Origin of the sequence: Pseudomonas sp. NFACC08-1, from assembly GCF_900106735.1 — a bacterium.
GTDB classification, from domain to species: Bacteria; Pseudomonadota; Gammaproteobacteria; order Pseudomonadales; family Pseudomonadaceae; genus Aquipseudomonas; species Aquipseudomonas fluorescens_Q.
Map to the genome: position 1 here is coordinate 57,672 of NZ_FNNL01000002.1, position 57,671 is coordinate 115,342.

Annotated in this window: 43 protein-coding genes and 5 pseudogenes (1 of these 48 only partly in view); 27 read left to right on the forward strand and 21 right to left on the reverse strand. The window is 57.4% G+C overall.

Features of this window, described 5'->3' with window-relative positions; all coding sequences use genetic code 11:
- Positions 1–360, reverse strand: partial view of a ParB family protein gene (locus BLU76_RS04105; protein WP_256572629.1) — the beginning only. It extends 1,209 nt beyond the left edge of the window; 360 of the gene's 1,569 nt are visible here — the first part of the coding sequence; its start codon is at positions 358–360; its stop codon lies beyond the left edge, outside the window.
- A gap of 14 nt (positions 361–374) precedes the next feature.
- Positions 375–587, reverse strand: a complete 213-nt coding sequence (locus tag BLU76_RS04110; RefSeq protein WP_092254354.1) for an AlpA family transcriptional regulator — start codon at positions 585–587, stop codon at positions 375–377.
- 766 nt (positions 588–1,353) lie between these two features.
- On the opposite strand from BLU76_RS04110, the gene BLU76_RS04115 reads away from it, so the two are divergent.
- Positions 1,354–2,265 carry a helix-turn-helix domain-containing protein gene (locus BLU76_RS04115; protein WP_371856969.1) on the forward strand — a complete coding sequence of 304 codons (912 nt, stop codon included), beginning with the start codon at positions 1,354–1,356 and terminating at the stop codon, positions 2,263–2,265.
- A gap of 342 nt (positions 2,266–2,607) precedes the next feature.
- On the opposite strand, the gene BLU76_RS32130 is transcribed toward BLU76_RS04115, so the two are convergent.
- Positions 2,608–2,775, reverse strand: coding sequence for a hypothetical protein (locus tag BLU76_RS32130; RefSeq protein WP_371915034.1), 168 nt, complete (start codon positions 2,773–2,775; stop codon positions 2,608–2,610).
- A 91-nt stretch (positions 2,776–2,866) separates the two neighbouring features.
- On the opposite strand from BLU76_RS32130, the pseudogene BLU76_RS04125 reads away from it, so the two are divergent.
- Positions 2,867–3,043 (forward strand): annotated as a pseudogene (locus tag BLU76_RS04125) (histidinol-phosphatase); the annotation flags it as partial.
- 2 nt (positions 3,044–3,045) lie between these two features.
- Here the strand turns inward: BLU76_RS04125 and BLU76_RS31435 are convergent.
- The 4 genes and pseudogenes from BLU76_RS31435 to BLU76_RS31775 all read right to left on the reverse strand — a co-directional run.
- A pseudogene (locus BLU76_RS31435) lies at positions 3,046–3,156 on the reverse strand (isochorismatase family protein); the annotation flags it as partial.
- Between the two features lie 67 nt (positions 3,157–3,223).
- Positions 3,224–4,030, reverse strand: coding sequence for a sigma-54-dependent Fis family transcriptional regulator (locus BLU76_RS31765; protein WP_170867269.1), 807 nt, complete (start codon positions 4,028–4,030; stop codon positions 3,224–3,226).
- A gap of 263 nt (positions 4,031–4,293) precedes the next feature.
- Positions 4,294–4,473, reverse strand: a pseudogene (locus BLU76_RS32135) (GAF domain-containing protein); the annotation flags it as partial.
- Positions 4,473–4,739: a hypothetical protein gene (locus tag BLU76_RS31775; protein WP_170867270.1), complete on the reverse strand. Its 267-nt coding sequence runs from the start codon at positions 4,737–4,739 to the stop codon at positions 4,473–4,475. The pseudogene BLU76_RS32135 and the gene BLU76_RS31775, both read right to left, overlap by 1 nt.
- A 1,195-nt stretch (positions 4,740–5,934) precedes the next feature.
- Here BLU76_RS31775 and BLU76_RS04145 point away from each other — a divergent pair.
- The 6 genes from BLU76_RS04145 to BLU76_RS04170 all read left to right on the forward strand — a co-directional run bounded on the left by BLU76_RS04145 (position 5,935) and on the right by BLU76_RS04170 (position 14,259).
- Entirely contained in the window at positions 5,935–7,944 is a 2,010-nt protein-coding gene (locus tag BLU76_RS04145; protein WP_092148057.1) for an arylsulfatase, read from the forward strand.
- Between the two features lie 129 nt (positions 7,945–8,073).
- Complete coding sequence (locus tag BLU76_RS04150; protein ID WP_092148054.1) at positions 8,074–8,676, forward strand: TetR/AcrR family transcriptional regulator; 603 nt, start codon at positions 8,074–8,076, stop codon at positions 8,674–8,676.
- Between the two features lie 135 nt (positions 8,677–8,811).
- Positions 8,812–10,608 (forward strand): arylsulfatase, encoded by a 1,797-nt coding sequence (locus BLU76_RS04155; RefSeq protein ID WP_092148194.1) that lies wholly within the window; start codon positions 8,812–8,814, stop codon positions 10,606–10,608.
- A 136-nt stretch (positions 10,609–10,744) separates the two neighbouring features.
- Complete coding sequence (locus BLU76_RS04160; protein ID WP_092148051.1) at positions 10,745–11,806, forward strand: amidohydrolase family protein; 1,062 nt, start codon at positions 10,745–10,747, stop codon at positions 11,804–11,806.
- Between the two features lie 24 nt (positions 11,807–11,830).
- Positions 11,831–13,021 carry an amidohydrolase family protein gene (locus tag BLU76_RS04165; protein WP_092148048.1) on the forward strand — a complete coding sequence of 397 codons (1,191 nt, stop codon included), beginning with the start codon at positions 11,831–11,833 and terminating at the stop codon, positions 13,019–13,021.
- Between the two features lie 5 nt (positions 13,022–13,026).
- Positions 13,027–14,259 (forward strand): NADH:flavin oxidoreductase/NADH oxidase family protein, encoded by a 1,233-nt coding sequence (locus tag BLU76_RS04170; protein ID WP_092148045.1) that lies wholly within the window; start codon positions 13,027–13,029, stop codon positions 14,257–14,259.
- A 43-nt stretch (positions 14,260–14,302) separates the two neighbouring features.
- On the opposite strand, the gene BLU76_RS04175 is transcribed toward BLU76_RS04170, so the two are convergent.
- Positions 14,303–15,895, reverse strand: a complete 1,593-nt coding sequence (locus tag BLU76_RS04175; RefSeq protein WP_092148042.1) for a bifunctional 3-(3-hydroxy-phenyl)propionate/3-hydroxycinnamic acid hydroxylase — start codon at positions 15,893–15,895, stop codon at positions 14,303–14,305.
- 169 nt (positions 15,896–16,064) lie between these two features.
- Between BLU76_RS04175 and BLU76_RS04180 the strand changes: the two genes are divergently transcribed.
- The 7 genes from BLU76_RS04180 (at position 16,065) to BLU76_RS04210 (ending at position 26,650) form a co-directional block, all read left to right on the forward strand.
- Positions 16,065–16,718 (forward strand): TetR/AcrR family transcriptional regulator, encoded by a 654-nt coding sequence (locus BLU76_RS04180; RefSeq protein ID WP_371856968.1) that lies wholly within the window; start codon positions 16,065–16,067, stop codon positions 16,716–16,718.
- A gap of 79 nt (positions 16,719–16,797) precedes the next feature.
- Complete coding sequence (locus tag BLU76_RS04185; protein ID WP_092148039.1) at positions 16,798–17,889, forward strand: VOC family protein; 1,092 nt, start codon at positions 16,798–16,800, stop codon at positions 17,887–17,889.
- Between the two features lie 157 nt (positions 17,890–18,046).
- A complete protein-coding gene (locus BLU76_RS04190) occupies positions 18,047–19,006 on the forward strand; it encodes a fumarylacetoacetate hydrolase family protein (RefSeq protein WP_092148036.1) in 960 nt (319 codons plus the stop codon).
- Complete coding sequence (locus BLU76_RS04195; protein ID WP_092221597.1) at positions 19,006–20,907, forward strand: acyl-CoA synthetase; 1,902 nt, start codon at positions 19,006–19,008, stop codon at positions 20,905–20,907. Before BLU76_RS04190 ends, BLU76_RS04195 begins: the two co-directional genes overlap by 1 nt.
- Positions 20,908–21,002: 95 nt before the next feature.
- The gene (locus BLU76_RS04200) at positions 21,003–22,832 is read left to right on the forward strand and encodes a DUF1302 domain-containing protein (RefSeq protein WP_371856967.1); all 1,830 of its coding nucleotides are present in this window, start codon (positions 21,003–21,005) and stop codon (positions 22,830–22,832) included.
- Between the two features lie 9 nt (positions 22,833–22,841).
- Positions 22,842–24,203 carry a DUF1329 domain-containing protein gene (locus BLU76_RS04205; protein ID WP_092148030.1) on the forward strand — a complete coding sequence of 454 codons (1,362 nt, stop codon included), beginning with the start codon at positions 22,842–22,844 and terminating at the stop codon, positions 24,201–24,203.
- A gap of 185 nt (positions 24,204–24,388) precedes the next feature.
- The gene (locus BLU76_RS04210) at positions 24,389–26,650 is read left to right on the forward strand and encodes a tetratricopeptide repeat protein (protein WP_256572630.1); all 2,262 of its coding nucleotides are present in this window, start codon (positions 24,389–24,391) and stop codon (positions 26,648–26,650) included.
- A 527-nt stretch (positions 26,651–27,177) separates the two neighbouring features.
- On the opposite strand, the gene BLU76_RS04215 is transcribed toward BLU76_RS04210, so the two are convergent.
- A complete protein-coding gene (locus tag BLU76_RS04215; RefSeq protein WP_092148027.1) occupies positions 27,178–27,570 on the reverse strand; it encodes an ester cyclase in 393 nt (130 codons plus the stop codon).
- On the opposite strand from BLU76_RS04215, the gene BLU76_RS04220 reads away from it, so the two are divergent.
- The 3 genes from BLU76_RS04220 to BLU76_RS04230 all read left to right on the forward strand — a co-directional run bounded on the left by BLU76_RS04220 (position 27,569) and on the right by BLU76_RS04230 (position 29,898).
- Positions 27,569–28,042 carry a hypothetical protein gene (locus tag BLU76_RS04220; RefSeq protein ID WP_092148024.1) on the forward strand — a complete coding sequence of 158 codons (474 nt, stop codon included), beginning with the start codon at positions 27,569–27,571 and terminating at the stop codon, positions 28,040–28,042. The two genes, BLU76_RS04215 and BLU76_RS04220, sit on opposite strands and share 2 nt — an antisense overlap.
- Positions 28,043–28,188: 146 nt before the next feature.
- On the forward strand, positions 28,189–28,635 hold the full coding sequence (locus BLU76_RS04225) for a hypothetical protein (protein ID WP_092148021.1): 447 nt from the start codon (positions 28,189–28,191) through the stop codon (positions 28,633–28,635).
- 6 nt (positions 28,636–28,641) lie between these two features.
- On the forward strand, positions 28,642–29,898 hold the full coding sequence (locus BLU76_RS04230; protein ID WP_092148018.1) for a hypothetical protein: 1,257 nt from the start codon (positions 28,642–28,644) through the stop codon (positions 29,896–29,898).
- A gap of 307 nt (positions 29,899–30,205) precedes the next feature.
- Here BLU76_RS04230 and BLU76_RS04235 read toward each other — a convergent pair whose 3' ends face one another.
- A complete protein-coding gene (locus tag BLU76_RS04235) occupies positions 30,206–31,453 on the reverse strand; it encodes an MFS transporter (RefSeq protein ID WP_092148015.1) in 1,248 nt (415 codons plus the stop codon).
- A 64-nt stretch (positions 31,454–31,517) separates the two neighbouring features.
- On the opposite strand from BLU76_RS04235, the gene BLU76_RS04240 reads away from it, so the two are divergent.
- The gene (locus BLU76_RS04240) at positions 31,518–32,531 is read left to right on the forward strand and encodes an AraC family transcriptional regulator (RefSeq protein WP_256572655.1); all 1,014 of its coding nucleotides are present in this window, start codon (positions 31,518–31,520) and stop codon (positions 32,529–32,531) included.
- Between the two features lie 57 nt (positions 32,532–32,588).
- Here BLU76_RS04240 and BLU76_RS04245 read toward each other — a convergent pair whose 3' ends face one another.
- Together BLU76_RS04245 and BLU76_RS04250 are read right to left on the reverse strand one after the other, a co-directional pair.
- A complete protein-coding gene (locus BLU76_RS04245) occupies positions 32,589–34,244 on the reverse strand; it encodes a N,N-dimethylformamidase beta subunit family domain-containing protein (protein WP_092148009.1) in 1,656 nt (551 codons plus the stop codon).
- Between the two features lie 30 nt (positions 34,245–34,274).
- Entirely contained in the window at positions 34,275–35,573 is a 1,299-nt protein-coding gene (locus BLU76_RS04250; protein ID WP_092148006.1) for an MFS transporter, read from the reverse strand.
- Between the two features lie 447 nt (positions 35,574–36,020).
- Here BLU76_RS04250 and treS point away from each other — a divergent pair, with 447 nt between their 5' ends.
- Positions 36,021–38,087, forward strand: coding sequence for a maltose alpha-D-glucosyltransferase (gene treS / locus BLU76_RS04255; RefSeq protein ID WP_092148183.1), 2,067 nt, complete (start codon positions 36,021–36,023; stop codon positions 38,085–38,087).
- Between the two features lie 47 nt (positions 38,088–38,134).
- Here the strand turns inward: treS and BLU76_RS04260 are convergent, their stop codons facing one another.
- Positions 38,135–39,433 carry an MFS transporter gene (locus tag BLU76_RS04260; RefSeq protein WP_092148003.1) on the reverse strand — a complete coding sequence of 433 codons (1,299 nt, stop codon included), beginning with the start codon at positions 39,431–39,433 and terminating at the stop codon, positions 38,135–38,137.
- A gap of 303 nt (positions 39,434–39,736) precedes the next feature.
- On the opposite strand from BLU76_RS04260, the gene BLU76_RS04265 reads away from it, so the two are divergent.
- Both BLU76_RS04265 and BLU76_RS04270 read left to right on the forward strand, forming a co-directional pair.
- Complete coding sequence (locus BLU76_RS04265) at positions 39,737–40,864, forward strand: MFS transporter (protein ID WP_256572656.1); 1,128 nt, start codon at positions 39,737–39,739, stop codon at positions 40,862–40,864.
- Between the two features lie 54 nt (positions 40,865–40,918).
- Positions 40,919–42,019, forward strand: a complete 1,101-nt coding sequence (locus BLU76_RS04270) for a LacI family DNA-binding transcriptional regulator (protein ID WP_092147996.1) — start codon at positions 40,919–40,921, stop codon at positions 42,017–42,019.
- Between the two features lie 62 nt (positions 42,020–42,081).
- Here BLU76_RS04270 and BLU76_RS04275 read toward each other — a convergent pair whose 3' ends face one another.
- The 3 genes from BLU76_RS04275 to BLU76_RS04285 are packed head-to-tail and all read right to left on the reverse strand — an operon-like array spanning position 42,082 to position 46,219.
- Positions 42,082–43,692 (reverse strand): GMC oxidoreductase, encoded by a 1,611-nt coding sequence (locus tag BLU76_RS04275; RefSeq protein ID WP_092147993.1) that lies wholly within the window; start codon positions 43,690–43,692, stop codon positions 42,082–42,084.
- 17 nt (positions 43,693–43,709) lie between these two features.
- Positions 43,710–45,497 carry a thiamine pyrophosphate-binding protein gene (locus tag BLU76_RS04280; protein WP_092147990.1) on the reverse strand — a complete coding sequence of 596 codons (1,788 nt, stop codon included), beginning with the start codon at positions 45,495–45,497 and terminating at the stop codon, positions 43,710–43,712.
- Entirely contained in the window at positions 45,494–46,219 is a 726-nt protein-coding gene (locus BLU76_RS04285) for a ThuA domain-containing protein (protein WP_092147988.1), read from the reverse strand. The genes BLU76_RS04280 and BLU76_RS04285 overlap by 4 nt, the downstream gene beginning before the upstream one ends.
- 396 nt (positions 46,220–46,615) lie before the next feature.
- On the opposite strand from BLU76_RS04285, the gene hisD reads away from it, so the two are divergent.
- The 3 genes and pseudogenes from hisD to BLU76_RS32145 all read left to right on the forward strand — a co-directional run.
- A complete protein-coding gene (hisD, locus tag BLU76_RS04290) occupies positions 46,616–47,899 on the forward strand; it encodes a histidinol dehydrogenase (RefSeq protein ID WP_092147986.1) in 1,284 nt (427 codons plus the stop codon).
- A gap of 474 nt (positions 47,900–48,373) precedes the next feature.
- Positions 48,374–49,333: pseudogene (locus BLU76_RS32140) on the forward strand (HAMP domain-containing protein); the annotation flags it as partial.
- Positions 49,334–49,648: 315 nt separating this feature from the next.
- Positions 49,649–50,191, forward strand: a pseudogene (locus BLU76_RS32145) (methyl-accepting chemotaxis protein); the annotation flags it as partial.
- 141 nt (positions 50,192–50,332) lie between these two features.
- Here the strand turns inward: BLU76_RS32145 and BLU76_RS04300 are convergent.
- From BLU76_RS04300 to BLU76_RS04315, 4 genes are all read right to left on the reverse strand, one after another.
- The gene (locus BLU76_RS04300; RefSeq protein ID WP_092147979.1) at positions 50,333–51,412 is read right to left on the reverse strand and encodes an ABC transporter ATP-binding protein; all 1,080 of its coding nucleotides are present in this window, start codon (positions 51,410–51,412) and stop codon (positions 50,333–50,335) included.
- A gap of 5 nt (positions 51,413–51,417) precedes the next feature.
- The gene (locus BLU76_RS04305; RefSeq protein WP_092147976.1) at positions 51,418–52,209 is read right to left on the reverse strand and encodes an ABC transporter permease; all 792 of its coding nucleotides are present in this window, start codon (positions 52,207–52,209) and stop codon (positions 51,418–51,420) included.
- A gap of 31 nt (positions 52,210–52,240) precedes the next feature.
- On the reverse strand, positions 52,241–53,176 hold the full coding sequence (locus tag BLU76_RS04310; RefSeq protein ID WP_092147974.1) for an ABC transporter permease: 936 nt from the start codon (positions 53,174–53,176) through the stop codon (positions 52,241–52,243).
- A 205-nt stretch (positions 53,177–53,381) separates the two neighbouring features.
- The gene (locus BLU76_RS04315; RefSeq protein WP_256572632.1) at positions 53,382–54,593 is read right to left on the reverse strand and encodes an ABC transporter substrate-binding protein; all 1,212 of its coding nucleotides are present in this window, start codon (positions 54,591–54,593) and stop codon (positions 53,382–53,384) included.
- A 543-nt stretch (positions 54,594–55,136) separates the two neighbouring features.
- Here BLU76_RS04315 and BLU76_RS04320 point away from each other — a divergent pair.
- Both BLU76_RS04320 and BLU76_RS04325 read left to right on the forward strand, forming a co-directional pair.
- A complete protein-coding gene (locus BLU76_RS04320) occupies positions 55,137–56,342 on the forward strand; it encodes a thiamine pyrophosphate-dependent enzyme (RefSeq protein ID WP_092147968.1) in 1,206 nt (401 codons plus the stop codon).
- 49 nt (positions 56,343–56,391) lie between these two features.
- Positions 56,392–56,613 (forward strand): twin-arginine translocase TatA/TatE family subunit, encoded by a 222-nt coding sequence (locus tag BLU76_RS04325; protein ID WP_092148180.1) that lies wholly within the window; start codon positions 56,392–56,394, stop codon positions 56,611–56,613.
- A 28-nt stretch (positions 56,614–56,641) separates the two neighbouring features.
- Here BLU76_RS04325 and BLU76_RS04330 read toward each other — a convergent pair whose 3' ends face one another.
- Positions 56,642–57,508 carry a transcriptional regulator gene (locus tag BLU76_RS04330; RefSeq protein ID WP_092147965.1) on the reverse strand — a complete coding sequence of 289 codons (867 nt, stop codon included), beginning with the start codon at positions 57,506–57,508 and terminating at the stop codon, positions 56,642–56,644.
- Between the last annotated feature and the right edge of the window lie 163 nt (positions 57,509–57,671).

Genomic DNA, 57,671 nt, shown 5'->3' on the forward strand with positions numbered 1-57,671 from the left:
AGGGCGAAACGTGCAGGTCAGATGATAAAACTGCTCGTCCTTTGTTTCAGACCAGAGCTCGCGCAGGATCGAAAGCCGCGTGTTGCCACCGTTGCGCACGCGGAAACAAGATTCACCTGGACGCCGGGTAATCGGCGGCGGCGAGTCGAGTCCACGCTGGCGGATGGACGCCTTGATTTCATCGTACTTGGGATTGCGCGTGACCCTCGGGTCCAGGTCGTAGGGCTTCAAGCAGTCCAGTGTGACGACCATAGGCGTTTCGACCTCTGGATCGCTCGAGCATGCCGAGACAGCGTTTTCGCAAGGCGCATTTGAAACACGTTTAGACGCCTGATCTTGTGTAGGGAAGGTTGATGCCACGCTCGCATAACTCCTTAGCCGCGATCGCTTAAACGATCGGCAATCCACTGATCGACTTCCGTGGCATCCCAGCCTACGGCCCGAACGCCTAGGCGGACGGATTTTGGGAATTTGCCCTGATTCATCAGGCTGTAAAGGAACGAGCGCTTGAGCCCCGTTTTTTGCTCGACGTCTGAAAGTCGCAAAATGCGAAGCTCATGAAGGGGAGGTTTTGAATCAATATGCATAGGCATGGTTGACATTCCTTGACGATTGATCGCGCCTGATAGAGCACGGGTAATAATGTTTCAAGGCAAACGAGCGTCGCTAATGCGCGCTTTGGTTGCAGCGGTCAGGTCATGGTTGGGCTCAGCAACGGCGTAGTTCGTAAACTGTTTGCAAATGTTTCATGGGTACAGTGAGCTTTACGAATACATGCAGGGATGTTCAGGCAGACTGCTAGATTGAAATGCCGTCTTTAGCACACGGTAGTAAGCGTGGGTGCCGTTGAACTGTTCATTTTGATCATGAGTCTTTCCATAGCCTGCAATGTCCATCTATGGAACTGCATGCTTGGGAACGACGAAAGATTCAATGCGTCAAGGCACATACCCGTTTAACTGGTAGACAGCTGATGATTTCTAGATATTGCATTGGAGAGGGCGCAGCGTTGCGTTGTTCGCGGATCGTACGCGTTATGAATGAGTACTCGAAGACGCCGCGGATCAACACGGTTCAGGCTTGAACTCACTGCCAAAGCATTGTCTTTGAGAGGCTCACGCTGATACATGCAGCGAGCATGAGAGGGTTGCCATGCGGGTAATAGACAGAAATATTCTGAAGAAACTTGCGTGTCTATTACACATAGTGAAACGGATGTGAGGTTGACAGTGACAAGACCTTTCCCTGGAAGGAAGTCGTTTATGACTTCGAGCATGTGGTATTCCTTACCATATGTTGCAGTGACTTACGTGAAGATGTTTCGCGACGGTTTGCGAGGGCAATATTTCGTTAATGTCTTCTCATAAGCAAGTGCTCGAAGCGCCATTATCTGATGCGAGTTGCTGCTACTTTAATGGGCTTGTCGCTCTGAGACTGAAAATTTCAAGTATGTATGATCACTTTTCATCAAACCTGTACCATCTGTGCCGCCATTATCGATCTGTCGCAGAGGTGTGCCGCAAACTGAAGATCAACCGGGGGCAGTTCACCAAGTATCTGAACGGCAGCAGCCGACCCACGCCTTACAACCTGAAGCGAATTTGTGATTTCTTCGGCGTGGAGGAGGGCGAGATCGCGCTGCCAACCGAGCAGTTTCTCCCCCTGATTGGTGTCCCATCGCGCTCTCGAACAACCGAGCCGCTGAGCGCCGCGTTGAGGATGTTCGATCATCTAGGCAAATGCTCGTCAGACGGAGCCTCGACGTTGCTTGGGTATTACTATGAGTATTACTACGCCATGACCGAGCCCGGCCAAATCATTTGCTCATTGGTCCATTTGCACGAGGAAGCTGGACAGGTGGTGTATGAGCGTCATGAGCGAGTACAAACGGTCGAGGCGGGGCAAGAAATTTTTGAGCGATACCTGTACAAGGGAATTGCCTACTACCTGCGAGACCGAGTGTTTCTTCTCGATTACGAATCGCTGACGAATAATGAGATCACCCAGACCATCCTGATTCCTAGCTACAAAAGCCGTTTGTCTCGGCTCAATGGACTGAAGCTAGGGGTATCGGCTACAGACCAACGCGCACCGACATGCACGCGTGTGGTGTGGACTTTCTTGGGCACCCATATTGATCAAGAGGATGCTCTGAAGCGGACTCGATTGTACCGGCCCGAGGATTCGAGATTGGATGCCGATTTACGTGAGCGTTTATCGCGGACGGAGTTCGAGGGAGGGACGTTTAGGCTAGTGTCATCATAGAAAACCGTCCCTTTTTTTATAGGGTCAGAACCTGGCATCTGGAAGGCGATCATCCGTTAACGTCTCCGCTACCTGTACAGTGTGATTTACAGTCGAGAATCACTATCTGCTCCCACAAATAACGGGAAACCTTATATTCTGCTGGGATACTAAATTCGTTTCTCGCTCCAGGATTCTAGGTGCTAATTATGTCGCTTCGGGGCCAGTTCTCATCCCACAAACGCCCGTGAATTGAGATACATCACGAAAGCAGCTGCCGTCTAGGCCTTCATCTCAGTGATCAATGTGAAGACCGAACATCTGCAAGTATTCCCAGTTTCCGCGAGGTGATCAAATACAAGGTCACGCTTGTTTGCAGGAACTGCGTGATGAGTCCGTGCGAGCGGTCACTCCATAGAGGAAGGTATTGACGGCATTCATCACGATCGTATCGATCGCCATATCCGATAGCGGGGGATGGATCAGCCCGACAATGGCGCGCAGTTTCACATCGCTGGAAGTCATGCTCATGAACTGTTCGGCTAGTACAGTGGACGAGATTTCTGTATTGAGCTGGCTTGCGGCACTTGCCTGGTATGCGGCGATCCACGCAGCTAGCTTGATGAATGAGTACCACGTTTTTGCAGAGCAGCTAGCTGAGGCTGCCGCTGTTGCTATTCAACCCTACTTTCGCGCAAAGCTGATGTCGAAGACAGGGGGGACGTGGGTCTTCGATCCTGTCACCTTGGCCGACAAGGCTCCTGAACGTGCCATGCGCGAGCTGATTCAGGATCGGTATCACATGTGGCTCATTGCGCCTATTACCACGAATTCCTGGATGCCAGCAGCTTCCAGCTGTTCTTTTAGATCAGTTTCCCTGAATGCGTTGATGTGTTTTTTTACAATCACAGGCTAATGGTCTTCGGGTGCAATAGCCAGGGCCACCGCGTAGCGCAGGCTATTGAGCAACTGGCGAATGTTACCGGGCCAGGTGGGATCGAACAGGCATTGACGGGGCATCGGTGTGCAGCCGTAAGCCGCGGGCGCCGGTCTGGGCAGCGAGCAGCGTTTCGATCAGCTCGGCTCGGTCGCTGCGTTCGCGCAAGGCCGGCAGTGCGAGGTTCATCCCGGCGAGGCGGTAGAACAAGTCTTCGCGAAAGCGCTTCTCGCCGATCATTGTGTTCAGATCCTGGTGTGTGGCTGAGATCACTTGGACATCCAGCATCACCGGCGTCTCGGCCCCCAGGGGCGAGATTTCACGCTCCGCCAGCACCCGCAGCAAGCGGGTTTGCAGGTGGGCAGGCATGTCGCCGATTTCATCGAGAAACAGCGTGCCGCCGTTCGCCAGTTCGAGTTTGCCTTTCATGCCTTTTCGGTTGGCGCCCGTGAAGCTGCCGGCGCGATAACCGAACAGCTCGCTCTCGATCAACGTCTCGGGAATCGCCGCGCAGTTCAACGCCACGAAAGGCCCCGCGCGGCGGTTGCTCGCATGGTGGATTGCACGGGCAAACGCTTCCTTGCCGGTGCCGGTTTCGCCGGTAATAAGGATCGGGATGCCCTTGTCGATTACCTTGCGCACGCGCCGAGTGTTTTGCTGTAGCCGGGCGTCGAGGCCGGTGAGTTGCTGCAGGTCCGGGTGGGCCTGACGGGCGGGGCGGGCGACGGGGAGCGGGCGGTGCCGTTCGGAAGGGATGCACAGGCCGACATCCAGCAACGCTTCGTCCTGACGACCCCGTAAGCGCACGCCCTGGGCGCCGCCGTTGGTGAGTTGAAGCAGTTCGTCCACCGTGGTCGGCAGCAGGCTGTCGACGGCGCGCCGAGCAGCGTTGGCTTGCCGGCCAACCCAAAAGCGACAAAAGCGGCACGATTGGCCCCGATGACGCAGCTGCTATCATTCAGAGCGAGCAATTGTTCATTCGCCAAGTCGGCGATCTCATCGATGGGTTTGAAGGATAAAGTGAGGCGGTCGCGATAGCTCTGGCGAAAGTGTGCGTTCTCGATCAGGCGCGCGTACAGGATGACCAGTTGCAGTGTGAGGTACTGGCTTTCCCGGGGACCGTCGCTGTTCATGCAAGTCGCATTCAGGCAGCCGCGCAACAGGCCTTGGGCGTCGAAGATCGGTGCCACCGAGCAGCTCAAGCGGAAGTTGGACGCCAGGAAGTGCTCCTCACGATGAATGATCAGCGGCTGCGCGGCCGCCAGGGTCGTGCCAATGCCATTGGTGCCCACTACCGACTCGTCCCACCGCGCGCCACCACCAGCCCTGATCGTGTGTAGGTGTCGTGCTGGCTGGGCAGCCGGGAATCCAGGGTGATGCCGTGTTCGTCGCTCAGCAGCACGGCGAAGCCGGCGGGCACCACACGTCGCGCCAGTCCACTGACGCCCTGACTGGCGATGGATAGGTATTGCTGGTGTTGTTGCTGATGGCGACGGATGTCCTCGGCGCTGAGGATGTTCTTACGGCTTGCCGCGCCAGGATCGAGGCGGTGCTCCACGACACTGCGATACCAGGACTGAGCAATGACCCCGTCCGGCCTGATTCCACGTTCCGAAAAGTGGTCGTTGACGAGCGCTGCGAGTTCGCTGGGGGGGGATCTGCGTGCTATGCAGGGGCATGAAACGCTCCAATCAGGCGTGAAGTCCGCAAAGGGCTATCACTGCGTCTAGTTATTAGACGTAGACCGCAGCTGCAACTACCTACCATAGACTCTGGCGCGAGAATTTTCAGTCTTGGAGCAAAAAGTCTCATCTATCTAGCGCAACACATCAGGCCGCTAACCCGGTTGCAATTTTACCTAAGGGCGGAAACAACGAAGGTTGCCCAAGCACTCCATGAAGTGACCCGTGATACAGCAGGGAAGTGACATCTCATCCATCGTAAGATCAAAGCTGTTTCCGTGTGGGCTGTGGATCAGCAATCCTGGCTTTGCTGGCAGGTATTTTTTCTCGGTGAAGGCGTTAGCGTAAGGATAATCGTTGCATCTGTGACTGTGCTGGGGGGCGTAGCGTTGATACTGGGTAGCAAGCAGGTTAGCTAGTCGTCACCGAGTGACGAAGCCGAAACAGAATCTCCGCTTTTTTTAAGCTTGATGAGCACTCCTTCGATTGGCGATGGGCACTCTCGGAAACGGCCGATTGGCACGCACGAATGACCGGTAATGACTACACACTCGGCGACACGGATGGAGTCGCACTCAACGTGGCGGCTCACGGCGGAAAAATGGCGATTCAGATAGCACAGGGCAGGCACCTAGGAGCGCATGTCTCTGGGAGTTATCCGCAAATCAGTCTTAGATAGGCCGAAGTATCCACGTGACCACTACACACGCGCTTTGGCGGAACGAATCACCTTCAATCGCACTAGGGCGACTGAAACCGCCATCCGCGTTAGATTTCTGCGGGGCATTCCCTGCTTCGCCCGACTTTTCCCCTTCCGGCCCTTCATGCCAATAATCTGCCTGGGTTCGTCCCTTTCCACTCCATTTTCGGATATCGAGTCGCCGCGGCTGTGCGGCAGAATAAGTATGCCAATAACGCGAGCCCCGTTAGATTTGAGATGCAAGTTGTCAATTGTGTTCTTTTAGATTATATACTCTCACAAATGAACACGATTGTTCAATCTCGTTATGACTTAAGGGGCCCACATAATGGCGTGCTGTGGGCTGAAAAAAATCCAATAAGGGGCTTTTGATGCTCATTATCAGACGTGGCATGAATCTATACCTGCAGATTTTTTGGGGCGCTGTTTTGGTTTTTCTGGCAGGTATGGTGCACGCCGAACAGGCTGGTGTGAGAACACCCAATGTCCTGATCATCGTAGCCGATGACATGGGCTATACGGATATAGGGGCGTTTGGTGGCAGCGATATCCATACGCCTAACATTGATCGTCTGGCATCCTCTGGCATAAGGCTGAACAACTTTCACACGCTGCCGACATGCGCACCCACGCGCTCAGTGCTTCTGACCGGCGTTGACAATCACTTATCAGGCATAGGCTCGCAGGTATTGTCGGATGATCAGGTGGGGCGACCGGGTTATGAAGGACATCTGAATCAGCGAGTCGTGACGCTCGCGGAAGTTCTCGCTCGGCATGGGTACCGCACGTATCAGTCTGGTAAGTGGCATTTGGGAGACGAGCCTCGTTACGGCCCTTCGCAACGGGGCTTCCAGGAGTCTTTCGCACTCCTGCCCGGTGGGGCCAGCCATTACTCGGACGCCAGACCGCTGCATCCTGCCGAGCCTACGGTGTATGTGCGAAACGGCGAAGTTGTCGACAAGTTGCCGGAGGGTTTTTATTCAACGCGTGATTACACGAATTGGTTGGTGCAATGGTTGGAGAGGGATCGGGACAGCCAGAAACCATTCTTTGCCTATTTAGCCTACACGGCGCCCCATGATCCGCTTCAAGCGCCGTCCGATTACATCGCCAAGTATCGAGGCGTCTATGATGCAGGTTACGAGGTCTTACGGGAAAAACGCTTTAATGAGCTAAAGGCTCTAGGCCTGATCGACAAGGCGCGCACGCTGGCCCCCTGGCCCGAAGTGGTCGCACGATGGGATTCGCTGAGTGAGAGCGAGCGGGCCAATAGCCGTAGAGACATGGAGGTCTACGCAGCGATGATCGATTTCATGGATGAGCAGATTGGCAGAGTTCTAGATCTGTTAGAGCGCCAGGGCGAGTTAGACAATACGCTAATTCTGTTCATGAGCGATAACGGGGCCAACGGTGCTCCGACCAAGGTGTATTCAACACACACACGCAGCTATCACGAATCCTTTGACAATTCCCTGGAGAATCGTGGTGCGAACGGTTCCTTCATTTCCCAAGGTGCTGGCTGGGCTACGGCAAGCACCGCAGCTTTCAGCATGTTCAAGTTCTTCGTGTACGAGGGGGGGATCCGAACTCCCGCTATCGTCAAACCTGTAGGCGCTCCCATCATCGGACGCAATGTCTCGGCATTTACCCATGTGCGAGACATTGTACCGACGGTGTTGGCAATGGTGGGCATCTCGCATCCCGCTCTTGAGAATAATACGCTTGCACCTCTTGAAGGGCGGTCACTGTTGCCCCTGCTATATGACCAGTCTGCCCGCTTGCAGCCTCTGAATGGAGTGGGCTACGAGATGCACGGTTCCCGCGCATATATCGACGGAGATTGGAAGGCGGTCCAGACGCCGATGCCGCTTGGCTCGGGGTTGTGGCAGTTATTCGACCTGCGGACCGACCCGGGGGAGACCCGGGATCTCTCACGGCAGCATCCTGAGATTCTGGCGGAGCTGCGAAATGCCCATTCCGTTTATGAGCAAGACCATGGAATTATCTATAGTCCGCCGGGTGCCATTGCGGTTGCTCATACTTTGTTTAAAGGGTTGGTGCTGCTGGCTTTCGCGATAATAACCTGGCAGTTCGCCGTCGGGCTGAAAGGTCGGGGGAGTATGGGGAAATACGGCCAACCAACTTCAGTCGGGCTGGGAATAAGCAAGCTTGTTCTGCTCGGGCTGACATTTACGGCGTGGCGTAATCCGGCGCTGATGCTATTGATGGGCTTGGGCGGGTTGGAGATAGCTCTTGCGTTACGGGGCGAGCGACGCCGTTGGCGCTTCGGGATGGCGTTAGCGCTGTTAGTTGTGCTGGCTGTGATCTGGTTGCTGAGTACGGGACTGGGATTGCGGATCTTCTTGCGTGAATACTCTTGATTCACGGGAGGAGCGCGTTAGTTTCGCGCTCCTTGCGATTATTTGTCTGTTCACGCCTCATTCTGTTGATTTATTTTGGACGGAAGTGTTCAATTTCGAACCTCGTTATTCTAAAGAAGCCATCGCCTTATGACCGCTGCACAACGCCGCATACATGAAGCCGCTATGCGGCTATTCGCCGAAAAGGGTGCTGGAGAAATCAGCATCAGTGAGCTCGCCGAGGCCGCAGGTGTGGCGAGAGGGACGATTTATAAGCACCTGGACAGCGTTGAAGGGCTATTCAGGGATGTTGCCTCCCGTCTAAGCGAAGAAATGGACCAGCGTATTGCGCGCAGCTCACCGGAGGATGTAGATCCTGCGCTGCGTCTGGCCAATGGTATTCGCTACTACATCCGGCGCGCCCATGAAGAGCCAAGTTGGGGCAAGTTCATCGTGCGTTACGCTATGAGCTCACAATCCTTGCGCGGAATGTGGGCTGGACAGCCACTGGCGGATCTGATGACTGGGTTAGGTCAGAAACGCTACGACGTTCGTCAGGAACAGTTGATGTCGGTGCTGGCAATGATTGGTGGTTCAGTACTCACAGCCATTACTCTGGTGCGTGATGGCCACCGAACCTGGCGTGATGCCGGCAGTGACATCGCTGAATTGACGCTGCGAGCTCTAGGACTCTCCAAGGATGAGGCGCAGGCACTGGCGACCGTCGAGCTGCCTCCACTCGCTCCAGTCTGAAGGGCTGTCATGAAAGAAGGGATTTAGATAATGTCCTATAAAGGCAATAAATGAACACTTGTGTTCATTTATTGCTTGGTGTTTACTTTCAGTACCTCCGCATTCTTGCGGTTCGACTGTCAGTTGGAAAACGCCATGCCCTTGCTCTCCCTCGCGTTACTGCGTCTGCTTGCTTGCTGCTTTTCCCTGATCTACTGCGTAGCAGCCCACTCTGACACTTCAGTATCCCGGCCGCCGAATATCGTTTTGCTGGTGGTCGATGACATGGGGTTTTCTGATATCGGCGCGTTCGGTTCCGAGATCGAAACTCCCAGCATCGATTCGTTGGCTTCTGGAGGGGTTCGCTTCAGCAATTTCCATGCAACGGGCTCCTGCGCTCCAACTCGCGCCACTTTGCTGACCGGTGTGGATCACCATCTGGCAGGTGTCGGTAACATGGTGGATACCACCCCGTTGTCGCAGAAGTGGAATCCCAGGTATCAGGGAGTGCTGAACGAGCGAGTCGTAACCATTGCCCAGTTATTGCAGGATGCGGGCTATCGGACCTCGGTCACAGGTAAATGGCATTTGGGCGACGCGTCCGAAAATCTGCCACCCGCCAGAGGATTCGACCGTTCGGTCATCCAGGCTGACAGCGGCTCGGACAACTTCGAAATGCGACCCTACCTTCCTACGAAAACCCGGGCCTATTGGTACGAGGACGGCCGGGAGATGACATCACTGCCGGACGACTTTTATTCGTCCCGTTTCTTTGTCGACAAGACCATTGACTACCTTCGAGAAGGACAGGGTAGCGGCAAGCCGTTCTTCGCCTATGTGGCCTTTCAGGCCAATCACTCACCTGTCCAGGTTCCCAGGCAGTTCCGTGATCATTACCAAGGGCGGTATGACCAAGGGTGGGATGTGCTCCGTAATGAGCGGCGACAAAAAGTGAATGCGCTAGGACTACTGCCTGGCGAGGCGAAGGCCGGTGGAGAAGTGCTTCCTGCCTGGAATATCTTGACGGTTCAGCAGCGAGCCTACGAGGCCCGCAAGATGGAGGTCTATGCTGGGATGGCATCGGCGATGGATCATGAGATTGGCCGGCTCATAGATTACCTCCGACTCACCGGGCAGTACGATAATACCCTTTTTGTGTTTCTCTCCGACAATGGTGGGTCCGCCACCGATCCCTATGCCAGTGCAATTGTCCGAAAATGGTTGGACTGGCAGTACGACCAAAGCTATGAGCGGATGGGTGATAAAGGCACCTGGACGGCCATCGGTCCCAACTGGGCCAGCGTCGCCAACGCTCCTCTGGCGGGCCACAAGTTCATGGCGAGTGAAGGGGGACTTCGTGTCCCGTTGATCATTGGCGGGGCCATAAAAGGTCTTCGTCCTCACACCACTCGCGCCCTTGCTCATATCGCCGACATCGCGCCGACCATCCTTGAGGCTGCTGGCATCGAGCTATCCAATGGCACGTATGCCGGACGAGAAGTTGAGGTTATGCGCGGCAGCAGCTTATTGACGTTGTTACGTGATGAAAGTGCATCAGTACACGCCGCTGATGAAACCATCGGATACGAGCTTGCTGGCAATTCGGCGGTATTCAAAGGCGACTACAAGTTGCTGCGCAATCTTCCCTCTGCCGGTGACAACCAATGGCATCTCTATGACTTGAGCCGTGACCCTGGCGAGACGAAAGATCTGCGTGACGAGTTGCCGGAGCTCTACACGCAACTCAAGGAGGAATACCGCAAGTACAGCGCGGAGGTCGGTGTTCTGCCGATGCCGGATGGCTACGACTACAAGCGTCAGGTGCAGATCAACTCGATGGTGTTCTTCTATCTGCCGCGTCTAGCGCTACTTCTCCTGGGCTTCTTGACGCTGGTGCTGCTCTTCCGTTGGCTCTGGGCCAGGCAGCGCAAGCGTCGGTTTCAGGCGCAGTGACGGTGTGTAGGTGATCGTGGAGTCGAACCACTTCCAGACAACGGCTTGGCATTCCGATGCAGGATTTTGGCTACTACGACAGCGATTCTCGGTGCTTTTTCTGAACTAAACGATTGCATGCTCAGGATTAAGAACAATGACTATCAAGCAAGGCCGAATCGACGTTCACCACCATATCATCCCCCCTGTCTATTCCGACGCTCTATACCGGCACGGGCTCGAAGCTCATGCCGGTGCTCAACTGCCGAAGTGGACCGCCCAGAAGTCTTTGGATGTGATGGATGTCAATGGTATCCAGAGAGCGATAACGTCGCTAACGACACCTGGGGCTCACCTGGGAGGAGGGAATGGGCAGGCCGCATCACTGGCTCGCGCTTGCAACGAGTACGCCGCTGATCTTACGGCGCACCATCCTGATCGTTTTGGCAGCTTCGCACTGTTGCCGCTGCCGTTCACCGAGGCGTCATGTATCGAGGCTGCTTATGCCTTGGACCGGCTAGAGGCTGATGGCGTCGTGGTCTTTGGCAGTTCAGATGGCGTGTTTCTGGGGGACCCCCGTTTCGATGAGTTGATGGTCGAGTTGAACAATCGTGACGCAGTCGTCTTCGTTCACCCTAACCTGCACAAGACCAGTGAGCAATTGGATATGCAGGTACCGGGGTTCTTGGTCGAATTCCTCTGCGACACAACCCGTGCGGCCGTGAATCTTCTCCTCACAGGAACGCTGGACAGGTACCCTCGGATACGCTGGATTCTTGCTCACAGCGGCGGTTTCCTGCCCTATGTCGCTTGGCGGTTGGTGCAGCTGGCTGCCATCCAGAGTCTGTCGGTGGATGTGATGGCCGGCGTTAGACGCTTCTACTTCGATACCGCGCTATCACCGTCGCGCTATTCCATGGCTGCCCTGAAGGTCTTGGTTGAGCCGTCACACATTCTTTTCGGCAGCGACTTCCCCTTCGCTCCGGCTCCGATCACTACCTTGCAGTGCCAGACCCTTGAGGAAAATCCGATGTGGTCGGCGCAACAACTCTACGCCATCCATCGTGGAAATGCGCTTGAATTGTTTCCCCATTACCGCCAGCAAGGCGAGCAGGCCGTTCCCGAGGCTATCTACGTCGACGAGCCATTTTCGAATCGGATGAAGCGAACGTTCTCCGGTCCTGTAGGCGCGATTGTAGAGCGCATGAGAAGCCGATGATCGGCATGACTGAGAGAAGAAGAAATGAAGCGTCGAAACTTTGTGATCGGAGCCGGTCTTCTTACCGGAGCATCCTGGCTGTCGCTGGGTCGGCCGGCGGTGGCTGCGAGCGATGATGCGACAAGGGAGATTCGATTGGCCAGCTCTGTGGCCGCGAAACGAGAAAGTGCGGCCCGGATCATTGATGTGCATCACCATCTATTGCCACCCTCCCTCGAAGCCTCATGGCCAAATGACTATGCCGGCCAGAGCCTGACGAAATGGTCCGAGGCGCACTCCTTGGCCATGATGGATCAACGCAACATTCATACTGCGATCCTCTCTCTTCCTGCCCCAGGGGTATGGCGAGGGGAGTCGCGCGCCGCCACGCAGTTGGCTCGTCGGGCTAATGAGTACAGTGCGGAGTTGGAGCAGCGTTATCCGGGAAGATATGGAAGCTTCGCCTCAGTGCCGCTACCGGCTACAGGGCAGGCCTGTGCAGAGGCGGTTTATGCGCTGGATACGCTCAAGGCGGATGGTGTGATGCTGCTTGCCAGCAATGATGGAAAGTTTTTAGGTGATCCACAGTTCGATGAATTGATGGCCGAGCTGGACAGTCGTCAGGCTACTGTCTTCGTGCAGCCGAACCTGCAGCCGAACAACGAGTTGTTGGCCTTGGAGGCCCCGGGGGTGATGCTTGAGTTCGCCTGTGATGTCTCGAGGGCTGCGGTCAATCTGATCCTCTCCGGTACCATGGAACGATATCCGCGCATTCGCTGGATTCTGGCCAATGGCGGAGGATTTTTGCCTTATGCCGCTTGGCGAATTTCGCTGGCCAATGCGTTGCCAGAATTCCAGGAGAAAGCCCCGCTGGGTGTAATGACCTATTTGCGGCGGTTTTATTTTGATACCACGCTGGCCGCCGGTGCCCCCACGATGGCGGTACTCAAGGAGCTGGTTGATCCTTCGCAAGTGTTGTTCGGCAGCGGTTTTCTCGCTGTCCCGGAGGAGGTGATGCGGCAAGAGCTTGAGGCGCTGGCCACTTCTTCTATCTGGTCAAAGGCCGAATATTCAGCCATCACCCGAGGTAATTCGTTGCGTTTATTTTCGCGCCATGCGCTTTCCGATGAGGCGGTGGTCGCCGCGCCTGTGTACGAGCCGGAAAGCACCCTGCAATGGCTGGCGCGAACCGCCACCAAACCACTTTCAGCTGCCGCGCAGCGGCTTAAGGATTGATTCTGATGAGTGTGCTCTTCAGTCCGATGCGGTTGCCCAATGGCGTGGAGATCCCCAACCGGATTGCCAAGGCTGCAATGGAAGAGAATCTTGCTGATCCCGACCATGCTCCTGGCGAGCAACTGATTCGTTTGTATCGTACCTGGGCCGAGGGAGGGGCCGGATTGATTATCACCGGCAATGTGATGGTGGACCGCAATGCCCTGACAGGGCCTTGTGGCGTCGTGCTTGAGAGTGACCGTCATCTGGATCGCTTTCGTCGCTGGGCCGACGCCTGTCGCAGTCATGGCGCCCAGGCCTGGATGCAGATCAATCATCCAGGCCGTCAACTCATGGCGGCCCTCGGACAGATAGCCGTTGCGCCTTCGCAGGTGGCTGTCGAGCTGCCGGGTCTGGGCAAGCTGTTTGCCAAACCAAGAGCACTCGATTGCGTCGAAATCGAAGCGTTGATCCAACGCTATGTGCGTTCCGCCGAACTGGCCGAGCAGGCGGGATTCACCGGAGTCCAGATCCATGCTGCTCACGGCTACCTGTTCAGCCAGTTCCTCTCGCCGCTCTCCAATCGCCGCTCGGATCATTGGGGAGGCAGCCTTGAAAACCGAGCTCGGATCCTGTTGCGCACCGTTGAGGGCGTACGCACCAGAGTGGGTGCGTCGTTCTGCGTGTCAGTCAAGCTCAACTCGGCGGACTTCCAGCGAGGTGGTTTCGACAGTGAGGACGCCGCGCAAGTGTTGGCCATGCTGAAAGATCTGGGTGTCGATCTAGTCGAGTTGTCCGGTGGAAGCTACGAAAGCCCCGCCATGCAGGGGCGCGCGCGTGACGGCAGTTCTCTCGCCCGGGAGGCGTACTTCCTTGAGTTCGCCGAGCGTATTGCGACCAAGGCGACGATGCCGCTGATGGTGACTGGCGGGATTCGACGCCGCGGTGTAGCGGAGCGCGTAGTGGCGGGACGTGTAGCTATGGTGGGCATGGCGACGGCATTGGCCATCGACCCTACTTTGCCAAGGCAGTGGCGACAGGGAGGTGATCAGAGCGTGGCACCGGTTACCGTATCCTGGAAGAACAAGGCCTATGCTTCCGCCGCCATTCAGGCCATAGTCAAGAAACAACTCGCGCTGCTCGGTAGCGGGCGGCCAGCCGACCCTAAAGCTTCGCCGTTGCTGGCATTGCTGGGCAGCCAATTGAAGACTCGCCGGCAATCGCGAGCCTACAGGCGCTGGCTAGCCAGGGCTGACTAAGTCTGGCTGATGCCGACACCTCGTGTCGGCATCTTCGGTGAATTCAGGATTCCAAGAGTTTCAAGGTTTCCTGAACGAGTTGCTGGGCCATAGCCTGTGGACCTTCGTGCATCACAATGCGATCCGGGCGCACCACGGCCAACGAGTCTGGAGCGGCGCTGGCCAATAGTACCTGGCCGATATCCTCTACAAAATGCGTTGCGCTGGTGCTCTTCTGACCGTGCAGGCCGATCTGCAGGTAGCTGCCTCCATGCTTTTCCCATTGTTGGCAGATATCTGGCGTCAGGCTGGCGCGGGGGTCGATGCCTAATCCAATCAACACCAGATTGTCGCCTAGTACAGCATCGCTGAGAGTGATCGAACCGTCCATCTGGCGCACCAGCCCCTGTGGAAACAACCCACCACGGCGCAAGCGTCGACCTCGTCCGGCCGGCATGAACAAACCACGCTTGAAAATGTTCTTTGGCTTTATATCGAGCTCCTCGAGGTGGCGCCGCAGCGGCGGGATTAGACGCGTCAAGCGCATCAGGCCATGCACCAGCATAGCGGTGGGTGCGTTGCCCGGCATCACCAGGCGCCCCATCAGTTTGGCAAGGGCAATCATTTCCTTGGCATGGGGTCGGCGTTCTTGATCATAGCTGTCCAAAATGCCCGACCCGGCGCGCCCCTTAAGCACCCACGCCAGCTTCCAGGCCAGGTTGGCGGAGTCCCGTAGGCCAGCAACCAGGCCCTGGCCAACAAAGGGGGGAGTAATATGCGCGGCATCGCCGATCAGGAAAACCCGATCCTTCTGAAAGCGCTCGCAGCATCTGGCATGAAAGCGATAGACCGCCTTGCGCTCAATTTCCAATTGATCAGGCTTGATCCACTTTTCCAAAAGCCTGGCGATGCGTCCAGCATCTTCCATCTGCTCGCGGGTTTCCCCCCCTTTGAGCATGAACTCCCAACGCTCACGCCCTCCCGGCGCAGGCATATGGGGTGTTGGTCTGCGATGATCGCAAAGGAATTCGACATGATCGATTGCGACGTTTTCTCGTCCTCGCGTATCAACGATCAACCAATCTTCGGCGTAGCTACGACCTTGGAAGTCTTGCCCTATCAAGCTGCGGACTTTCGAACTTGCCCCATCCGCGCCAACCAGGTATCGCGCTTTTATTCGTCGGATGTGTCCGTCCTCGGCGAGCAATTCGGCTTCGACGCCTTCCGCATCCTGTATCAGGTTAAGTAGCTCCAGCCCACCGAAGCTGGTCACGTTTTCGAAGCGTTGGTACTGGTCGCGTACGGTGCGCTCCAGATCCGGCTGGTAGAAGGTCACCAGCTTTGGATGTCCATCGAGGCTACCCCTGGTGTTGGCCTGACCAAACTGGCCAACAAACGGGCAGTGCATGCGCACTTGCGCAATCACAATCTTTTCGAAAGCGCCTTCCTCCAGACCGGCCAACTGCAAAATTCGCAACGCTTCGTTGTCCAGGGCGATGGCGCGTGGCATCAGCAGTACGTCATGGGTCTTGTCAACCACCAGAGTATTGATGCCATACCGGCCTAGCAGCGCTGCAATCGAAGCGCCAACTGGGCCATTACCGACGATGAGGACATCGACTGTAGCGGGTAGGGAATGAGCGAGTGGAAGGTTCATGCCGGTCCTTTTTTATTACCCCGAGATACGGGGCCTATGTTTTCAATGGACAGAAGGATCGCGGTCATTGAGGCCTGATCCGGACAAAACTGAACACAAGTGTTCAGATTGGAGGATTATGCGACAGATGTGGTAAAAATAAAAACGAGTTGACGATAAATGAACGTTAGTGTTCAATTTGTGCGTTGGCTGGTTGAATCAAGAGGCTGTGGTACAGATGACTCCGATACAACGTCGCATCTACAACGCTGCCGCCTGTTTATTCGCCGAAAAGGGGATCACCCAGATCGGCATCAGCGATCTTGCCCGTGCCGCAGGTGTTTCGAGGGCGACCGTTCACAGCGAGGTGGGTGGGGTCGAAGACCTGTTCGAGCGGGTCGCCAGCCAGCAGGGTAGAGAGATGCAAAAGCATCTCAGCAGCAGCTTTTTAGCGCCGGAGGATCCGGCGGAGTGTCTGGCCAATTGCGTTCGGATCTTCATTTATCACGCCCACGTTGACCGGCAGTGGGGCTCTTTCATAAGTCGGTTCGCCCTGGGCGATGTATCGCTGCGTGAGCTGTTCCTAAGCCATTTTTCTATGGGTGTGCGTAGGGGATTGGAGGAGGGGCGTTATGAGTTCGGTCGGTCTCAGAGCGCCAGTGTGATTTCGTTGATCGCCGGGGCAACCCTGGGAGCGATGTTCATGGTTCGGGAAGGTGTGGATACCTGGCGAGGAGCGGGTAGCGAAACAGCTGAGCTGCTTTTGCGGGCGCTGGGGGTTTCCGAGTTGGAGGCTCGAGAGCTGGCAACCAGAAAGTTGCCTGCTTTGTCCTGCGAGGTATGAATTTTCAAAGAGTTCGCTGAGGCTCAAGTGAGCGGGGCGGCGTCGGTTTTGCTGATAAGAGTCGTGGAGAAAAACAATAATGAAACAAGGCACCCATCAGCTATGTCTCGTGACGAAGCAGCCCGCCCGCCATCCTTCCCCAACGGTGAGGGCGCGGGCGCTTGCCTATTTGATCTTTGCACGTCCTGACCTGGATCTGGCCGAGCGCTTTTTACTTGATTTCGGCTTGCAGACCGCGCATCGCGATGCTGAACGGCTCTACATGCGAGGCACTGAGGCGACTCCTTACTGTTACCGGGTGGAGCGTGCACGTCAGGCGCGCTTCATCGGCTTCGCGCTGGAGTTGTCATCACGCGAAGATCTTGAACGGGTAGCTCGGTTACCTGGTGCCTCAGAGATAGAAATGCTGGAAGGTCCCGGCGGAGGGCTGTGCGTCCGTCTGACTGATCCGTCCGGGTTTCTGGTTGAAGCGGTTCATGGCCGTCTTCCCTGTGAGCCTATTGTCCGTCGCTCTGCCTTGCCGGTGAATCTCGTGGATGTGTCCCCACGCATCAACACGACCCAACGGCCTCCAGTTGCCCCACCTGAAGTGGTCAGGCTTGGCCATATCGTGCTTGAGCTCGCCGACTACCAGGCGACATGTGCTTGGTATACGCGCCATTTTGGCTTCATTCCCAGTGACGTCCAGGTTCTTCCGGATGGGTCTCCGGTGGTGGCGTTCATGCGTCTTGATCTGGGGGATGAGCCCGCCGACCACCACACCTTGGCGCTGGCCCAGGGATTCATGGCTGCCTACAGCCATAGCGCATTCGAGTTGGTGGATGCCGATGCGGTGGGAATGGGGCAGCGAATTCTGCAGGAGCGCGGCTGGAAGCATGCCTGGGGCATTGGTCGACACATTCTCGGCAGCCAGATTTTCGACTATTGGCAAGACCCTTGGGGCAATAAGCATGAGCACTACTGCGACGGCGACCTTTTCACGTCGGACCGTCCCATGGGACTGCATAAGGTCAGTGCCGAGGCAATGTCGCAGTGGGGGCAACGGATGCCGAGGAGCTTCACAAAGCCAGCGATGAATTTGGCGAGCTTCAAGGCTCTGCTGCGCAACCTCAGATACAGCCCAGATCTAACGTGGCGAAAATTATTGTTGCTTAAGCGACTGTTCGGCTGAGGGGACTGCAATGCCTTCACTGAACCGCCGACTCCTTCTCAAGGCCGGGATCGTTCTGGGAGGGGTGAGCCTGTTGCCGCGACACAGGGCCAAAGCAGAACAACAACCGAAAATTGCCGCCAGCGTGCGGCGCCTTGTTGCACCAGGAGCTGCATCCATGTCCGTCAACGTAGTCCGCTTCGAGTATCAGAACGAAAACCTCTGGGGGGTGATACGCCAGGGGCGTATTACCCCCATTCCCGATCATTTCGAAACCACAGGTGATCTGATCCGGCAGGTCTCGCTGGAGCAACTGTCCCGCCTTCAGGGCGCTGAGGTAGAGCTAAGCCAGGTACGGCTGCTATCTCCGGTGACACGCAACCAGCAGTTCGTTTGTCAGGGGGCCAATTATCGACAGCACATGATCGAGTCGGGCATGGACCCCGATGTGAAGCTCTACAACATGATCTTCACCAAGGCCACGAGTTGCATCGTCGCGGCCGACAGCGAACTGATAAAGCCGAGGCAAGTGCGGTTCCTGGACTATGAGATCGAGCTTGGGCTCATCCTCGCCCGGGAGATCACTGGTCCTGTGAACGTTGGGGCGCACAATCTGCACGAGTATGTGGCCGGCCTGGTCATCGTTAATGATTACTCGGCCCGCGACATCCAGATTCCCCAGATGCAATTTTACAAAGGTAAGAGCTTCCGCACTTTCGGTCCGATCGGACCGCACCTGTGCTTGCTCGACGCAAAAGACATGAAATATCTGCAGCAATTGCAGTTGCGCCTAACGGTCAATGGTGAGGCTCGTCAATCCGACAGTACCGCCAACATGGTTTATGGGGCTGCGGAGACGTTGACCGAACTCTCAGTTGTGCATGATTTTTGCGCCGGCGACTTGATCGCCACGGGGACACCTGCTGGTTGCGCACTCGCGATCCCATCGCCGACGAAGCAACGCCTGGCCGCCGCATTTTTGTCTGAATCGGTGAAGTGGAAGGCGTTCTCGAAGGCCCAGGAAGCACGCAAGGATTTCTACCTCAAAGTGGGTGACGTGGTGGAGGCCACGATTCGTAGCGCCGATGGTGTGATCGATTTGGGAACCCAGCGCAATGTCGTGGTGGAGGGAGCCTGATGGCCGTCGAAAATCTCGCGGATATTGAAGCCATGGAACGGACTCCGCTCGCTGCACGGGAGCTTCCGCACAGCAGCTACACGGCCTTGCAACAGTGTGCGAAGGCCAACGGTCGCGCGCCGGCGCTCAGCTTTTTCCTCGACGCCAAGGCCTACCATCAGACCCACGATTGGACCTATGACGAGCTGTTCGCTGACATCACTCGGGCAGCCAACGTTTTTCATCAGTTGGGCATTGGGCCTCGGGATGTAGTGGCTTTCCTCTTGCCGAACCTGCCGGAAACCCACTTCACCATCTGGGGCGGGGAGGCGGCAGGCGTTGTCTTGGCAATCAATCCGCTGCTTGAGTCGGCTCAGATTGCCGAGTTGTTACGCGCAGCCACTGTGAAGGTGGTCGTGACGTTGGCCCCGACTCCCGGAGCGGACCTTTGGCAGAAAGTCTCCAGCCAGTTGCACAGTCTGCCCTGCATCGAACATATCGTTTGGGTTGGCATGGAACCCTATGTGGGCATCGTCCCCGGTGGCATTTTGCGTTGGATGGCGATGAGAGAACGGCGTCTTCATCCGGGACGAAAGATTCACGGCTTGCGCAAGTTGATGAGCAAACAGCCAGGTCACTATCTGAAAAGCGGTCGGCAAATTCATCCCGATGAGCCTTCGTCTTATTTCTGCACAGGAGGCACCACAGGACTGCCGAAGATCGCCATCCGTACCCATGGGGCGGAAGTCTTCAACGCGTGGGCAATGGCGGCCAATATGCAGCCCAGGGCAAAGGGGCAGGTGATTTTCTGTGGCTTACCCCTGTTCCATGTAAACGGCCAACTGGTGACCGGCCTGATGCCTTGGACCCACGGTGATCGAGTAATCATAGGTACTCCTCAGGGATATCGCGGCGAGGGTTTGATCAAGCACTTCTGGGATTTGGTCGAGCATTTCGGTATCAATTTCTTTTCTGGTGTGCCCACTGTGTTTTCGGCGCTTCTCCAGCAGTCGGTCGAGGGGCGCGATCTTTCCAGCCTGCAATACGCATTGTGCGGCGCGGCGCCTATGCCGGTGGAGTTGTTCCGCCAGTTCGAGGAGCGAATAGGTGTTCGGATTCTTGAGGGCTACGGTCTGACCGAGGGCGCCTGTGTGTCTTCCATCAACCCAGCGGACGGCGAGCGCCGGGTTGGCTCCATTGGTCTGCGCCTGCCGTACCAACATATGCGTGCTGTGGTTCTGGACGATGACGGACAGTACGTGCGTAACGCAGGGGATGATGAAGTAGGTGTTATCGCGATTCATGGCCCTAATGTATTCGCCGGCTATTTGGATGACAGCCACAACAAAAGTATTTGGCTCACCATCGAGGGTAAACGATGGTTAAACACCGGGGACCTTGGGCGTCAGGACGCGCAGGGGTATTTCTGGCTGACCGGGCGTAAGAAGGAATTGATTATTCGCGGTGGCCACAACATTGACCCGAAACAGATTGAAGAAGCCTTGCAGACCCACCCGGCGGTGGCGCTTTCAGCGGCTATAGGTTGTCCAGACGCCCACGCGGGTGAAGTCCCCGTCGCTTATGTGCAACTCAAGCCCGGGATGCTATGCACCCATGAGGAACTTATCGAATTCGCCTCAAGGACCATTAACGAGCGCGCGGCATTGCCGAAGCGTATCGAGATTATGGACGCCTTGCCGCTAACACCTGTCGGTAAGATTTTCAAGCCGGCCCTGTTACAGCGCGAAATTGCCTGGGTTATTCAGCAAGAATCTGAACTGGCAGGTATTTCGGGTGTTTCGGTCGACATGCAACAAGACAGTCGTCGAGGACTCGTCGCGCATATACAGGCTGGGAGTTTCCGCCCGCGACTAGAGGAACGGCTTGGAAAATTCACGTTTCCGATCGAGTGGGTCCAGTGATTTAAGTTTTTTGGAGCAGTTATCTAGGGAGGATGCCGTGTAGATACACCCGTAGTTCTCACCTGTATTAGTGCGAATGCCGAGAGATAATAACAATGATAAATAACCGCTCTACTCGTCTGCCCATCGTGCTGGGCATATGTGGCTTTATGCCAATTTCTGCACATGCTGTGTCATTCAAAATAGGCGAAATTGAAGGGCAGTTCGACTCTTCTCTTTCTGTAGGGGCAAGTTGGTCCACCCAGTCTCCTGACAAAGATCTCTGGGGGGGTAGCGGGGATGATGGACGCCGAAATTTCGATTCTGGTGAAACTTTTTCCAAGGTCTTCAAGGGGATCCATGATCTGGAGCTGAAGTACGGCGATAGCGGCATATTCATGCGTGGCAAGTATTGGTACGACTTTGAATTGAAAGATGAAAGCCGGCCTTTCAAGGATATTGAGGAAAGTGGTCGTGATCCAATGGCTAAAGCTTCTGGCGCGCAGCTTTTAGATGCCTTCTTGTACCACAACTATATGTTAATGGATGACCTCGCAGGTACCGTCAGAATCGGCAGGCAGGTCGTTAACTGGGGAGAAAGCACCTTTATCCGCGGTGGCATCAATTCGATGAACACCATTGACGTTTCTGCGCTTCGCCAACCGGGTGCCGAGGTTAAGGAAGGCTTGATTCCGGTCAATATGATTTACCTGTCGCAAACGTTGAGCGAAGAATTCAGCATGGACATGTTCTATCAGCTGGATTGGGAGAAGACCGTTGTCGAGAACTGTGGCACCTTTTTCTCGCAGAACGACTTCGTGGCAGATGGATGCGGAGGAGCCACAGTCGGACCGGTGCTCGATCAAAACGCATTTGCGCAACAGGCTCTCAGCCCCTTCGGAATCAACCTGACAGGCGAAGGTGTCGAGATCAAGCGGGCGAAAAACAATGAGCCTCGGGACGATGGTCAGTGGGGTGTCGCCCTTCATTGGTTTTCATCAGCATTGGATACAGAGTTTGGTGCGTATGCGGCTAACTACCACAGTCGCCAACCCTACGTCAGTTCAATCTCCAGCCCCAACACTACGAACCTGGCTTTTGCCCCGCAGCTTTGCTCCAACCTGGGCATTCCTGCTGGTGGTTGCGCCGGCTTTCTATCTAGCGCGGCTGGCAGGCAACTGGTCTCGGCCTACCGCTTGGGAACGTCTCAATATTACGTAGACTATCCAGAGGACATCCGCCTCTATGGGCTCAGCTTCAGCACGATGCTGAGTACAGGGACAACTCTTTCAGGAGAGGTAAGCTACCGACCGAATTTGCCTCTACAACTTAACTCACCTGACCTGACGGCAGCTGCCGTAGGTAATCCCGCTACTACCCCCATCTACTCCTCGGGGGCTTATTCGATAAGAGATGGCGCACCCTCCAATGGTTATCAGCGCAAGGAGGTAACTCAGGCACAGGTTACTGGTGTTCATCTGTTTGAAAGCGTCATGGGGGCAAGCCGGATGACGTTGGTGGGAGAGGTCGGCGTGACTCATGTGGGCGGGCTGGAAGGGCGAGGAGGCCTACGCTATGGCAGAGCATCGGTATTCGGCCAAGGAGAGCTGTATCCCGATAACGCTCTATGCCGCGGTGAGTACTGCAACAATTCTGGTTTTGTAACCACCACCTCTTGGGGTTATCGCGCCCGTGCAATCTGGGAATACGACAACCTGATTCCCGCTGTCCAGTTACGCCCAAGTCTGGCCTGGTCGCATGACGTCGACGGCTATGGCCCCGAGCCGGGATTTGGTGAGGGATCTAAGGCCGTCAGCGTGGGATTGGATGCAACCTATCGAAGTGCTTACAACGCCAGTCTCTCCTACACAAACTATTTCGGCGGCGATTACAACATGAGCGCCGACCGTGACTTCGTCGCCCTTAGCTTTGGCGTTACCTTCTGAGGACTCCCCATGAAAAATTTATCGATCTCCCTTTCGGGCATAGCCCTGGCGCTTGTTGCTTTGGGTCTTCACGCGGCGGTGCCTGCGGATCAGGCAGCAAGGTTAGAGAGTAGCTTGACTCCGGTAGGCGCTGAGCGCTCCGGGAACCAGAACGGCAGTATCCCTTCTTGGAACGGTGGTCTGAAGGGCAAGGCCGGGACCGTCGATGCGTTTGGGCATCTCAGTGATCCGTTCGCATCGGAGTCGCCTTTGTTTACCATCACAGCGAAGAATGCCGAACAGTATCGGGATAAGCTGAGCGAGGGCCAGTTGGCCCTGTTCAAGCGCTACCCGAACTCCTTCCAGATGCCCGTGTACCCCACCCACCGTACCGCAAGCGTTCCAGAGTCGGTTGCACAATCGATCAGGCAGAACGCCATATCCGCTTCGTTGATGGAGGGGGGGAATGGCCTGCAAGGGTTTTCGACGGCGATTCCTTTTCCCATTCCTCAGAATGGCATCGAGGTCGTGTGGAACCATATTGCGCGTTATCGGGGAGGTAGTGTTCAGCGAACCATTATGCAGACGGCTCCGCTTGTCGACGGAAGTTACGTGCCTGTTACGATGAGCCAGTGGTTCACCTACCGTGACCATGTCAAAGATTTCGATCCTGCAAATCCGGGCAACGTGCTTTTTTACTACATGCAAGCGATCACCTCGCCGGCACGCCTATCGGGTAACGTACTTCTAGTACACGAGACCCTCGACCAAGTGAAAGAGCCTCGCAAAGCATGGATTTATACGGCAGGCCAGCGCCGGGTGCGCCGGGCGCCCCAGGTGGCCTATGACGGCCCCTCGCCTGGCGCGGAGGGGCAGCGAGTAGCTGACAATACCGACATGTACAATGGCTCGCCAGATCGCTATGAGTGGAAGCTGATAGGCAAGCAAGAGTTGTATATCCCTTACAATGCCTACAAGCTTCAATCCCCTGAATTAAAATACGACGAAATCATCAAGCCCGGCCATATCAATTCGAATCTGACCCGCTACGAACTCCACCGTGTATGGGTCGTTGAGGCGGACTTGAAGGAAGGTGAGCGGCATGTCTACGCCAAGCGAAAGTTGTACATCGACGAGGATAGCTGGCAAATAGTAGTTGCTGAACATTACGACGCGCGGGGGGACTTGTGGAGGGTCGGCGAAGGATTCATCACCCAGGTATACGACAAGCAGATCCCTTGGTTGAGTGTTGAAGCGCTTTATGACCTGCACAACGGCCGTTACGTGGTTTCCGGTTTACGCAACGAAGAGCGCTCGCCGATGGAATTCGGCACCGTTTCTTCCTCTTCGGATTACACGCCCTCAGCATTGCGCAAGGTTGGCATCCGTTAATCCATTGTCTGGTTAACGGTACACGCACAAGGTCCTGCCATCTGTGGATGGATTTCTCCGGGTGGCAGGCATACTGCTAGGGCAAGCACCTTTAGAAGAGCGCGACGTATGCATTGGACAGAAAAGTGGGATGCCGAGCTGTGTGGTTAAGCGTCCTGCGCTGGATACGCTCAGGTGCTTTTATCTTGATTTTAGCCTTCCTCTGCACAAGCTCGGAAAGCGCCCACAGCGGTGGACTTCCTCCGGCATTGGCGACAGAGCGCGAAGGATATGCTCCCGCTGATAGCTGCACGGGCTGTCACGCCACACAGGCGGAGCAATGGAATGCGTCGGACCACGGCTGGGCGATGCGCGATGCCACTCTTGGCAATGTGTTGGGTAAATTCGATGACGTCGTCTTCGAGGAGGGGGGAGTCCAAGCCCGCTTTTTTCGCAAAGGCCAGGACTACTTCGTAAATATCGAAGGCGAAGATGGGCTACCGGAAGATTTTCCTATTCGCTACACCTTCGGTTTCTACCCTCTACAGCAGTATTTGGTTGCCTTTCCCGGCGGTCGCTTGCAGGCGCTAACCGTCGCTTGGGATAGCCGTTCAAGAGAAGAAGGGGGACAGCGCTGGTTTTCTCTCTATCCGGGGCAACGCTTTACGCCTAACGACCCTTTGCACTGGACTGGTCGCTATCAAAACTGGAATGCCATGTGCGCGGATTGTCATTCAACCCGCCTGCTCAAAGGCTATAACGAGCAGCAAGACAGTTTTGCCAGCACCTGGCAAGAGCAGAGTGTGGGTTGCCAGGGATGTCATGGGCCAGGGCAGACTCATGTTGATTGGATGCAACGCAAACAAACTTCGGGACAGGACACTTCGATCAGTGGCCTTGGACTGCAGGTGAATTTCAAATCGATGGACGGGCGCGAGCAGGTTGAGCAATGTGCCTTCTGCCATAGCCGTCGCCAGACGCTGGGTGTTGGGCAATTGCCCGGCTATCCACAATTGCATCAGAGCCTGCCAGTCACCTTAGGCGCTGATATGTACCACGCTGATGGGCAGATTCGGAGCGAAGTGTACGAGTACGGTTCCTTCACCCAGAGTAAGATGTATGCCGCCGGAGTGGCGTGCACGGACTGTCATGACCCACATACCACCAAGGTTCGGCTAGAAGGAAACGCTCTCTGCCTCCAATGCCATAATGCTCGCCCTCCTGCCAGCAGATTTTCAACGCTCAAAGCAGGGGACTACGACAGCGAATCCCATCATCACCACCCGTCGGGCTCACCAGGAGCCCAATGTGTCAACTGCCATATGCCAGCGACTATCTACATGTCTGTGGACCTCCGGCGTGACCATGCTGTTCGGATTCCTCGCCCTGATCTAAACCGCAAGACAGGCAGTCCCGACGCTTGTACGGCTTGCCACCAGGGCCGCTCTCCGGAGTGGGCGGCCGGTGCCGTTGAGAACTGGTTCGGTGAACCCCGGCGCCCAGCTCAATATGGGGAAGTGTTTCGTGACGTCCACGAAGGAAATATCAACGCCCTGAGTATGCTAGGGGAGGTCATTCGAGATAAGAGCAATCCCCCCATTGTCCGGGCCACCGCCGTGCAGCAGATAGCGGAAATTGGCGCGGTGGCGCTCCCGAATATGGCTGAGGCCCTTAAGGACGAAGCTGCGCTCGTCAGAGCTTATGCGGCTTCAGGCTTTGCTGGCATGCCACCTACAGAGCGTGTGAGATCCCTCCTGCCGCTGATCAGCGATTCTGCGTTGGCAGTGCGTGACGAAGCGGTACGTGCGCTATCAGATCTGCCTATGGCGCAAATCCCAGAAGCACAGAGAGATCGATTCAGGTCCCTGTTGGCGGACTATGAGCGTCGGTTGCGTGGTAACGCGGATCTGCCTGGAGGGCGCTTCAATCTGGCAGAACTCCTATCCCGTCAAGGGAATGCTGATGAGGCAATGAATGAATATCGCCAGGCATTGAAGTTGGATCCGTATTTTTCCCCTGCGCGGATCAAGCTTGTAACCCTCGTTAATACACATCATCGTCAGGATGAGGCTGAGCGATTACTGCGCGAAGGCTTAAGTCTGGAGAAGATGCCAGTCACTGATCATGGCAATTTGGCGTACATGCTTGCCCTGCTGCTCGTGGAAAAAGGAAGCGAAAGGGAGGCGCTTCTCTGGATGGAGAAGGCTGCCTCGGCGATGCCCGAGAGTCCGCGCATTCGTTACAACCAAGCGCTCTTGCTTTCAAGTATGCATCGTCGCGGCGAGGCTATTGGAGTGTTGCATGAGGGACTGAAACGATCGCCGAATGATCCCGATCTGCTCTACGCGCTGATTTATTTGTATCTCAAGCAGGGCGAGAGGACCCACGCCGTCGAATACATCAGGCATATGCGAGACGTAGCCCCAGATGATCCCCGCTTAAAGAGTTTAGAGTCTTATGGGCGGTGATTTCGAGCAGTGTCCCGAAAAGTGGTGATAAGCGTCCAGCCAATACACTTTTCCTGCTGCGTTGCTGAGAAGCCGGATACATCCGTATTACCTGAGAAACCATCGAACAAGGGGGCCAAGCCCTGCGGAGATCGTTGAGGAAAGGACGTTGCCCTCTCAAGGGCGAAAATCCTGCGTCTGGACGCCAACGGATTTCTTGGCGTCGAGCGCAAACTCGAGGGTACCGCCTGGTCCGAAAGTCATCCGCTAACGATCACCGGAAACCAGTTGCTCGCTGGAGCGATTCGCAAGGCCGGCGGCTTCAGTTTCCAGGAACTGTGAAGGCTTCGTTTCAATGGGCTTGGCCCTGGAATCAAAAGGCTTCAGGCGGAGTCTCGTTAGCTGGCCTGTCGCATAAAACACGCTATGCATGGCATGTACCCCTTGTGAGTCGTTTCTGCTCAAGTGGAGGCGGACCAGTGCCTCTTTTGGGGTTGGAGCAATCTGCATGCCACGTTGGAACGGGCCCGTCGGAGTGGAGGCATCCGCTACGCTGATCGGAGCTGAGCTTCGATCGCTACCTTATCGATGACCGACCAGACCTCGCGGATCCTGGTGTCCTCGAACGTGTAGAAGACATTTTCGGCGAAGCAGATGCGTGTCCCATTCACCGCAAGGCCCAGGAATTCCCCAGCCGGCCTGCAATTGAACGCCAGGCGAGCCGCCAATTTAGGTGGGTCGATCATCAGAAATTCAATGGCGAAGCGCAAGTCGGGGATAGCCCGATAATCCGCTTCCAGCATGCTTCGATAGCCGTGCAACCCTAATGGTTTCGCGTTGTGAACCACATCCGGGTGCACAAGATGGCCCAGGTTTTCCCAGTCCTGTGCATTCAGGCAGGCGATGTAGTCGCTATAAAAATCGGCAAGGTTCGGGCTCATGGGGCTGATTCTCCTCATCATGTCTGTTCTTGCCTTTGCGATCCTAGGTCCTGTTGTCATGTCTCATCAAGGCAGTGAGCAGAACAGAAAGTCACCGGCGCAGGCACTGACAGTGATCATCACGTCGCTGAATAGGCGCCGGTCGAGTTGGCTTGCGCACTGCAGGCCTTTTTCTCCAAGCGATGAGCGTCGCGACCAGACTGACGAAAAACTAAATTTCACGGGCAACGGCAAAAGACCTGCATGCGCGGGCCTCGTGTTGCCAATTGCATTTATTGCGCAGCTTTTTTCGATCAGATTTGCCACCACCTTCGGGTTGGAAACTACCACCACGTGGGAGGCACCTTTCATTCTGATGAGGCGTCCAGTGTCATTCCAGAACATGCAGTGCTCAAGCTGTTTGACGTTGCCGGAAGCTCACCTCTCCGACCATGCCGATTGTTCACGAATCGTGTTTCATGTCATCACTTGAGGGCTATTGATGGGTTTCACTTTCCATTTGCTTTACCAGTGTAGAAAATAGTACGACTTTTTTACCAATAGCCCGCGCGAAATCGACTTAACACAATAGCGTCCAGTCGTTCGGAAATGTCTTCCGGGCAGAATCTGGAGCTCAACATGTCTTTTTTCGATTCGGTTTTTGATTTTGTTGACAGTGCAGTGGGTGCGGTAAGCGATCTGGCGGTTGCGACGGTCGATACTGTGAGTGACCTGGCCAATTCGGCAGTCGACACGGTGATGGAGAACCCTGGCAAGACGGCGCTGGTATGCCTCGGTACTCTTGCCACGGGTGGTGCCGCCGCGGCCTTTGCGGGCCCCATCGCTGCCGTTATTGGTTCGACGGGGTTGTTGGGCGCAACGGCTTCCGGTACAGCCATCAGCTCGCTCTCAGGGGTTGCGCTGACCAACGCCTCGCTGGCGGCGCTGGGTGGTGGTGCTATCGCTGCGGGAGGCGGGGGCATGGCGGCGGGTGCTACGGTAGTGGCGGCGACCGGAGCTGCAGCGGGTGCAGCGGTAGGCGTCGGTGTGGCGGCGGGTGCCGCAGAGGCAGAGCGGAAAGGGTAGGCGTAAATGGCTCGCATCACCAAGGCACAGAAGGCTGGTCTAGATTTCCTGGATTTGGTTTTCTTTAACGAACTGGTCGTTTACCGAGGCATGGACGCCGAGGAGCGCCGACAGCTTGAAATGGTTATTCAGCGAGTTACGCAGATGGCTGAAAGTCGACACTCGGGTCGTGAGTCCGAGATCATCAAGCATCTAGCGTACTACTTTCTGGAGGTAAGCCTGGCCAACACCACTGAGGAGTTGAGACAGGCTATCCCGGTGGAGGTGCCTCCGCCGGACTTGTCAAAGGAGACGATAGAAGCTGTCGAGCGCCATACGAATGTTTTCCAGATGGCTGTCATGCTTGCGATGACAGAAAAGTCCACGGGCGTTTTGGCTAGTTACGCCTTGGAAATTGCTGACTCCTTGAAGGGTGAATTCGTTTCCTACTCGGCGCTGGTCCGGCGAGATCTGCTTAAACGCTGCTTTGTCCGCGAGTTCAGGGATGTGTCAGTGGGCGTCTATTGCTGGCTAACTGTTGCAGGGGTGCTGCCGGTGACGAAAAACAGTCCGGATCGGATAGGTAGCGAATTTGATGAGAAGTTCATAACACGTCTTACGTTGCTTGCCGACTACGAAATGATTGTGCATGGCTTGAACATGATGATAAGCAAGGACAACTCTATTTGCGTATTTCTTGGAAAGCAGGAGTTCAACTTGAAGGAGGCGACGGTCGATCGTCTTCTAGATATACAACGGCACTTCAATGAGGCCACTACCAAGTCGAGCTTGCGCGGCATCCCACTAATCAATATGCGGGATTTGGCGAGCACGGCGCAGGTCCAGGATTTCTTCGAGCGGTGGGGCACTCGTAAGGTGCGGTTGCGTATGCACACGGGGACGCTGGCCAGTTGGCTGGGCATCCTGGGGGCGGGCATGGTGGAGCTGCAACTGTGGCGCGAATATGATCATGCTGCTCGGAAAAAGTACCCCCATGGCGCCGAGTCCGTTGAGATCGCTGAGTTGAAGGTTCCGGCAATCTTCAATGCGTGTGACAACCAGCACACCATCACCGAATTTGTGAAGGACAAGCTTTCGGAGGACGGTCTCAAAATCAACTCCGACACGCTGTACCGCAATCACTCGATGATGAGAAAGACTATTCTCCGGTTGCTGGGCATGTACTGCAAGCTGACGCGTGACGCTGGGGTTGTCATGTCTCCCATCTACGATGACACGTACTATGGGTCTACTTTCATTAATGCAGACAAGCTGACCCGGTGAAAGCTTCAGCTCTCTTCACGATATACATCAGTCGCAGTCTGCGTCCCGTTCGAGTGTTTTCACGCTTCAGCCCAGTAACTTTGCAGCCCCGTCCAACTGTTCAGGAAAGCGTTGCAACAGGTATTTGCTTTACAGAAGCTCAGATGAACTTGGCAGCACTTGTGAGCAATTAAAATGGCCAGCATTTGTACGACGATCGGGCCTGTCACGACGGTGACGAGGGTGGGGTTCGGAGCTAGAACCCCACGGCGCTTACTCTGGTTTGCGACATCTGGCCCCGAATTGCGGCATGCGTAGAAATTCGATTTCAACGCGCTAGTCGGGAATGTCCTGACAGTTCACCCCCAGCATGCATCGGCAACTCCACTCGAATACAAAGCGCAATCATCAGAGCCGCCAGCAGCATCACTGCGCCTGCGATGATGAAGACGCCCATTACGCCGCTAAAACTGAACACCAACCCACCGAGTGCAGCTCCCGCGGCGATTGACGACTGCACCGCAGCGACGACCATCCCACCTGCGGTTTCGGCTTGATCCGGAACCGCGCGTGCCACCCAATTTGACCAGGAAACCGGCACCCCGCCGAAAGCCAGGCCCCAGAGGACGACGGCGAGTGCCAGTCCCGGCGCCTGCAGAGGAAGCGAGATCATGGCAAGCGCGGCCACGGCTACCAGGGCAGGCATAAGGATCAATGTCAGGCGCAAGCTACGTTCCATCAGCCAACCCGCGACGAGTGTGCCAACGAAATTGGCGGCACCGAAACCCAATAGCATTAAAGCCAGGCCATCGGTGTCGATGGGTACAACGCTTTCAAGTGCGGGACGGATGTAGGTGAACAATGCGTATTGACCTGTGTGGGCAAGCACGCATCCGATCATGCCCATGGCGATGCCTGGACGACGGAGCAATTCCAGCACGGAGGCTGTGCGTGACATTTTCCGAGGCGCCATGCGGGGTAGGGTGAACCATTGGAAGATCAACGTCAGCACGCCGACCGCCGCTGCCGCGTAAAAGGCACTGCGCCAGCCGAAGAGACCGCCCAGGTAGCTACCCAGCGGAACGGAAACCACTGTTCCCACGGCGATGCCGCTGAAGATGATGGACAGCGCCCGGGGCACCCATTTCGCCGGTACCAGTCGCATGGCTACGGCAGCCGCCATGCTCCAGAACCCACCCAGCGCAATGCCAAGCAGCACCCGCATCAACAACAGGACCACCAGACTCGATGACATGGCCACCAATAAGTTGGAGGCAATCATCAGCGCTGAAAAACCGAGCAAAACGGTGCGCCGGTCAAGCGAGCGGGTAAGACCTGGCACCAATAACCCAGCAAACAACGCAACCATGGCGGTGACGGTCACGGCTTGTCCGGCCATCGCTTCGGAGACGCTCAAGTCCGAAGCCATCGGCGTTAGCAAACTCGCCGGAAGGTATTCAGCCGTCAGCAGGCCGAAGACCCCCATGGCCAGGGAGAAAACCGCCGTCCATGCCGGGGTGGCCGGCTCTACTCCAGCAATGCTGCCAGATGCAGCGTCAAGAACATCGCTACTCATCTCAAGAATCCTTGGAAAGTGATTGTGAGACACACTCTAGGGTTGAGCGTCAGGATGATCTATGATGCTAAGTCTTAGTCTTTTGATCGAAACACCTAACATGATTGAATCAGGAAAATTCGCTCTGTCTTCTGAGCTGATTAGCGAACTGCTCACGGGGATGCGACTACGCGGTGTTCAGTACCGCCGTATTCAAACGGGGCCGAGCTTTGGCTTGGGTTTCGAACACAAATCGGCCCATGCCTACTTTCATTATCTGGCGGTGGGTACGGCCATCCTGCGTACAGGCGATGGCGCGATCCGTCACCTAGCGGCAGGCGACGCGGTATTGGTGCCGCAAGGGCATGGGCACCAACTGCTATCCGCCCTGGATGCCACGGTACAGAACATCGACCAACTTGACGCCGCTCCCTTGGGCGAGGCTGTCAGCGGTGTGAACACCTGTCCGAGCACGCTCTCCACGCCCAGTGCGATCCTGTTCTACGGCTGCATGGAGTTCGATCTTGGAGGCATGCGGGGGTTAGGCAAGCTGATGCCGGATGTCATGGTGGCGGACACCGGTGGTCAACGTTATCCAGGGCTTGGAGCGATACTCGATTCAATCAAGCGTGAGATCTGCGCCGGACGCATCGGGTATGCCGGGATCATGGCGCGGCTTGCGGAAGTTGCCGCGTCCTTATTCATACGTGGGTGGGTCGAGTGTGGCTCTGAAAGCGCGCAAGGTCTCATGGCAGCGCTGCGAGATCCCCGCCTGGCACGCTCTATCCTTGCCCTGCATCGCCAACCCGGACGCGAATGGACAGTGGCCGAGCTGGCAGCCGAATCCCACGTATCACGCTCTGTGTTCGCACAGCGATTCCAAGCCACCATTGGCGTGCCTCCATTGCGATACGCCACCGAGTTGCGCATGCGGATCGCCAGCCAATGGCTGACGCAGGGCAACCTGTCGATTGACGCCGTCGCACAACGCTTGGGCTATACCTCACAAGCGGCATTCAGCCGTGCATTCAAGCGTATCAATGGCCAGCCACCAGGGGTCAATCGACAGGCCCGCCGAAGCAGTGAGCCGGTGGAATGAACGGCGCCAGGCAGGTCCGGCCGAACTGCAACGGCATCTACGATGAGCCCGCCAAGATCACGCCTTTGCTGATAAGAAACGATCCAACACATTACGGGTGATGGTCACGGTGGAGTACTCGTCAAGCTTGAGTCCATTTACCCACTCGCAGGACGCAGCAGTCAACACAACACCTTGGCCTTTTTGAAAATGTACGAGCATGCCAGTCCCTCGGCTGTGCTGGCTTACGCTGGCATCACTCATGTCCGGAGCCAGCAGTGACGCCCGAAACCTGGCATCTGCATCGCCCAGCATGAATGAGTACGCATCCTGCGGCCGGCCGTGCTCGGCGATGGTTGCCCAGCCCATGGCAAGGATCTGCAACCCTGGCGGTGCGCCGTCCGTGCCGAGAGGTTCTGGAAGGCCGTCGATGAAGGTGTAGTCCAAGCCATCTACCTCGTACCCGAAAATGTTGGCCGCATCGCCGAAAAGATCAGCGTAACCCAGCCCGGTATCGGCGAATGCCCAATGCTGTGGCCTGAACACGGTAAAGCCCCTCGGGCCGCGCGGGGCCATGCCCCCAAAGCTACCGTAAATCCCGCGCAGTGCATTGACGCCAAAGGTGCTGGCCCCAGGCCGACCCACTCGTGGATCCTCCCAGGCGCTCGTGAGCGTGATGTCATTACGTGCCGCAACGGGATCCAGCTCAGAGGCGTCGTATTTGTAGGCCACTTGACGTTCGCCGCGATTCTCCAGGCGAATCTGCCACATGAAGTTACCGGCGAAGCGCGCAACATTTCCCCCTGCTTCAACAAATGTCTCGACGTTGTCGCGCATTTCACGCGTCCAGTACTCATCGTGACCGACAAAGACCGCGCAGGCGTACCCGTCCAACGCCTCGGGGTCGTGATGCAGATCATCCTGAGTCAGGATGTCGACCGTATAGCCCTGTTCTTCGGCCCAAACTACGAACAGACGTTCATAGGATGCCCAGCCGGCCAGGGCGTAGTACTTGCTGAAGCCGTACAGAGAGGCCCACTCGATGAATTCATAGCGCGCCGGCCCCGGTTTGCTGGGCCTCGAAGCATTGATCGAGCGCGGTGCGTCTTCAGGTAGCCAGACTTGCCCGCGAGCCCAAGGGCGTTGCGCTGACAATACAGGCGAGCGGCCGCGGGGTGTGCCGGGATGGATGCCGAAGTAATGGTTGGCACCCCCCCAGTCGTTGTAGGCGGCCCAAGTGGAGGTCGCAGCGACCAGCACCAGTGCGTCGGGGCATTTGCGCATCGCCCTTACGATGAACAGGTGATGGCCGAGCACGGCATCGGCACCGTCCCGCATTTCCACCACATAGGCACCTGGCTTGGCGTCCACGGGTATTGGCCATAGCGCGAACACTGGCCATTGGCAGCCGACCTCGTAGACGCGTTCGGGCAATGGATGGAAGCTTGCCGCGAGGGGGGCGGTTTGGTGAACGGTATGAGGCAGCGCGCCGTCACGATAGATTTTCAACGTAACCCAGGGGCTGTTCGAGGACAGGTGCAGGTTGACTGTTTCGCCTGGGCTGTAGGCGCGGCGATCGGAATAGCACCATGCGGCTGCCGAGTCTTTCTCACTGGGAACCTCAACCCAGATCTCCCGCGCGCCCTGGCGTGGGCCTGAGGTCACGGCGGCGGTTAAATCCGCACCGGGTCGTTCGCCGCGAGCGGCCGTTCGCTTGGAATCATTGGCGTTCATAAAGTGCCCTTATGCATGGGGTTGGTTCTTCTAGAGCGCCGCTGAGCCGGCGCCAGGTGCCCGGATTTCAGCGAGATCGATCCCTGCGGTTTCTTCGATGAAATATCCTGCCGCGATCGTGATCAGGCCCAGGCTTATCAGGTAGCCGATGTACAGATACTCAAGGTCGACGCCAACGAGATAGCTATGCAGATAGGGAGCGGTGCCGCCGAAAATGGCTACCGAAACAGATGAGACAAACCCGACACTTTGTGCACGCGCTTGGGTCGGCACTTGTTCCGAAAGCACGGCGGGAAAGATCGCTGCAATCGAAGCCCAGGCGAGCAGCGCCAGCGTTTGTGCAAGAAACAAGGTGTAAGGTTCGGTGGTGACGATGATGGAGATGGGGTAGGTCAGCACGACCACCCCAATCCCCCAGGTGATCACCATGGGTTTGCGACCCACCCGATCAGAGAGCATTCCGCAAACCGGCAACCAGCATACGCAGATGACTTGGGCGAGCAGGCTGGCGATGTAGGCGCCGGTCGCATCCATGCCTTGGGCGATGGCCGAGGCAGCACCAAAAGTCACCCAGGCGTAATAGGTCACGTTAGCGGCCGCAGCCAGCATCACGATGTTGCGTGTCATCCGCAGGACTTCACCCTTGGATAACCTGCGGGGTGGCTGGGCCTGCTGTCGTTGCTGCTCGAATACATGCGACTCCTGGGCGCTGCGGCGCAGGAACAGCGCATAAACACCCAGTACGCCGCCGATGGCGAAGCCGATACGCCAGCCATAGTCTCCCATGGCCTGGGCACCCAGCAGCCAGGTCAGGGCGGCGGCGACTGCCGTCGCGCCCATGACGCCCAACGTGACGCCTACGTACACCGAACTTGACCACAAACCACGGTGCTTGGCAGGGGCAATCTCCGCGACATAAGTGTAGGAAACGCCCGTTTCACCCCCATGGGCAAGGCCTTGTATGAGTCTAAAGACGAGCAGGGCCGACGAAGCGTAGAGGCCAATGTCCTGATAGTTCGGAATGAGGGCGATACCCAGGCTACTGGCCGCCAGCAGCATCATGGTGATGACCATGATGGCCCGGCGTCCAAGGACATCGCTGAGGCGTCCAAAGAAAAAACCGCCCAGAGGTCGGGCTATGAATCCAGCCGCGAACACTGCAAGAGTGGCGAGCATCGCGGAGCGGGGGTCGGTCTTGTCGAACAGATTGCGGGCCAGGTAAACAGAGAAAGTTGCATAGAGCGTCCAGTCGAACCACTCAAGGGCATTTCCCACGGCGGCCGCGCGCAAAGATCCAAGGCGTCCTTGATGGGACGTCGAATTATTCATGTCATTCTCCAATGATGGATATCGGCGCAGAGGGGAGGGGCTGCATCAGGGAGGCAGCACATCGTCAAATCCCATGACCTGTAGCGGAACGTCTATCGCACGCTTGACGAGGCGATCAATCCCGCCGACATGGGAGACGTGGCTCCGCATCCGCTGCGCAGGGATAAAAGGGGTTGCAGTGGAATCGCACACGACCAAGCATCCCTTGGACGCGTTGTTGTTCAATTCGAACCGGAGTCTATGCGGGTGAATCCTGGCTATCTATGATCCTTCGTCTCGATGTTTTGTCCGAAACCCCGCTGCTGGTTTTGCAGCCGATTGTTCTTTGCAGGCTTTCTCCTGATTCGATGCAACGAATGTCGTGTGGTGGCCTCCTATGAAAACGAGCGGCGCTTCGGTTGGAGAGGGGCGACTGCGGTTTTTTCCATGACGGAGGTGATTGTGTCCATGACGGCAGCCGAGAAAAATCATGTCGACTGGCTGGTCGAACAATCGATGCTCAATACTGCGAGGAAGCGCGCCAAGCTCTACTCGGGCCAGGGCCGAATGTGGCAGCAGCCCTATGCGCATACTCGGCCTCGCGATGCCTCGGCATTGGCTTCGGTGTGGTTCACCGCGTACCCGGCCTCCATCGTTATCGGCGAAAATGGCACTGTGCTTGAAGCGCTGGGGGATGAAACCTTATGGCATGCGCTGTCGAGAATCGGTATCCAGGGCATCCACAATGGCCCTTTGAAAAGGTCCGGTGGCCTTTCGGGCACTGACTACACACCTACGATTGACGGCAATTTTGACCGCATCAGTTTCGAACTCGACCCGCAATTGGGCACCGAGGCGCAGTTGCAAGCATTGACCCGAATGGCCGCCGCGCACAATGCGGTCGTCATCGAAGATGTCATCCCGTCTCATACCGGCAAAGGCGCGGATTTTCGTTTGGCCGAGATGGCGTATGAAGATTACCCAGGGCTCTACCACATGGTGGAAATCCGCGAGGAAGATTGGCCGCTGCTGCCCGACATTGCCGAGGGGCGCGATGCGCAGAACCTCACCCCGCAGCAGGTCGACATCCTGCGGGACAAGCACTACATCGTCGGACAGTTGCAACGGGTGATCTTCTTCGAACCAGGGGTCAAGGAAACCGATTGGAGTGCGACACCGGTGGTGATGGGCGTTGACGGTAAGCCGCGTCGTTGGGTCTACCTGCATTACTTCAAGGAAGGGCAACCTTCGCTGAACTGGCTGGACCCGACCTTTGCCGCTCAGCAGATGGTCATTGGGGACGCGCTGCATGCCATCGATGTCTCGGGGGCGAAAATCCTGCGTCTGGACGCCAACGGATTTCTTGGCGTCGAGCGCAAACTCGAGGGTACCGCCTGGTCCGAAAGCCATCCGCTATCGATCACCGGAAACCAGTTGCTCGCTGGAGCGATTCGCAAGGCCGGCGGCTTCAGTTTCCAGGAACTGAACCTGACCGTGGACGATATCGCCGCCATGTCCCACGGCGGGGCGGATCTCTCCTACGACTTCATCACTCGGCCCGCCTACCAGCACGCCTTGCTGATGGGCGATGCCGAATTCCTGCGCTTGATGCTGCGGCAGATGCACACCCTTGGCATCGATCCGGGCTCGCTGATCCATGCGTTGCAGAATCATGATGAGTTGACCCTGGAGTTGGTGCACTTCTGGACCCTGCACGCCCACGATACTTACCTCTATCAGGGCCAGACCTTTCCCGGCAGCATCCTGCGCGAGCACATCCGCGAGCAGATGTACGAGCGCCTCACTGGAGAGCATGCGCCCTACAATCTGAAATTCGTCACCAACGGCGTGTCCTGCACCACCGCGAGCATCATCACGGCGGCGTTGGGGATTCGCGATCTCGAGGCCATTACGACGGCGGATATCCAGCAGATTCGCCAGGTTCATCTGCTGTTGGTGATGTACAACGCCATGCAACCTGGCGTGTTCGCATTGTCTGGCTGGGACCTGGTCGGCGCGTTGCCATTGCCGGCCGAACAGGTCGAGCATCTGATGGGCGACGGCGACACACGCTGGATTCATCGCGGTGCCTACGATCTGGTGGACCTCAACCCTGACGCGGCATTGTCGGCCGGCCAGATGCCGCGTCCGAAGACCCTGTACGGCAGCTTGCCAAGCCAGTTGAAAGATCCGGATTCGTTCGTCTCGCAGTTGCGCAAGATCCTCGCTGCGCGCCGTGCCTATGACATCGCCGCCAGTCGCCAGATACTGATTCCGGACGTCGAGCATCCGGGGCTGCTGATCATGGTTCACGAATTGCCGGCTGGCAAAGGTACGCAAATCACCGCGCTGAACTTCGGTTCGACCCCGATCACTGAAACCCTGCACCTGCCCAATATCGCACCGGGGCCGGTGGTCGACATCATCAATGAGCGGGTCGAAGGTGACCTGACGCCTGAGGGCGAATTCACCATTACGCTGGATGCGTTCGAGGGGTTGGCGCTGCGGGTGGTGAGCAGCTCACCGATGATCTAGGGCTCGGGAGGTCGAGGTGGTTGATCGCTCAACCACCTCATGGGGTTTCAAACGCTAGAGGCACTCTTGTTCAATGCCGCGCCGGTTTTGCGCGCATCACGTTGTTGTTGGGGCGTGACGACTTTGGGTGCGCGCATCAACAGTGGGCCAAAGGTCGCCAGGATAGCGAGCATGATCAGCGGGAAAAACATCAGCTTGCTCAAGCCGAAGTTGCTGACGATGACGGTGATGACGGCGGGGCCCATAAGCATTCCGGAGAAGCCGATGCAATTGACGATGCCGATGTTGCGGCCTGCATGTTTCGGGTCCCTGCGCCCCGCGGCGGAGATCATCAGGGGCGCGATGCAAGACAGGCCGAGGCCGAACAATGCGAAACCGACGATGCCGGTCAAGGCGGTGCCGCCAACGAGGGTGATGATCATGCCAAGGACGCACACTGCGCCGCATCCGAACACCACCCGTGCATTCCCAAACGCCGCGGCCAATCGATCACCGAACAGCCGTCCGACGAACGCCGCGCCGACAAAGATGGAGACTGCCATGCCGGCCATTGAGGTGCTCGTCGAGAGCTCACGACGAATGTACTCCTGACCCCAGTCGGCAATCGCATTTTCCCCCATCATGCTGCCCAGCAGCAGGACGCCCAGGCCAATCATCACCAGCAGCGTTTTGGTCGATGGTCGCTTGCCGGCCTCGTCAGGCAGGTGTGCGCTGGCTTGCCAATCGCTGGTTGACGGCAGCGGGACGTCATTTTTGCCGAGCAACCATCGACTGAAAAAACAGCCCACGATGAACAGCGCCACGCCGAGCACGGTGTAGGGCACTTGCACGCTGTCGGTGTAGATGCCGGTCAACCAGCTGCACACCATCCCCAACAGAAAGCCGCCCAGCGAATAGAACGCGTGGAAGCCAGACATGATTGAGCGCTGGTAGAAGCGTTCGACTTGAACGCCATGGGCATTCAGGGCGGTGTCCAGTGCGCCGCGCAGGAGCCCAAGGACCACGCCGAAGCACAGCGCGAACCAGAAGCCGCTGACGAACCCCAGCGGGATGATGGAGAGCGGATAGGCGAGTGCGCACACCGTAATCACCGGCTTTGCACCAAAGTTATCCAGGAAGCGGCCCACCCATAACGCGCCTGCCGCGGAACCCACACCGATCCCGAGTGCAATCAAGCCGAAGTTCGAATCCCCCGACTCGCCGGTAAAACCCAGCTGCGCCCTGAAAACGCTTACGCCTGTCGACCAGATGTACATCATGGCGCCGATCATCATGAAACCCAGGAACGTCGCGATGCGTGCCTTGCGTATATGGCTGGGTATGGGTGTTCTTTGAAGGTTGTTCATCAGGCTGCGCCGTCCCTTTTGTTTTTGTGAGGGTGTTCGTCTGTATGAAAACGAGTGTTTATGAGTTATACGTATAACTCGTCTAAAAATAACATCGCCAGCCCACAGCTTGTCAATCAATTTACGATCCGTGGCTAGTCATCTTTGGCATCTGCTCCAACTTTGTGCAGGGTGAAGCCGCATTGCTTTGTGTCGGCGCATTGGCTAACCGATTATTTTAGGTTATACGTATAACTTTCATGCCTGAACGGAGAGGTTTGCGTGTCGTCTCAAGAATGGGAAATGCCTTGCGCCACCCCGGATATGGCGGTTTATCGGCTGACGTTCCTCATGTCGGGCCTGTGCATGGGCGCCTGGGCGCCGCTGGTTCCCTATGCTCGCACTCGGGCCGGAGTCGATGACGGTGCGTTGGGTTTGCTGTTGCTTTGCCTTGGCCTGGGCTCACTGGTGATGATGCCGCTTGCCGGTGTCCTGAACGCGAGGAAGGGCTGCCGCTTTACCATGCACATCGGCATCGCATTGGTATTGCTGACGTTGCCGATGCTGGCGACGACTCATTCGTTCGCCGGCTTGATGGTCGCCTTGACCGTGTTCGGCGCTGGGTGTGGCGCGGTGGATGTGACGATGAACGTTCAAGGGGTGATGGTCGAGCGTGCCACCGGCCGATCGTTGATGTCCGGTTTCCATGGCTTGTTCAGCCTGGGTACGATTGTCAGTGCCGCAGGCATGACCGCACTGTTATGGCTCGGCGCTACGCCATTGCTGGCGAGCAGCGCGGTGATGGCGGCACTGGTCGCATTTGTCCTGACTGCCGGCCGTCAGATGCTGGGACGAAGCGGTGAGGAGGGTAGTCCGATATTTGTCAGGCCTGACCGCAAGGTTTTGCTGCTGGGCACACTCTGCCTGCTCGCCTTTCTCGCTGAAGGGGCGATTCTCGACTGGAGCGCGGTCTTTCTCACCGAGGAACGCGGGGTTGAGCACTCCATTGCCGGTCTGGGGTACGCAACGTTTGCGGTGATGATGGCCTTGGGGCGCCTGAACGGTGACCGGATTGTGCTGAAGCTGGGCTCGCGGGTAGCGCTCATCGGCGGTGGTTTGATCGTCGTCCTGGGCTTTTTGATGGTCGTACTGATCACAAACTGGTGGTTGAACCTGGTGGGGTTCGCGGTCATCGGTGCCGGCTTGGCAAACATTGCCCCGGTCTATCTGTCACTGGCCGGCGCGCAACGGGCCATGCCCGGCGAGTTGGCCATCGCCGCGGCAACCAGCCTTGGCTACCTCGGTATCCTGATGGGCCCTGCGGTCATCGGTTTTGTCGCGCACTCCACCAGCCTGTCCGTCGCACTGCTCGCTGTTGCCTCATCCATGATTGCGGTGATGATCAGTGCGACTCGACTGATACCGAAGGTTTGCGCTCAACGGTTACACTGAGCTCATGTTTTCATAACCTCCCATGAGGTTTTCAAAAAAATCGGGAAGCAAGCGATGGCATCCGTTTCAATGAAAGATGTAGCACTGGCGGCGGGGGTGTCTCAGCCTGCGGTGTCCTACGCCTACAATCGTCCCTCCAAACTGTCGCAAGCGCAGCGCGAGCATATCCTCGAGGTCGCGGCGTCCCTGGGCTATCCGGGGCCGAACGTGCTGGGACGAAGCCTGCGCTCGGGCAAGATCGGTGCGATCGGGTTGATGATGATGGACAAATTGTCCCTGGCGTTCGCCGACCCGTGCACCATTGCCCTGTTGCGTGGGATCAGTGAAGTCGGCGAGTTGGAAAATGTCGCACTGACGCTGTTTCCCCTGAATAACAACCGGCTCGTCGGCCGGGCCCAGGCAGAGAGTCACGGCAGCCTTGCCTTGCGCGGCCTGGTGGATGGTCTGATCATTTCGACACTGCCGGACGATCACCCGGCGGTATTGGCGGTGGTGAAACAGAACATTCCGTTCGTGGTGATCGATTCGCCGCTGGTGGAAGATTCTTTCTTCGTCGGGATCGACGATCGAGGCGCCGCCCAGACTCAGATGCAACATCTGCTGGACCTGGGGCATCGCAAGATCGGCATCATCATCGACCGGCTCAATCCTGACGGTTATCGCGGGCCGATTGGCCAGCAACGCTTCAAGAGTGCCAGTGAGCGCATCGTCAGGGAGCGTCTGACCGGGTATGTGGAAGCGGCGGGCAGGGCCGGCCTGGCATTTGAGGACCTGAGCATCATCGAAGCCGGTGGGCTGGATTCCACGTCCGGGCAAGCGGCAGCGTTTACGCTGTTGACCTCCAACGATGTCACGGCGGTCGTGGCTTGCTCGGATGTCATGGCCATCGCTTGCATGAAAACCGCACATGCGCTCAACCGTAAAGTCCCGCAAGCGCTTTCCGTGATCGGCTTTGATGATATTCCCGAGGCTGTTCAGCTTGGCTTGACCACCATTGGCCAGCCGATGGTGGAGAAGGGGCTGTATGCCGCACGGATGTTGACAGAGCAGCTGAATGCTCCGGCAGGCTCGCGACTCGAACCGGAACGGAAGATCTTTTCCACGAAACTCATCGTGCGGACTTCGACGCAGCAGGTACAGCCGACCGATGCTTGAGAGGTTGCGCCAAGGCCGCAGTGTGGAAATACCCTGCGGCTGTTTTCAGGTGGGTTTGCCGGTCAACCCGGCAGGCACTTGAAACTGGCTGCAACCCGCAGGGCATTGGCAGCGATGGTCAGCGCCGGATTGACCGCAGCCGAAGAGGGGAAGAATGAGCTGTCGACCACCCAGACGTTGTCCAGGTCATGCAGCTTGCAGTTCACATCCAGTACGCTTGAAGCGGGATCCTTGCCCATGACGGCGGTACCGCATTGGTGCGAGTTGGTGGCGATGCCCATCCGTGCCCTGAGAATCAAGGGATAACCTGCCTGACGCATGACTTTACTGGTTTTGCTTACCAGGCCTTCATGGGCTTTGAGGTTGTTCGGCGTCCAGAGCACTTTGATTGCATCCCGTTGCCTGTCGTAAATGACCCGGTTGTCCTGTGTCGGTAGATCTTCCGAGGTCAGGTACAAGTCGACGCTATGGTCCGTAATGTAGCGCGAGGCGAATTTTGGAAGCCATGGGCGCATGGCGCTGATCATCGGCTCGCGGATCTTCCCCAGCATCTGCACATTGCCAAGCGGATACGGATTTTGCGGACTGGCGCGGTACCAGTCGTTGAGGGCAAGGGTCTTTTGAAAGGTCACCTTGTTTTTGCGCCGCGGGTCTACTGCGAGCATGAACGTGCTGTTATGCACCATGTAGTTGCGACCCACTTGCCCCGAGCTATTGCCCAAGCCCTCAGGGTGATGCTCGTTCGCTGATTTGAGCAACAGGGCGGCGGTGTTCACCGCTCCGCACGCCAGGACGAATCGTTTCGCACGAAGTGTCACGTCGCGGCCAGCGCTGAGCCCATGGGCCTCTGTCACCGTCCGACCGTCCGCGCCTGTTCTCAGTTGTTTGATCAGGGTACGGGTCAACAACTTGATGTTCGGGCTGCGCAGGGCCGGCCTCAAGGCGCTGACTTCAGCATCGGCCTTGGCGTCCACGAGGCAAGGATATCCATCGCAGGTCGAACACAATACACAATCACCGCCGTCGCCATAATCCACGGCCGCAGGCATCACGAACGGCTTGAGCCCTGAACGGCGCATGCTCTGCTCCAGTGGCACCAGCGCCGGGTCATGTTTGAGCGCAGGCTGGGGAAAAGGGCCCGAGCGCCAGGGGTCGCTGGGATCCGAGCCCGCCGAGCCGTGAACCCGATAGAGTTTTTCGGCTTCGGCGTACCAGGGTTCCAGGTCGGCGTAACGGATGGGCCATGCCGGGGACACGCCTTCGGCATGCTGAATTTCGGCAAAATCCTCTTCACGGAACCGGGGCAGCATGGCGCCATAGAATTTGGTGTTGCCACCGACGTAATAAAAGACCCCGGGGGAAAAGGGTTGGTTGGATTTATCCAGCCACTGCTCGGCATTGCGATAGCGGCCTTCGGCGAACACCGATTCGGCGCTCCAGTTCTGTATTTCACGGGGCAGGAAATCTCCCCGTTCGACGATAACGATGTCCAGCCCGCTATCGCGCAGGGCATGGGCAAAGGTCGAACCGCCCATGCCCGAGCCAATGATCACTACGTCACAGTTGATATTGCCATCTGCATCAGGTGTCACCACGTCGAGGGCGCGCTGATGGCGCGGCGCCCCCGGTTGTGGATTCAGCTTTGCATGATGCGAAATCAATGCATCACTCATTTAAGCCGCTCCAGGTTTTACAGGTGTTGTTCGGAGTTCCGGATTTGCCAGTACTCGTCCTGACGTTCGTCGGTGATGTACTCAGGAATCGGGAAGTCCCACCAGCCTGGGACCCAAGGGCCTGCGGCGTCGCGATCGGTCGGGATTTCGATCAGCACCGGCACGTTCAGGTCCAGGGCTTCCTGAAGGGTCGGCTCGAGATCCTCAGGGCGCTCCACACGATAGGATTTCAGGCCGAAGGCTTCGCCGACGGCTTTGAAATCCGGGCTGTAGGGCGTGCCGTCCGGATGGTTGAACTCGGTGCCGATATGGCGGCTGGTTTGCTTGCGCTGGCCACCACGGATCGACATGTACCCGGCGTTGTTCTGGATCATGAACACAACAGGGATGTTGTTGGTCACGCAGATCGCAATTTCCTGGGAGGTCATCAGGAAATCGCCGTCGCCCAGGATGCATACAACCGGTTGGTTCGGCGCCGCCAGCTTGGCCCCGATAGCCGCCGGGACGGCCCAACCCATGGAAGAGAATCCGCCAGAGGTCAGGTGGGTGCGCGGGGTATAGACAGGAAAGGTCTGTTTGACTGCCCCTTGAGTGTTGCCGGACCCGACCACCACGATGGTGTCACGGGGGAAAACCTTGCGCAGCGCGCCCAACGGACGTTGAGAGGTAAACGGGAAACGGTCGGAGTCACGGCGGCCGGCCAGTTTGGTTTCCCATTCCTCTTGATAGCCGCGCAGGTCGCTCATGTACGCCTGGCGATCCACCGTCTGGCCTTTCAAGCCTTCCACGATATGGGCCAGCGCGTACTTGGCGTCGGCACAAATGCCCACGGTCACCGGGTAATTCTTGCCGATCTCGTGCGGGTCGATGTCGATGTGGATCAACTTCGATGGCGGAATTGCAAAGGTCACACCCTTGGCATAGCTGGAGGACGACCAGTCGGTAAAGCGGCAACCCACAGCGATAATGACATCGGCGGTGGAGGCCACTTTGTTGCCGCACATCGTGCCGGTTTGACCGACGCTGCCGGCGAACAGCGGATGATCCTCCGGGAAGCCGCTTTTACCGTTCCAGGTCGTGACCACGGGTATTTTCCAGGCTTCGGCCAGGGCAAGCACTTCGGCGCTTGCCTCCCCCGTGATGACGCCGCCGCCGATCACCAGCACCGGGCGTTTGCACGCTTTCAATTCCTCAACCGCGCGGGCCGTAGCCGCCGGGTCCGGGAAACACTTGCCGATGGGGGTGCGTTCTTCCAGGGTGTGCAGGGTCACGTCAGCCGCTTCGGCCTGAACGTCCATCGGTATTTCAAGATGAACCGGACCCGGGCGACCAGTGACCATCGCGCTCCAGGCACGGTGCATCATGAAGGGCAGATCTTCGACGCGGGTGGCGACCCAGTGGCGCTTGGTGACAGCCTCAGCGATTTTGGGGAAGTCGTTGTCGGTGTAGCGTTCCAGCTCTTGCAACAAGCCATGGCCGCGCATGTGCGTGGGTGGCCCGCCGGTGATCAGCATCAGGCTAGTGGAGTCGGTGAAGGCCGTGGCCATGCCGATCACGGTGTTGGCGGCGCCGGCACCGATGGAAGTGACGGCGGCCATCGGCTTGCCAGACACCCGGTAGTAACCATCCGCGAGATGAACCGCACTCTGTTCGTGGAAGACCTGGATGAATTTGAGTTTCGAGTCTTCTTCGAGGAAGGCGTCGGTGAGGGTCCAGATCCCGTGGCCCGGGATGCCAGCGACGTATTCGACGCCGTAATTTTTCAGGGTTTGGGCCACGATCTGGCTGCCGGTCAATTTAGTCATGACAGGACTCCTTGGGTTGATGAAAGTGTGGTGGATACGGTGGATTTACCGGTGTTTGCCGTGCGCCCACGGGTTGCCCAGTTCAGGCCCTGTTTAGTCAGGCGGCGGATGTTCGGGTCGGCCAGGTTGCTGGTGTCGTGTCCGATCGAGTGATAGAACACTCGGCCTTCGCCCCACTGACGAACCCAGGCGACCGGGCTGCGATTGCCCTTGATCCAGGGGAATGGGTTGCCGTCGAACGTGGTTTCGGCCAGCACATGAATGTTCGGGTCAACCTGCATGTAGTACTGCTCGGACCGAACCTCGAAATCCTCGACGCCCTGCGTGACCTCATGGGTGCGATCAATGATGTTGACCTGGTAAGGATGGGGAAACCCTTCGCCCATCGGGTGCTCAAGAAACGAGCCGCCCAGTACCCAGTGGTACTTGAGGCTGGCGCGAAATGCCGCGCCGGCGCCGTGCCAACCCACCAGCCCGGTGCCGCTTTCGATCGCTTCGAGCAGGCGGTTCTCCTGTGAAGCGGTCAGCGTTTCCGTGGTGACCGCATTGTTCCAGCCGATCACGATCAGGTCGTAACCGGTCAAGTCCCTGTCCAATGTGAAGATGTCGGTCGACTCTTCAACGTCGAAATCCAGCTCCTGGAAAACGGTCCGTGCCCATGCCGCGATTTCGTAGGGGAAATGGCCGGGCCAGCCACCGTACAGATACAAGACTCGACTCACGGTTGATCACCTCTTTAGGTTGGGTGTGATTATTAAGTTATACGTATAACCGTTTATTTAAGCTATCACTCAAAACCGAGGTGTCAATCCCTTGATCGCTTTTTTAATGTGAAAGCCTAATGATTGCTCGTGGTTAAGACGTGAATCGACGATTCAGCAAGGCTTCCGGGCGAATTCGCTCGGGAGATTTTTCATGATAAGAGGTTATACGAATAACAGCGTGGCCGTGCTAGAGCGGTCAGCGCTTGCACGAGTGCTTCAGCATTGCGTCTGTCCTGCGTCAGATCGCGTCATCAATAGGTAGGCTGCGAAATTGCCCGGGGCAGGGGGGTAGGAAAAGATGGATGTCAGTGCGAGTGCATGCCGCGTGCATCAAGAACTACCTGGAGCAAATTGATGATTCGTTATCTGAAAAAAAGTAAGCCTGTCGAAGCTCAAGCCGAGATCGCTGCCCAAGTCCGCGATACGGTCGAGCAGATCATCGCCAATGTCGCCAAGAACGGAGACGTCGCCGTTCGGGAATACTCGAAGCAGTTCGATAAGTGGGACCCGGTCTCTTTCCGTCTGAGCGATGAAGAGATCGCCGCGTGTGTGGCAAGCCTGTCGGAGCAGGAAATCGGTGACATCACCTTTGCCCAGGCGCAAGTCCGCCGCTTTGCCGAAGTGCAAAAAGCCTCGATGCATGATGTGGAAGTCGAAACCCTGCCGGGCGTGATCCTGGGCCATCGCAATATTCCGGTGAACTCCGTGGCCTGCTACATCCCCGGTGGAAAATACCCGCTGCTGGCGTCGGCGCACATGAGTGTGCTGACCGCCAAGGTGGCGGGGGTGAAACGCGTGGTCGCCGCGGCGCCGCCGTTCGACGGCAAGCCGCATCCGGCCATCGTGACGGCCATGTACCTGGCGGGTGCGGATGAGATTTATTGCGTTGGCGGTGTACAAGCGATCTCCGCGTTTGCACTGGGGACCGACACCTTCAAGCCGGTCGACATGATCGTCGGGCCAGGCAATGCGTTTGTTGCGGAAGCCAAGCGTCAACTGTTCGGTAAGATCGGCATCGACTTGATCGCCGGCCCGACCGAAACCCTGGTGATTGCCGATGACAGCAGCGATGTGGAAATCATTGCCGCCGACTTGCTCGGCCAGGCTGAACATGGCGTCAACTCCCCAGCCGTATTCTTGACCAACAGCCCGGAATTGGCAGAAACCCTGCCGGCGGAAATCGAGCGTCAATTGACCATTTTGTCCACCGCCCCCGTCGCCTCGGTCGCCTGGCGTGACTATGGCGAAATCATTCTTTGCGACACCGTGGACGAGATGGTCCAGGAGGCCGACCGGATTGCTTCCGAACACGTGCAAGTCATGACCCGCGACCCGCTCTATTTCCTTGAGCACATGACCAACTACGGCGCGTTGTTTCTCGGAGAGCGGACCAACGTCTCCTATGGCGACAAGGTGATCGGCACCAACCACACGCTGCCTACCACCGGCACCGCGCGCTACACCGGCGGGCTGTGGGTGGGCAAGTTCATCAAGACCTGCACCTACCAACGCGTCCTGACGGATGAGGCCTCGGTGCTGGTCGGTGAATACTGCTCGCGTTTGTGCGGTATGGAAGGTTTCGCCGGGCACAAGGAACAGGCCGATATCCGCATTCGTCGTTACAAGCAATCCGCCTGAGGGCGGCCAATCAGTTATTGCACTTGGCGAGCGGACAGCGAGGAAGGGGTCGTTTCTCGGTGTAGCTGGTCACGCTTACCGTCTTTCCAAGTGTTTTCAGGCTCCCCATTCGGGGAGCTTTTTTTTTGAGCCGTGGAAAAAACGCTTATTCCAGGCTTGAATCAGAGGAGCGGTGCGATGGGTAGCTTATCGATCAAAACGAGAATTACGCTGGCCGCCGGGGGGTGTCTGTTTGCGATGGTGCTCTGTCTGGTGGGTTTTTCGATCCATCAGATGCGCGATACATCGGCCATGGTCAGTCAGTCCAGCACGGAATCGTTGTCTCTGGCGTCCATGCGGTACCTGGAGGCGACGGGGTCTCTGCAGGCCAGTGGCATCGAGCAGCGATTTCGTAGCAGCATGATGTTCACCCGTTCCCTTGCGACCCAGATTGTCATGATGCGCCGTCAGGCCCGTCAAAATGGCTTGGCACCGATGCAGCTGCGTGGCGATCTGTACCGGCTGCTTCGCGCCCAGGTCGCGATTACGCCGGAGATACTCGGGGTCGGCGTCTCATTCGAGCCCAATGCACTGGACGGTGCCGACGCGAGCGCTATCAACGGCGCCGACTTCTCCGGCAATGCCGTCGGCCGCTTCGGGGTGTACGTGTCTTCGATGCAAAACTTCATCCTCGAAGAGAAGGAAATGCAGGATGACGGGGATCCTGCAAAAGAATGGTGGAACTGTCCGAAGAAAACCCGCAAGCCTTGCCTGATCGAGCCGTATTCCTTCCTGCTGAACGATGTACCCACCTTGACCTCCAGCATCGCGATACCGTTGATGGACGGCGGAAAATTCATCGGCGTGGTCAGTATCGATCTGCCGTTGAGCAGCTTGCAAAACATTGCGCAAAAAGCCAGTGCATCGTTCTTCGAGGGGCAAGGACAATTGACCTTTGTCAGCGCTGGCGGTGCTGTCATGGGCCGGAGCGGCGATCCCGCCTCGTTGGGGAAAACCATCAAGGATATTTTCCCGCAACAGGCGGCGGATATGTTCGAGGGGGCGAAGTCGGGCAAAGTCCTGGCAATCGATAGGGCCGGTGACACTCGCGTCATGCTTGTCGTGCCATTTTCACCCATCCCCAATTCGAGCCATTGGATGACCGTCATCGAAGTGCCGCGCGCCACGTTGATGGCCTCGGTTGCGGCGTTGCAGCAAGTCCTGGAGCAATCGAATCGGACGTCGGTGATGGTGCAGGTGGCCACCGGGATTGGCGTCACCGTGGCGGGGATATTGCTGATGGGGTGGTTGGCGGTGAGTGTCACCCGGCCCATCCGCCGGGTGTCCGCGATGCTGGAAAACATCGCCAACGGCGAGGGTGATCTGACCCAGCGACTGAGCGCCGAGCGCCGCGATGAAATGGGCGTGCTGGTGGGTGGGTTCAATCGCTTCCTCGATAAGCTGCAGCCCATCATCGCCCAAGTCAGCCAGAGCGTCCTGGACACGCGCTCCACCGCCGACCAGGCGTCTTCGATCGCCACCCAGACCAGCAGCGGCATGCAGCAGCAACTGCTGGAAGTCGAACAAGTCGCGACGGCCGCCCATGAAATGAGCGCGACCTCCCAAGAGGTGGCGCGAAGTGCGTCCATGGCGGCGACCGCCGCGCGAAATGGCAATGCCGCTGTGCGCTCTTGCAAAAGCACCATCGAGACCGCTGCGCATTCCATCCAGTCGCTGGCGGCGCACATGAGCGGCGCCATGAACGGGGTGCGCCAACTCGCCGACAGCAGTGAGGAAATTGGCAGTGTGCTCGATGTGATCCGCACCATTGCCCAGCAGACCAATCTGTTGGCGCTGAATGCCGCGATCGAGGCGGCAAGGGCTGGAGAGACCGGGCGGGGCTTTGCCGTAGTGGCCGACGAGGTTCGACACTTGGCCCAGCGCACCCAGGACTCTGTGAGTGAAATCCAGGGTGTCATCGAGAGCCTACAGGGCGGCACACGCGAGGTGGTGAATGCCATGCAGAGCCAGCATCGCCAGGCCAATGCCAGTGCCGAGCAAGCCCTGGAGGCTGTCGACGCGTTGGCCAATGTCAGCCAAAGCATCGAGATCATGACGGGCATGAACCTGCAAATTGCCAGTGCGGCCGAAGAGCAGAGCGCAGTGTCCGAAGAGGTGAACCGTAACGTTTCGGCCATCAGGGATGTAACGGGTGAGTTGGTGGGGCAGGCTGATCGATCGGCCCGGATCAGCCACTCCTTGAACGATCTTGCGAACCAGCAACAGAGGCTGATGAATAACTTCAAGGTCTAGGGAAACTGAAAGGCGCTGCGATTGCTGATCAAAAAAAACGCCGGATCATGGGCTTGTTCAAAAGCGCATGATCCGGCGTCGACGTTACGGTTGAACCCGGTGCTGAGTTGGCAGCGGTGGTTGTTCCCGCTCCATCGCCCATCAGGCTGGAATCACCACGAAGCTGTCTGGTTTGCAGGTGAGCGCGACCTCGGCTCCGGGTGGCAGGGCATGGCTGCCCGGGGTAGGCAGTTGTTGGCACTTGAGGTCCAGGGTGCCGCCGGCCACCGCCACGCGGTAAATGACGCGGTTACCGATGAACGATGTGTCTTTGACTTTTCCGGCGAATGCCCCGTCGGCCAACGGCGTGCCTTGAGCGGCTTCAAGGCCGATGGTTTCGGGACGGATCGACACATTGACCGGCCCGGCCCCCAGGCTGTTGCCGGCCGCGTGAGCGTAGCGACCGAAGGGTAGATCGACATAGCCGCTGCGGGTGTCGCCCAACCCGTAGGTGCCGGCGACGATGTTGGTGTCACCGAAAAACTTCGCGGCGAACAACGTGCGCGGCGACCAATACATCTCTTGTGGCCCACCGATCTGCTCGATGCCGCCCTTGTTCAGCAGCACGACGCGGTCGGACAGGATCATCGCCTCGTCCTGGTCGTGGGTCACATACACGAAGGTGGTCGATGTCTCCTCGTGGATTCGCTTGATCTCGTTAAGCATGTGGTGGCGAATCTTCAAGTCCAGTGCCGCCAACGGCTCGTCGAGCAGCAACACGGCGGGACGGTTCACCAATGCCCGGGCCAGCGCGACACGTTGTGCCTGGCCGCCACTGAGCTCGGAGATCCAGCGATTCTTGAAACCTTCCAGTTGAACCAGTTCGAGTGCCTTGGTCACTTCACGCTTGATTTCATCCTTGGGTTTTTTCTTCAGGCGCAGCCCGAAAGCCACGTTGTCGAAAACATCAAGGTGAGGAAACAGCGCGTACTTCTGGAACACCATGTTGACGGGGCGGTGTTCAGGCGCCAGGGACGTGGAGTCCTTGCCATCGATCACGACTTTGCCGGTGGTGGGTTCTTCGAAGCCCGCGATAATGCGCATCAGTGTGGTCTTGCCGCAGCCGCTTGGGCCCAACAAAGTGAGGATTTCGTTGCGTTTTACGGTCAGGTCGACTTTGCCGAGGGCGGTCAGGTTGCCGTAGCTCTTGGAGATTCCGGTCAGTTCAATGCTATTGGTCATGGCGATTACTCTGCAGTTTCAGCACGTTCAAGTTCGAGACGACGACGGCGCAGGGTCATGACCAGGCCGGCGGTGACGATGATGGCGATGGTCACGACCAGCATGAATACCGAGGCGGCATTGATAGTGGGGCTGACGGCGCGACGCATCATCGAAAGAATCATGAGTGGCAGCGTGGTATCGCTGCCGGTGACGAAAACGGTGATCAGGAATTCGTCCATCGAAAGCGCGACCGCGAGGATCGCGGCGCCCGCAATGGTCGGCCCGATGATGGGCAGCGTCACCAGCCAGAACGCCTTGAGTGGGCTGGCGCCCAGGTCTCGCGCCGCTTCCTCGAACGACAGATCGAAGTACTCCAGGCGTGAACGCACGGACTCGACGAAGAACGGGAAAGTGAACAGCGTATGGCCGATCACGACGGTCAGCAGCGAGCGGGGCAAGCCGATCAACGAGAAGAAAATCACCAGCGCGATCCCCAGGAACAGACCGGGGAGGGCGATTGGGGCGAAGTTCATGAAGGCAAAGGCAGACTTGACCCGACCTTTCATGCGCATCAACGCCAGTGCTGAGAACGTGCCCAGCAGCGTGGTGAGCATGGCCGAACCCGCGGCGACGATCGCGCTATTGGTCAAGGCGGTCATGAAGTCCGAACTGCTGAACAGCGCCTCATACCATTGGGTGGAGAAGCCTTCGAACGGGAACGACAGCGAGGCTGACGAATGAAAGCTGAACAACGCGATGATCGCGATGGGCGCGTAGAGGAAAAGCATGTAAACGTAAGTGAATAGTCTGATCATGGCGGTCACCTTGCATTTTTATTGGCGGTGTTCAGTCGTGGTAGCGTTTGCCCGGCGCCAGGTTGGCGGCTCGCAACACGCCCAGCAGCAGCCCATACACCAACATGAAGACCACCAGCAGCAGGTACGCCATCGCCGCTCCCAGCGGCCAGTTGCCGACCGAACGGAACTGGTTGGCGATCACCAGGCCGGTGGTCATGGCGTCCCTGCCGCCCAGCATCTGGGGGGTGACGTAATCACTGGCAGCGAGGACGAAGGTGAACATGAACGAGCTGACGATGCTCTTGTGCGCCATCGGCATGATCACTCGCCACAGAATGGTGTTACCGCTGGCGCCCAGGTCCGCGGCGGCTTCCAGGTAATCCTTCTTGATATCGCGCAAGCCCGATACCAGCAGCAGAAGGGTGAAGGGCAGCATGATGTGGACCAGGGTCAAGACCACCGAAAACTTGCTGAACACCAGCCAGTCCAGGGGCGTATCGACCAGCCCGAGGTGCAGCAGCGTGGAATTGATCACGCCGTTGGTGCCCAGGATCGAGCGCCATGCGTAGACCCGCACCAGATAGCTGGAGAACCACGAGATCAGGGCCAGGTACAGCACGGCGTTGGAGCGCGTCCGATAAACAATGTAATAGGCGACCGGGGCGCTGATGACCGTTGACAGCACCGCGGTCCAGAAACCGTTTTGCAGGGCGATCCACAACGAATCGTAGAACCCATTGGCACTGAGGGCTTTTGCATAGTTGGCCAGCGTTGCGGCAGGCTCCATGCTGAAGGGTCTGGCGGTCCAGAAACTCGCGACGAGCAGCAGCGCCGAAGGAATCAGGAAGAACACCACCAGGAAGAACATCGGGGGTGATGCGAGCAAGTACCCACCCAGGATTTTCTTGTCGATTTTCACCGGCTTACCCGCCTTCGAATCCCTGGCATCGAGAAGGATGGGCTCGCTGTTGTTGACTACGTTCATGATGATTGTGCCTTTGCTTTTTGTTTCGATAACGAGAGCGTCCTGGCGAGCGCATACACGCTAGACGAGTGCTCTTCTGAACCTTGCGAACGGCGTCGACAGGCCACGAAGCGCCATCGAACAGAGAAGAGCGTGTTCGCAAACACGCACTTCGGGTAAGCGTCCGTTCAAGCAGGTCTACGAGTCGGACGAATTGATCCCAGCCCTAGAACGAGCCTTTGAAATTCGCCCACTGATCGATCCATTCGGCATACGTCACATACTTATCGGAGCTCAGAGGTGGCTGGCCGTAGAGTTTCGACTTCTCGAAAAAACTGTCCAGATTCGCGTAGTCAAAGGTGTTTCGAAGGTCTGTCGGAAGCAGTGGCACGGCTTTCGTGTTGACCACGCCGGAGAACATGGTGGTCGCCATTTTGGCCTGGGTTTGCGCTTCGAGCGTCTTGTCGATGAACTCCAGTGCCAGCGGTATATCCTTGGCCGTTTTCGGGATGAACAGCGCATCGCACCAAAGGGCCGCGCCTTCTTTGGGGACCGACAAAGCGGTTTCCACGCCACGCTTTTTGGTCTCGCTCGGCGTGTTGGCTGACGCTGAGAACACCGCATCCACTTCGCCTGACACCAGCAGAGAAACCGCGTCCCCCGAAGAAGCGGCAAAAACCCGGCATTGATCACGGTACGGCTTGAGTTTCTCGAACGCGTCGTCGAACTCGGCGCGCGTCAGGTTGGGAAATTTGTCGCCATAGCCGGCAATGATCGCGATGAGCGACCAATTCGATGTCCCGTCATCGACGAAGGTCAGCTTGCCCTTCAATTTCGGGTCGAGCAGATCTTTGTATTCAGCAGGTTTCTTGACCGCTTTCGGGTTGTAGATGATGGTGTTCATGCCCCACAGCAGGGGCACGCCCCATTGCTTGCCATCCCAGTACCAGCGGCTGCCTTTGTAGAACAGCGGGAGGATATTTTCCGCTGAGTAGTTGGGGATCCTCGAGGTGTCGATCTCCTTGAGCAACCCCATTTCCTGATAGATGGTCTCGTAGCCCAACGCGTACATGGTCAAGTCAAGCTGCACGGGATCGGAGCCGGCCAAGCGGGCCGTAATGTCGTCCTGGTTGCTGGCATAGCTGGAACGGACGGTAATGCCACGCTGCTTGCGCCATTCGGCCAGTTCGGCGTCACCGGTTTCACCTTCCCAGCCAAGGATTTCCAGGTGCCCACCCGCGGCAGCAAATGCGCTGGGCATGAACGAGCCCATGTACAACCCGGCGGCGGAGGCGGCAGCCCCTAGCAAAAGTGTGCGGCGCTTCAAGCTGATCGAATCCAGATCAATGCCGGTGAGTCCATAACCCGTGTTTGTGTCTTTTTTCATTTCGAGTTCCTGCCTGGGTGGTTTTTGTGAAAACGATTGGGCGACTTGCAATGGCTCTGGCCCGGCTGGTTCCCCGGGCAGATCCTTTTGTATGCAGTCCTGTAGATCGGCAGTGTTATGGCCAGCATTGTTTCCATGAGCTGGGGAGGTTGGCGGTGCTGACATGCCCGTTGAGAACATCGCGCACTGGGTCTCCACTGGTCCGATTGACTCTTCCTTGGCTGGGCGGCGCCGCTTTACTGAAAGTTGCAGGTAAAGGCTTGAAGCGGCGCGCCCAGCGCTTGATAGGCTCGGCTTGTTGTTTTCATGGATCGAGTATTGGCCTGGCAGGCAGGGCACTCAATTTCGCAGCGCCTATAAAAGCGACGCACTATGACGCATCGAAGTGACCTAATCGGCGCAGCTGACGCGCCATGACACGTGTGCTTCTTGAGCAGGCGAGGGATGCGGGGCATCTGCGTCAACGTGCGTCTCTTTTGCCCTCGGTGCGAAATTGAGCGGTGCCAGGTGTGGGCGAATACTCCCGTGGCGATCCTGAAAAGGGCGGAGGTGCATTCGCCCTTCACGCCTGCGCTTGATTGATTGGAGTGTCTTGTGAAACTCACGGGTGGGCAGATTGTTGCGAAAGCGCTGAAAGCGAATGGTGTCGACTATGTGGCCGGCATACCGGGTGACGGCTCATGGTCCCTGGTAGAAGCGCTGCTGACAGCCGGCACGGATGTCCCTTTCATTCAAGTCATGCTGGAGCCAAGCGGTGTTCATCTTGCCGACGGATATTTTCGCGCCTGCGGTCGGCCGATGGCTGTTTTGCTGGCGGGCCCGCTGGGTATTTCGACGGCGCTGGGTGCAATCGCCGATGCGTCGGCGCAATCATCAGCCATGCTGGTCATCAGCGCAGATGACGCTAAGTGCGATGATGACAGGCTGGTAACCGCCTCCGGCGGCGTCACGAAAGAACACCGGCGGGTCTCGCAGATCGAACAGTTGCCGCAGGCCCTGCGTAAGTCCTTCGATACGATGTTCAGTGGACGCGTAGGTCCGGCTAGTCTGAATATTCCGGCGGCCGTCCAGGACGTTTCGATTGACGTCAGCCTGGCACCCGCCACCTTGCGCGCCAACAGCGAAGTACCGCGGGTAGGTTCACGGCTGAACATAGTCGCTTTGCCTCAGGGGGCGGCGGCGGGCGGGCTCGACGACAGCGCCAGTGACGTCTCGCCCTTGACGGTCCACAGGCCTTTGGCTGCGTTGCGCTCGATCCTGGAGAAGGAAGCCATCCTGGTGGTGGGCGTCGGGCCCCTTCAGGCCATCGCCCGCCAGGTGTTTCCCCTCTACCATTCGGGCACCCGCCTGTGCGCCGCCAATGTCGGCGCGCAGGGTTGGGCGGTGCCCGCGGCGATTGGCGCGAAGCTCGCCATGCCGGCGCGCCAGGTGGTGTGCGCCGTGGGCGGTGGCGATTTCTTGCAGTCGATGCAGGAAATGGCCGTGTGCGTGATGCACAGCATTCCCGTGGTATTCCTGGTGTTCAACAACAGTGGCGGGGTGACAGTGGGCGACATGCAAACCCCTGCGCTGGAGCAGCACCGTACCGGTGAGTTCAACCTGCCGGATGGCAAACCTTATTCGCCCGACTTCGCCGGTATTGCCAGGAATTTTGGCCTTGATGCCTGGCGGGTGGAGCACGCCTCGCAACTCGATTCGACGTTTACCAGGGCGCTCAATAGCAAGGGGCCGTCGTTGGTGGAGGTGATGATTGCACGGGATTCTCCTGCGAATAACGACGTCTGCGGGAACCATGGCTGACCTGTTGCAGGACGGCCTCACATCAAAACTTCTGAAGAGGGATCACGCGATGGGTATTTTGGACTGGAAGCACTGGATCGTCATTTTGGTGGTGGTTGTGCTGGTCTTCGGCACTAAAAAACTGAAAAACCTGGGGGCCGATGTTGGCGAGTCGATCAAGGGGTTTCGCAAAGCCATGAATGACGATGAAGAGCCCACGCCGGCGCCCTTGCATCAAGCTGATGCTGCGGAAGCACCCAGGACCCTCGACGGGCAGCCTCGTCAGGTCTGACTATTGACGAGGCGGTTGTCCCGCCGCCTCAGTCCTGGCCGCCCCACACGATAGTCGCGTTGTCACCGGTCATGTATTCGCGCACTTCCAGCGGCAGTGACTGATCGCTGGGCAACACGACGGTTGCATTGCGCAAGTGGTGCTTGCGGATCTTGCCCTTGTCCACGAGCCCCAGTGCCATGCGAGTGGAGAAGGGTTGGCGGAATGAGGATGACGCCACCCCGGTGACCAGGCCGAAGAGGAACCGGATCGGTCGGCGATGCTGCGGCGTCAGAATGGAAAACGTCATCTCGTTACGCTGCTTGCCTTCGAAGTCCACCAGGAACAGGCGGTCGCCGAGAAGCAGGCAAAAACCATGATAGGTGAACGAGTAGCCGATCTTTCCGCTGCCATCGAGCAAGGGGAAGCGTTCTACCGTGACGTACTGGACCATGGAGTCGGCGCGATACAGGCACGTGACTGAACGCAGGATTCTTCCCTTGTAGATCGAAGAGTTGTGGTAGCGGTAATAGACGCCCAGATAGTCTTCAAGCAAGTCGGCGGATTGTTTTGCCAATGGCAGGAAATGATTGAATTGCGCCGAGGCACGCAAGGCCGTCGGCAGTTCGTTTTCATACCCCTCGTAAAGTTTCTTGAACTCCGCAGGTGGCCGGAAAAGATCTTCGGCTTCCATCATGAAGTAACGGCCGATCTTCTGAAGAATCTTTTGGGAAGGGACGTGCTGGCCCACCAGGTACTTGTTGAACTGCTGGCGATTGACATCGACCTTGCGACACATGTCCGCGACCGACCGGCAGGACTCCACCAATGTGCTGAGATTTTTTTGCACGTTTGCCTGTAAGTCGCTACGAACCTGCTGGCGCTCGGGGTGCGAGGTGGCGGCAGTTAAAGACATGGGGGGCGTGTCTCCTCGGCTGGGCATCGTGGTCTCGATCTGGTCAGTTCGAATAAGGTGGTGGTTATAGCGGTTATCAGTGGTTATGGGTTAACCCTGCAATAACCTGCTTAAACTCAATCACTTGAATATCTTTTGAAAGGCTCAAGCATGTTTCATGCCG

Excerpts from the sequence above, each read along its gene's own strand:
- BLU76_RS04110 (WP_092254354.1), bottom strand. The coding sequence starts at position 587 with ATGCATATTGATTCAAAACCTCCCCTTCATGAGCTTCGCATTTTGCGA.
- BLU76_RS04115 (WP_371856969.1), top strand. The coding sequence starts at position 1,354 with ATGTCTTCTCATAAGCAAGTGCTCGAAGCGCCATTATCTGATGCGAGT.
- BLU76_RS32130 (WP_371915034.1), bottom strand. The coding sequence starts at position 2,775 with ATGAGCATGACTTCCAGCGATGTGAAACTGCGCGCCATTGTCGGGCTG.
- BLU76_RS04145 (WP_092148057.1), top strand. The coding sequence starts at position 5,935 with ATGCTCATTATCAGACGTGGCATGAATCTATACCTGCAGATTTTTTGG.
- BLU76_RS04150 (WP_092148054.1), top strand. The coding sequence starts at position 8,074 with ATGACCGCTGCACAACGCCGCATACATGAAGCCGCTATGCGGCTATTC.
- BLU76_RS04155 (WP_092148194.1), top strand. The coding sequence starts at position 8,812 with ATGCCCTTGCTCTCCCTCGCGTTACTGCGTCTGCTTGCTTGCTGCTTT.
- BLU76_RS04160 (WP_092148051.1), top strand. The coding sequence starts at position 10,745 with ATGACTATCAAGCAAGGCCGAATCGACGTTCACCACCATATCATCCCC.
- BLU76_RS04165 (WP_092148048.1), top strand. The coding sequence starts at position 11,831 with ATGAAGCGTCGAAACTTTGTGATCGGAGCCGGTCTTCTTACCGGAGCA.
- BLU76_RS04170 (WP_092148045.1), top strand. The coding sequence starts at position 13,027 with ATGAGTGTGCTCTTCAGTCCGATGCGGTTGCCCAATGGCGTGGAGATC.
- BLU76_RS04175 (WP_092148042.1), bottom strand. The coding sequence starts at position 15,895 with ATGAACCTTCCACTCGCTCATTCCCTACCCGCTACAGTCGATGTCCTC.
- BLU76_RS04185 (WP_092148039.1), top strand. The coding sequence starts at position 16,798 with ATGAAACAAGGCACCCATCAGCTATGTCTCGTGACGAAGCAGCCCGCC.
- BLU76_RS04190 (WP_092148036.1), top strand. The coding sequence starts at position 18,047 with ATGTCCGTCAACGTAGTCCGCTTCGAGTATCAGAACGAAAACCTCTGG.
- BLU76_RS04195 (WP_092221597.1), top strand. The coding sequence starts at position 19,006 with ATGGCCGTCGAAAATCTCGCGGATATTGAAGCCATGGAACGGACTCCG.
- BLU76_RS04200 (WP_371856967.1), top strand. The coding sequence starts at position 21,003 with ATGATAAATAACCGCTCTACTCGTCTGCCCATCGTGCTGGGCATATGT.
- BLU76_RS04205 (WP_092148030.1), top strand. The coding sequence starts at position 22,842 with ATGAAAAATTTATCGATCTCCCTTTCGGGCATAGCCCTGGCGCTTGTT.
- BLU76_RS04220 (WP_092148024.1), top strand. The coding sequence starts at position 27,569 with ATGGGGCTGATTCTCCTCATCATGTCTGTTCTTGCCTTTGCGATCCTA.
- BLU76_RS04215 (WP_092148027.1), bottom strand. The coding sequence starts at position 27,570 with ATGAGCCCGAACCTTGCCGATTTTTATAGCGACTACATCGCCTGCCTG.
- BLU76_RS04225 (WP_092148021.1), top strand. The coding sequence starts at position 28,189 with ATGTCTTTTTTCGATTCGGTTTTTGATTTTGTTGACAGTGCAGTGGGT.
- BLU76_RS04230 (WP_092148018.1), top strand. The coding sequence starts at position 28,642 with ATGGCTCGCATCACCAAGGCACAGAAGGCTGGTCTAGATTTCCTGGAT.
- BLU76_RS04235 (WP_092148015.1), bottom strand. The coding sequence starts at position 31,453 with ATGAGTAGCGATGTTCTTGACGCTGCATCTGGCAGCATTGCTGGAGTA.
- BLU76_RS04240 (WP_256572655.1), top strand. The coding sequence starts at position 31,518 with ATGCTAAGTCTTAGTCTTTTGATCGAAACACCTAACATGATTGAATCA.
- BLU76_RS04245 (WP_092148009.1), bottom strand. The coding sequence starts at position 34,244 with ATGAACGCCAATGATTCCAAGCGAACGGCCGCTCGCGGCGAACGACCC.
- BLU76_RS04250 (WP_092148006.1), bottom strand. The coding sequence starts at position 35,573 with ATGAATAATTCGACGTCCCATCAAGGACGCCTTGGATCTTTGCGCGCG.
- treS (WP_092148183.1), top strand. The coding sequence starts at position 36,021 with ATGACGGCAGCCGAGAAAAATCATGTCGACTGGCTGGTCGAACAATCG.
- BLU76_RS04260 (WP_092148003.1), bottom strand. The coding sequence starts at position 39,433 with ATGAACAACCTTCAAAGAACACCCATACCCAGCCATATACGCAAGGCA.
- BLU76_RS04265 (WP_256572656.1), top strand. The coding sequence starts at position 39,737 with ATGGCGGTTTATCGGCTGACGTTCCTCATGTCGGGCCTGTGCATGGGC.
- BLU76_RS04270 (WP_092147996.1), top strand. The coding sequence starts at position 40,919 with ATGGCATCCGTTTCAATGAAAGATGTAGCACTGGCGGCGGGGGTGTCT.
- BLU76_RS04275 (WP_092147993.1), bottom strand. The coding sequence starts at position 43,692 with ATGAGTGATGCATTGATTTCGCATCATGCAAAGCTGAATCCACAACCG.
- BLU76_RS04280 (WP_092147990.1), bottom strand. The coding sequence starts at position 45,497 with ATGACTAAATTGACCGGCAGCCAGATCGTGGCCCAAACCCTGAAAAAT.
- hisD (WP_092147986.1), top strand. The coding sequence starts at position 46,616 with ATGATTCGTTATCTGAAAAAAAGTAAGCCTGTCGAAGCTCAAGCCGAG.
- BLU76_RS04300 (WP_092147979.1), bottom strand. The coding sequence starts at position 51,412 with ATGACCAATAGCATTGAACTGACCGGAATCTCCAAGAGCTACGGCAAC.
- BLU76_RS04305 (WP_092147976.1), bottom strand. The coding sequence starts at position 52,209 with ATGATCAGACTATTCACTTACGTTTACATGCTTTTCCTCTACGCGCCC.
- BLU76_RS04310 (WP_092147974.1), bottom strand. The coding sequence starts at position 53,176 with ATGAACGTAGTCAACAACAGCGAGCCCATCCTTCTCGATGCCAGGGAT.
- BLU76_RS04325 (WP_092148180.1), top strand. The coding sequence starts at position 56,392 with ATGGGTATTTTGGACTGGAAGCACTGGATCGTCATTTTGGTGGTGGTT.
- BLU76_RS04330 (WP_092147965.1), bottom strand. The coding sequence starts at position 57,508 with ATGTCTTTAACTGCCGCCACCTCGCACCCCGAGCGCCAGCAGGTTCGT.